At 71.0% G+C, this 57671-nt stretch carries 49 protein-coding genes (1 of these 49 cut by a window edge); 14 read left to right on the top strand and 35 right to left on the bottom strand.

Annotated elements, in window-relative coordinates; genetic code table 11:
* Nucleotides 1-125 carry the start of a MerR family transcriptional regulator gene (locus M5362_RS26525; protein WP_260230279.1) on the bottom strand. 526 nt of this gene lie to the left of the window's left edge, so only the first 125 of its 651 coding nucleotides appear in the window; its start codon is at nt 123-125; its stop codon lies beyond the left edge, outside the window.
* A gap of 177 nt (nt 126-302) precedes the next feature.
* On the opposite strand from M5362_RS26525, the gene M5362_RS26520 reads away from it, so the two are divergent.
* Nucleotides 303-1301: a hypothetical protein gene (locus M5362_RS26520; RefSeq protein WP_260230409.1), complete on the top strand. Its 999-nt coding sequence runs from the start codon at nt 303-305 to the stop codon at nt 1299-1301.
* Nucleotides 1298-1729 carry an ABA4-like family protein gene (locus M5362_RS26515; protein WP_260230278.1) on the top strand — a complete coding sequence of 144 codons (432 nt, stop codon included), beginning with the start codon at nt 1298-1300 and terminating at the stop codon, nt 1727-1729. The genes M5362_RS26520 and M5362_RS26515 overlap by 4 nt, the downstream gene beginning before the upstream one ends.
* A gap of 48 nt (nt 1730-1777) precedes the next feature.
* Here the strand turns inward: M5362_RS26515 and M5362_RS26510 are convergent, their stop codons facing one another.
* The 14 genes from M5362_RS26510 to M5362_RS26445 form a co-directional block, all read right to left on the bottom strand.
* Nucleotides 1778-2920, bottom strand: coding sequence for a winged helix DNA-binding domain-containing protein (locus M5362_RS26510; RefSeq protein WP_260230277.1), 1143 nt, complete (start codon nt 2918-2920; stop codon nt 1778-1780).
* Between the two features lie 19 nt (nt 2921-2939).
* Nucleotides 2940-4229, bottom strand: coding sequence for a cytochrome P450 (locus tag M5362_RS26505; protein WP_374214532.1), 1290 nt, complete (start codon nt 4227-4229; stop codon nt 2940-2942).
* Between the two features lie 482 nt (nt 4230-4711).
* The gene (locus M5362_RS26500; protein ID WP_260230275.1) at nt 4712-7540 is read right to left on the bottom strand and encodes an RNA helicase; all 2829 of its coding nucleotides are present in this window, start codon (nt 7538-7540) and stop codon (nt 4712-4714) included.
* Between the two features lie 92 nt (nt 7541-7632).
* Entirely contained in the window at nt 7633-8523 is an 891-nt protein-coding gene (locus tag M5362_RS26495; RefSeq protein WP_260230274.1) for a diacylglycerol kinase, read from the bottom strand.
* 42 nt (nt 8524-8565) lie between these two features.
* Nucleotides 8566-9477, bottom strand: coding sequence for a twin-arginine translocase subunit TatC (gene tatC / locus M5362_RS26490; protein WP_374214531.1), 912 nt, complete (start codon nt 9475-9477; stop codon nt 8566-8568).
* Between the two features lie 107 nt (nt 9478-9584).
* Nucleotides 9585-9866 (bottom strand): Sec-independent protein translocase subunit TatA, encoded by a 282-nt coding sequence (tatA, locus tag M5362_RS26485; protein ID WP_260230272.1) that lies wholly within the window; start codon nt 9864-9866, stop codon nt 9585-9587.
* A gap of 255 nt (nt 9867-10121) precedes the next feature.
* Entirely contained in the window at nt 10122-10319 is a 198-nt protein-coding gene (locus M5362_RS26480) for a hypothetical protein (protein ID WP_260230271.1), read from the bottom strand.
* Nucleotides 10320-10399: 80 nt separating this feature from the next.
* Nucleotides 10400-10663 carry a phage terminase large subunit family protein gene (locus tag M5362_RS26475; protein WP_260230270.1) on the bottom strand — a complete coding sequence of 88 codons (264 nt, stop codon included), beginning with the start codon at nt 10661-10663 and terminating at the stop codon, nt 10400-10402.
* 121 nt (nt 10664-10784) lie between these two features.
* Nucleotides 10785-11741 carry a YafY family protein gene (locus M5362_RS26470; protein WP_260230269.1) on the bottom strand — a complete coding sequence of 319 codons (957 nt, stop codon included), beginning with the start codon at nt 11739-11741 and terminating at the stop codon, nt 10785-10787.
* A gap of 16 nt (nt 11742-11757) precedes the next feature.
* Entirely contained in the window at nt 11758-12714 is a 957-nt protein-coding gene (locus tag M5362_RS26465; RefSeq protein ID WP_260230268.1) for a YafY family protein, read from the bottom strand.
* Nucleotides 12715-12840: 126 nt separating this feature from the next.
* Nucleotides 12841-13221: an FKBP-type peptidyl-prolyl cis-trans isomerase gene (locus M5362_RS26460; RefSeq protein ID WP_260230266.1), complete on the bottom strand. Its 381-nt coding sequence runs from the start codon at nt 13219-13221 to the stop codon at nt 12841-12843.
* Nucleotides 13222-13281: 60 nt separating this feature from the next.
* The gene (locus M5362_RS26455) at nt 13282-14220 is read right to left on the bottom strand and encodes an FKBP-type peptidyl-prolyl cis-trans isomerase (protein WP_260230265.1); all 939 of its coding nucleotides are present in this window, start codon (nt 14218-14220) and stop codon (nt 13282-13284) included.
* 313 nt (nt 14221-14533) lie between these two features.
* Entirely contained in the window at nt 14534-15895 is a 1362-nt protein-coding gene (pafA, locus tag M5362_RS26450; RefSeq protein ID WP_137990376.1) for a Pup--protein ligase, read from the bottom strand.
* 9 nt (nt 15896-15904) lie between these two features.
* Nucleotides 15905-17227 (bottom strand): MFS transporter, encoded by a 1323-nt coding sequence (locus M5362_RS26445; RefSeq protein ID WP_260230264.1) that lies wholly within the window; start codon nt 17225-17227, stop codon nt 15905-15907.
* A gap of 126 nt (nt 17228-17353) precedes the next feature.
* On the opposite strand from M5362_RS26445, the gene M5362_RS26440 reads away from it, so the two are divergent.
* Nucleotides 17354-18370, top strand: a complete 1017-nt coding sequence (locus M5362_RS26440) for a LacI family DNA-binding transcriptional regulator (RefSeq protein WP_260230263.1) — start codon at nt 17354-17356, stop codon at nt 18368-18370.
* Between the two features lie 67 nt (nt 18371-18437).
* On the opposite strand, the gene prcA is transcribed toward M5362_RS26440, so the two are convergent.
* The 6 genes from prcA to arc all read right to left on the bottom strand — a co-directional run bounded on the left by prcA (nt 18438) and on the right by arc (nt 24173).
* Nucleotides 18438-19199 carry a proteasome subunit alpha gene (gene prcA / locus M5362_RS26435; RefSeq protein ID WP_260230262.1) on the bottom strand — a complete coding sequence of 254 codons (762 nt, stop codon included), beginning with the start codon at nt 19197-19199 and terminating at the stop codon, nt 18438-18440.
* 65 nt (nt 19200-19264) lie between these two features.
* Entirely contained in the window at nt 19265-20104 is an 840-nt protein-coding gene (gene prcB / locus M5362_RS26430) for a proteasome subunit beta (RefSeq protein WP_260230260.1), read from the bottom strand.
* A complete protein-coding gene (locus M5362_RS26425) occupies nt 20056-20238 on the bottom strand; it encodes an endonuclease domain-containing protein (RefSeq protein WP_308354914.1) in 183 nt (60 codons plus the stop codon). The genes prcB and M5362_RS26425 overlap by 49 nt, the downstream gene beginning before the upstream one ends.
* Nucleotides 20239-20378: 140 nt before the next feature.
* The gene (locus M5362_RS26420) at nt 20379-20591 is read right to left on the bottom strand and encodes a ubiquitin-like protein Pup (RefSeq protein WP_260230259.1); all 213 of its coding nucleotides are present in this window, start codon (nt 20589-20591) and stop codon (nt 20379-20381) included.
* A gap of 136 nt (nt 20592-20727) precedes the next feature.
* Complete coding sequence (gene dop, locus M5362_RS26415; protein WP_260230258.1) at nt 20728-22239, bottom strand: depupylase/deamidase Dop; 1512 nt, start codon at nt 22237-22239, stop codon at nt 20728-20730.
* Between the two features lie 167 nt (nt 22240-22406).
* Complete coding sequence (arc, locus tag M5362_RS26410) at nt 22407-24173, bottom strand: proteasome ATPase (RefSeq protein WP_260230257.1); 1767 nt, start codon at nt 24171-24173, stop codon at nt 22407-22409.
* A gap of 256 nt (nt 24174-24429) precedes the next feature.
* Here arc and M5362_RS26405 point away from each other — a divergent pair, with 256 nt between their 5' ends.
* Nucleotides 24430-24741 (top strand): ferredoxin, encoded by a 312-nt coding sequence (locus tag M5362_RS26405; protein WP_260230256.1) that lies wholly within the window; start codon nt 24430-24432, stop codon nt 24739-24741.
* A 4-nt stretch (nt 24742-24745) separates the two neighbouring features.
* Here M5362_RS26405 and M5362_RS26400 read toward each other — a convergent pair whose 3' ends face one another.
* The 3 genes from M5362_RS26400 to M5362_RS26390 all read right to left on the bottom strand — a co-directional run bounded on the left by M5362_RS26400 (nt 24746) and on the right by M5362_RS26390 (nt 27542).
* Nucleotides 24746-25321: a hypothetical protein gene (locus M5362_RS26400; protein WP_260230255.1), complete on the bottom strand. Its 576-nt coding sequence runs from the start codon at nt 25319-25321 to the stop codon at nt 24746-24748.
* Nucleotides 25322-25502: 181 nt separating this feature from the next.
* Entirely contained in the window at nt 25503-26390 is an 888-nt protein-coding gene (locus tag M5362_RS26395; protein ID WP_015032448.1) for a tRNA (adenine-N1)-methyltransferase, read from the bottom strand.
* A gap of 18 nt (nt 26391-26408) precedes the next feature.
* Nucleotides 26409-27542: a site-2 protease family protein gene (locus M5362_RS26390; RefSeq protein ID WP_261366478.1), complete on the bottom strand. Its 1134-nt coding sequence runs from the start codon at nt 27540-27542 to the stop codon at nt 26409-26411.
* Nucleotides 27543-27783: 241 nt separating this feature from the next.
* On the opposite strand from M5362_RS26390, the gene M5362_RS26385 reads away from it, so the two are divergent.
* Both M5362_RS26385 and M5362_RS26380 read left to right on the top strand, forming a co-directional pair.
* Nucleotides 27784-28698, top strand: a complete 915-nt coding sequence (locus M5362_RS26385) for a RecB family exonuclease (protein ID WP_260230253.1) — start codon at nt 27784-27786, stop codon at nt 28696-28698.
* 10 nt (nt 28699-28708) lie between these two features.
* A complete protein-coding gene (locus M5362_RS26380) occupies nt 28709-29380 on the top strand; it encodes a response regulator transcription factor (RefSeq protein WP_260230252.1) in 672 nt (223 codons plus the stop codon).
* Nucleotides 29381-29568: 188 nt separating this feature from the next.
* On the opposite strand, the gene M5362_RS26375 is transcribed toward M5362_RS26380, so the two are convergent.
* The 4 genes from M5362_RS26375 to metH all read right to left on the bottom strand — a co-directional run bounded on the left by M5362_RS26375 (nt 29569) and on the right by metH (nt 37595).
* Nucleotides 29569-31143, bottom strand: a complete 1575-nt coding sequence (locus M5362_RS26375) for an ABC transporter substrate-binding protein (protein WP_260230251.1) — start codon at nt 31141-31143, stop codon at nt 29569-29571.
* A 79-nt stretch (nt 31144-31222) separates the two neighbouring features.
* Nucleotides 31223-32812, bottom strand: coding sequence for an ABC transporter substrate-binding protein (locus tag M5362_RS26370; protein WP_260230250.1), 1590 nt, complete (start codon nt 32810-32812; stop codon nt 31223-31225).
* 421 nt (nt 32813-33233) lie between these two features.
* Nucleotides 33234-33932 (bottom strand): HAD family phosphatase, encoded by a 699-nt coding sequence (locus M5362_RS26365; RefSeq protein ID WP_260230248.1) that lies wholly within the window; start codon nt 33930-33932, stop codon nt 33234-33236.
* Nucleotides 33933-34067: 135 nt separating this feature from the next.
* Nucleotides 34068-37595 carry a methionine synthase gene (metH, locus tag M5362_RS26360; protein WP_260230247.1) on the bottom strand — a complete coding sequence of 1176 codons (3528 nt, stop codon included), beginning with the start codon at nt 37593-37595 and terminating at the stop codon, nt 34068-34070.
* 300 nt (nt 37596-37895) lie between these two features.
* Between metH and M5362_RS26355 the strand changes: the two genes are divergently transcribed.
* The 5 genes from M5362_RS26355 (at nt 37896) to M5362_RS26335 (ending at nt 44173) form a co-directional block, all read left to right on the top strand.
* Complete coding sequence (locus M5362_RS26355; protein WP_260230408.1) at nt 37896-38660, top strand: IclR family transcriptional regulator; 765 nt, start codon at nt 37896-37898, stop codon at nt 38658-38660.
* A 274-nt stretch (nt 38661-38934) separates the two neighbouring features.
* The gene (locus M5362_RS26350) at nt 38935-39720 is read left to right on the top strand and encodes an MIP/aquaporin family protein (RefSeq protein ID WP_260230246.1); all 786 of its coding nucleotides are present in this window, start codon (nt 38935-38937) and stop codon (nt 39718-39720) included.
* Between the two features lie 36 nt (nt 39721-39756).
* The gene (gene glpK, locus M5362_RS26345; protein WP_260230245.1) at nt 39757-41325 is read left to right on the top strand and encodes a glycerol kinase GlpK; all 1569 of its coding nucleotides are present in this window, start codon (nt 39757-39759) and stop codon (nt 41323-41325) included.
* Nucleotides 41326-41331: 6 nt separating this feature from the next.
* Nucleotides 41332-42936 carry a glycerol-3-phosphate dehydrogenase/oxidase gene (locus tag M5362_RS26340; RefSeq protein WP_260230242.1) on the top strand — a complete coding sequence of 535 codons (1605 nt, stop codon included), beginning with the start codon at nt 41332-41334 and terminating at the stop codon, nt 42934-42936.
* A 181-nt stretch (nt 42937-43117) separates the two neighbouring features.
* On the top strand, nt 43118-44173 hold the full coding sequence (locus M5362_RS26335; protein WP_260230241.1) for a PAC2 family protein: 1056 nt from the start codon (nt 43118-43120) through the stop codon (nt 44171-44173).
* Nucleotides 44174-44233: 60 nt separating this feature from the next.
* On the opposite strand, the gene M5362_RS26330 is transcribed toward M5362_RS26335, so the two are convergent.
* The 5 genes from M5362_RS26330 to M5362_RS26310 form a co-directional block, all read right to left on the bottom strand.
* Entirely contained in the window at nt 44234-47272 is a 3039-nt protein-coding gene (locus M5362_RS26330) for an NPCBM/NEW2 domain-containing protein (RefSeq protein WP_374214530.1), read from the bottom strand.
* 154 nt (nt 47273-47426) lie between these two features.
* Complete coding sequence (gene mshC / locus M5362_RS26325; RefSeq protein WP_260230239.1) at nt 47427-48656, bottom strand: cysteine--1-D-myo-inosityl 2-amino-2-deoxy-alpha-D-glucopyranoside ligase; 1230 nt, start codon at nt 48654-48656, stop codon at nt 47427-47429.
* Between the two features lie 144 nt (nt 48657-48800).
* Nucleotides 48801-49637: an SCO1664 family protein gene (locus M5362_RS26320; RefSeq protein ID WP_260230238.1), complete on the bottom strand. Its 837-nt coding sequence runs from the start codon at nt 49635-49637 to the stop codon at nt 48801-48803.
* Nucleotides 49601-50191, bottom strand: a complete 591-nt coding sequence (locus M5362_RS26315) for a DUF3090 domain-containing protein (RefSeq protein WP_260230237.1) — start codon at nt 50189-50191, stop codon at nt 49601-49603. The genes M5362_RS26320 and M5362_RS26315 overlap by 37 nt, the downstream gene beginning before the upstream one ends.
* A 77-nt stretch (nt 50192-50268) precedes the next feature.
* On the bottom strand, nt 50269-50958 hold the full coding sequence (locus tag M5362_RS26310) for a histidine phosphatase family protein (RefSeq protein WP_260230236.1): 690 nt from the start codon (nt 50956-50958) through the stop codon (nt 50269-50271).
* A 95-nt stretch (nt 50959-51053) separates the two neighbouring features.
* On the opposite strand from M5362_RS26310, the gene M5362_RS26305 reads away from it, so the two are divergent.
* Nucleotides 51054-52046, top strand: a complete 993-nt coding sequence (locus tag M5362_RS26305; RefSeq protein WP_260230407.1) for a magnesium and cobalt transport protein CorA — start codon at nt 51054-51056, stop codon at nt 52044-52046.
* 24 nt (nt 52047-52070) lie between these two features.
* Here the strand turns inward: M5362_RS26305 and M5362_RS26300 are convergent, their stop codons facing one another.
* Together M5362_RS26300 and M5362_RS26295 are read right to left on the bottom strand one after the other, a co-directional pair.
* Nucleotides 52071-52856: a ferritin-like domain-containing protein gene (locus M5362_RS26300; RefSeq protein ID WP_260230235.1), complete on the bottom strand. Its 786-nt coding sequence runs from the start codon at nt 52854-52856 to the stop codon at nt 52071-52073.
* 236 nt (nt 52857-53092) lie between these two features.
* Nucleotides 53093-54142, bottom strand: a complete 1050-nt coding sequence (locus M5362_RS26295) for an LLM class F420-dependent oxidoreductase (RefSeq protein ID WP_260230234.1) — start codon at nt 54140-54142, stop codon at nt 53093-53095.
* A gap of 131 nt (nt 54143-54273) precedes the next feature.
* Here M5362_RS26295 and M5362_RS26290 point away from each other — a divergent pair, with 131 nt between their 5' ends.
* Nucleotides 54274-55260 (top strand): aldo/keto reductase, encoded by a 987-nt coding sequence (locus tag M5362_RS26290; protein ID WP_260230233.1) that lies wholly within the window; start codon nt 54274-54276, stop codon nt 55258-55260.
* Complete coding sequence (locus tag M5362_RS26285; RefSeq protein WP_374214529.1) at nt 55257-57611, top strand: helix-hairpin-helix domain-containing protein; 2355 nt, start codon at nt 55257-55259, stop codon at nt 57609-57611. The genes M5362_RS26290 and M5362_RS26285 overlap by 4 nt, the downstream gene beginning before the upstream one ends.
* The last annotated feature ends 60 nt before the right edge of the window (nt 57612-57671 follow it).

Raw genomic sequence — 57671 nt, 5'->3', positions numbered from 1 at the left:
GTCTCGTCGTACGAGGCCTGGTTCGGGCTCGTCAACTCCCCGGCCGGCAGCAGCCCTTCCCGTACGTAGTACTTGATCGTCGGCACCGACACCCCGGTCCTACGGCTCAACTCTCCGATGCGCAACCTGCATTCACCTTCCCGATCCCGCTCCGGTCTTGCCGGGCGACCTCCCCATCATAGATAGTGGCGCTATCAGATAGCGGCAAGTGCTGCTATCCATAATTCACGGGGGTACCCATGTCCTCAGCGCTTCCGCGGGTCAGCGAGCTGCACCGGCCTCTGGTGTGGTTCTCCGCCTCCATGGCGTTACTCGCCCTGGTCGCGGCCGGCGGCCTGCTCCTCGACGACCGGATCCTGGTCGGCGTGCCGATCTGGGCGAAGCCGTTCAAGTTCGCCGTCTCGTTCATCGCGTACTGCATGACGCTCGCCTGGATGCTCACCCTGCTCCCGCGCGGCCGCAGGGCCGCCTGGTGGGCGGGTACGACGGTCGCCGTGACCGGCCTCGTCGAGATGGTCCTGATCACGACGCAGGTGGTCCGCGGCCGGCAGAGCCACTTCAACAACGAGACGCCCTTCGACGCCGCCGTCTTCGGGGCCATGGGCCTGACGGTCGTCGTCCTGTGGCTGGCCGCCCTGGTCATCGCGGTCCTGCTGCTGCGCGCCCGGATCCTGGACCGCGCCACCGCGTGGGCCGTGCGCCTCGGGTCCCTGATCGCCCTCGTGGGCGCGGCGATCGGCTTCGTGATGACGCAACCCACACCTGATCAGATGGCGGCCGGGGAGGACGCGGTGATCATCGGCGCCCACGGCGTCGGCGTCCCGGACGGCGGCCCGTCGATGGCCGTGACCGGCTGGTCCACGACCGGCGGCGATCTGCGCATCGCCCACTTCTTCGGCATGCACGCCCTCCAGGTGATCCCGCTGGTCCTGCTCGTCGTGGTCACGCTCGCCCCGAGGTTCGCCCGGCTGGGCGACGAGCGGGTACGACTGCGGCTGACGCTCGTCGTCTCGGGGACGTACGCGGCCCTCTTCGCCCTGGTCACCTGGCAGGCCCTGCGCGGCCAAGCGCTGCTGAGCCCCGACGGGACCACGCTCGCCGCCCTCGGCGCGATCGCACTGCTCGGCGCGGGGTCGACGTGGGCGGCCCTACGCACCCCGACCGGAACCGGAAGCACCCCCACCACCACCGCCGAGCCCGCACCGGCACCGGCACCGGCACCGGCACCGGCACCGGCACCGGCACCGGCAGCCCACACCACCACCGAACCCACTGCCACCCCCCAGGAGTTCACCTCATGACGGGCTTCCTATTCGAGCTGAGCTTCTTCCTCGCCGCCCCCGTCTGGCTGCTGATGATCTTCGCGCCGAGCTGGCGCGGGACCGAGCGCCTCGCCGCCTCCCCGCTGACCGTCGTACCGATCCTCGCGGTGTACATCGCCCTCGCCCTGCCCGTTCTCCCCGAGCTGTGGGCGGCGGTCAGCAGCCCGGACCTCGACACCTTCCGGGAACTCACCGCACTGGCGAACGGCGCGGGGGCGATCTGGGCCCAGGTCATCGCCTGGGACCTGCTCCTCGGCCAGTGGATGTACCGGGAGGCCCGCAGGCGCGGGATCTCGCCCCTGCTGATGGGCCCGCTGCTCGTCCTGACGATCCTGCTGTCCCCGTTCGGCCTGCTCGCGTTCCTCGCCCTCCGAGCAACGCGAAAGCCGACCCCCGCCCGGGCGTGAGTCCCCCGGCCACGACGCCTCACTGCGCGCCGTCCCGCGGTCGCCGCCTCACGGACCGGGGAGCAGCCGGGTTTCGCCGTGGGGCAGTTTGGTCCACCAGTGGTCGTAGCGGCGGTAGACCCTCGGCTCGCGGTCGGCGAGGAACGCCGTCAACGAGCGGGCCTCGTCGGCGAGTCCCTCCCACGCCTCGTCCGGAAGGCCGTGGAAGGCGGTCGCCTCGATTCCTCCCTCGGCCGGGCGCCACACGCCGGCGACGTATCCGTCGACCAGCAGGGTCGGCAGCACGTCTCCGTTCCTTCGGATGACCAGCGAGCGGTGGTCGGGCGGGATGACCCGGCCGCGGTCGGCGTAGGCCAGCAGGGTGCTGTCCCACATGGCCATCAGCCGTGGCGGGGCGGGAACGTCCTCGTCCGGATGCGGTGCGCCCGGCACGTCGAACAGCTCCTCGCCGTCCGGCCCCTCCGCTCGTTCGAGGTCGTCGCCGAGCGTGCGCAGTGCCTCTCTGACCCTGGCCCGCTGGACCATGGCGAACTGTGCCATGTCCGCCGCGGACGCGGGCCCGAACCCTTCGAGGTAGCGAACGAGCAGCCTGCGCAGGGCCGCGTCGGAGGCCTCCGGCTCCGGTGGCGTCGGGGGGTCCGGGGGCGCGACGTACGAGGGCCGCTCCCCGAACGACCACGGTGGCGCGGTGGGCGCGTGCAGCAGCGGTGTGTAGTGGCGCAGCCCCCACCACGCTCCCGACTTCGGCGCGCTCCCCGTCCGTTGCTCGATCCAGGCCTCGTACTCGGCGTTCGTCCGGGGCCGGTCGGCGAACGCGAGCAGCTCGGGGACGAGCAGGTCGGCGTCGGCCGGGGTCAGTCCCGACGCCGTGTAGCGGTCGCCGAGCCTCCCGGCCCTCAGCACGGGATGCAGTGCCGCCCGGAAGGTCCGGTAGTCGTCGGCATGGACGGCGTGCAGCGTGATCCGCATCAGTGTCGACTTGACGACTGTCCCGTGGGCGAAGGCCTCGTCGAGTTCGGACGGGTCGAACCCGGCTGTCCTGTTCCAGAGGGCGAGGTAGGGCGACGCCGGCTGCTGGGCCTGCAGCGCGACCACGCGCCGTACCGCCTCCGCGGCGCCGACGCTCTCTCGTCGTAGCAGCAACTGCCGGGCCAGAGTGGACCGGTTGAGTCCCCGAGCACTGATCTTCATCCGGGCATCCTCCCGCACCTCAAGGGCGTGCCCTGAGCGTGGCGAGGACCTCCCGGTCGGGCTGGAGGGTGAGGCTCGGCACGGGCCGTATCTCGCCGGCGTCGAGGTCGAGGCGGAACCGGCGGGCGAGGACGGCGAGGACCAGGACGGCTTCGACCATGGCGAACCGGGTCCCCAGGCACACCCGCGGACCGCCGCCGAACGGGAACCACGCGTACTCGGGTATCTCCTCGGCGGGCTCGCCCTCCCCCGTGCCCCAGCGCTCGGGCCGGAACTCTTCCGGATCCTTGAACCAGCGTCCGTCGCGCTGGGTGGCCCACTGACTGCTCCACACCCGTGTCCCGGGGGGTATCGCCGTCCCGCCGAGCGTCGCGCCTTCCCGGGCGATGCCGGTGAGGAGCCAGATCGTCGGGTAGAGCCGGAGGGTCTCCTTCACGACGGCCTGGGTGTATGTCAGCCGGGCGTAGTCGTCGAAGCCGGGTTCGCGATCGTCGAGGACCCGGTCGAGTTCCTCGGTGAGGGCGTCCCGGACCCGGGGGTTGTGGGAGAGCAGGTGCCAGGCCCAGACGAGGGTGGAGCTGGTGGTCTCGTGTCCGCCGATGTAGAGGGTGACGGTCTCGTCGCGGATCTCCTGGTCGGAGAGGTGGGCGCCGGTCTCGTCCTGGGCGGCGAGGAGCCGGCTGAGGAGGTCGGGCCGCTCGGTCTCGCCGTCGCGGTGGCGGGCGACGACCCGCCCCACCTCGGCGTCGATGACGGCGGTGGCGCGCTTGATGCGGGCGCGGCCCGGCGTGGGCACCCAGTCGGGCAACAGGGCTCCGATGCCGCTGAATTCGGCGCCGATCTCCTTCTGCGCGACGTCCATGGCACGGCCGATGGCTTCGGCGTCGGCGGCGGTGTCGACGCCGAAGATGGTGCGGACGGCGATCAGCTGGGTGAGGGCGGCCATCTCCTTCTTGATGTCGACGCGCTGTCCGTCGGTCCACCGGTCGGCGAGCGCGATCGCGCACTCGGCCATCGTGGCGGCGTAGGAGCGCACCTGCTTGGGCCGGACGGAGGGCTGGACGAGGGAGCGCTTGCGGCGCCAGTCGGCGCCCTTGGCGACGACGACTCCGTTGCCGAGGAGTGTGCGGAAGGCGATGCCGAGGTCGGGCTGGTCGAAGGTGCGCTCGATCTCGGTGAGGAGTTCGCCGATGGCGTCGGGGTGGGCGATGAAGAGTGCGGGGCCGCGGCCGAAGCGCCAGCTGACATAGTCTCCACGCTCGCGCAGCCGCTCGAAGAAGGCGAGCGGGTCCTTGCCGAACTCCGGCATGTTTCCGAGCAGGGGTACGCCGCGTGGCCCGGGCACGATCTTCTGTCCGTCGGCCTGCTCCTCGACGGCGGCCGAACCGGCTTGCGTGGTCACGTGCGTCCCCTCCCAGCGGTGGTGCCCGGTGTGTGGGTCCATGGAATCGGAGAGGCCTGACGCTCCGCCACCCCTGTGGACAACACCCTGTGGACAACCCGGTCCAGGCCGGACGAAGACCGGCCCCTGATGGGCCCGCCCGGCCAGACCGCGCGGCGCCCCCAGCGACCCGCGGCGCGCCCAGCGACCCGCGGCGCGCCCAGCGACCCGCGGCGCGCCACGCCAGGGCCCGGCGCGCCAGACGGCGACCCGCGGCGCGCCACGCCGACGGCCCGCGGCACGCCATGCCGAGATCCCGCTGCGCGCCACGCCGGCGCTCCCCCGGCGCGCCATGCCGAGGGGCCCGCAGCGTCAACCACGGGCCCCACAGGCGACTTGAGGAGTGCCGCTCAGGTCACCGAGCTGTACGCGACGACTCCCCTCAGCAGCGCCTCGACCGCCTTGCGCGCGTTCTTGGCGACGGTGCTGTTCTCCTTCGGCGCGGCGGCCGCGATCTGCCCGAGGACGTCGATGACCTGCTTGCACCAGCGCACGAAGTCGCCTGCGGGCATCTCCGCCTCGCGCAGGACCTCGTCGAGTCCCTTGTCGGAGGCCCACTGGTAGGCGGCCCAGGCGAAGCCGAGGTCTGGTTCGCGCTGTCCGACCCCTTCCGTCTGGCTGATCTTGAACTCTTCTTCGAGGGCGTCGAGCCGCCCCCAGATGCGCACCATCTCTCCGAGCGCGACCTTGGCCTTCCCGGCGGGAAGCTTCGGTGCGACGGCGTCGTCGGACTGACGGGCCTCGAAGACCAGCGCCGAGACGCACGCCGCCAGTTCGGGCGGGGTCAGGCCCTCCCAGACGCCTTCGCGCAGGCATTCACTGGCCAGCAGGTCGAGTTCGCCGTAGAGCCGGGCGAGCCGCTTGCCGTTGGCGGTGACGTCGTCGCCGCGCAGATAGTCGAGCTCGGTGAGGAGCGCGACGATCCGGTCGAAGGTGCGGGCGATGGTGTTCGTCCGGCCTTCGATGCGCCGTTCCAGCTGCTTGGTGTCGCGCTGCAGGCGGTGGTAGCGCTCGGCCCAGCGGGCGTGGTCCTCGCGCTCGTCGCAACCGTGGCAGGGGTGCGCGCGCAACTCGGTGCGGAGCCGGGCGATCTCGCGGTCGTCGGCGGCGACCGAGCGGTCCTTGCGGTGCCGCGCGGGGTTGATGTGTCCCGCCTTGGTGCGCAGGGCGGAGGCGAGGTCCCGACGGGACTGCGGGGAGCGGGGGTTGAAGGACTTGGGGATCCTCAGCCGCTCCATGGCCTCGACCGGGACGGGGAAGTCGATCGAGGCGAGCCGCTTGACCTGTCGTTCGGCGGTGAGCACGAGCGGGCGGGGCCCGTCGTGGTACTCGAAGCCGCGGTGGCCGTTGGTCCGCCCGGCCGGGATCCCGGGGTCGAGGACGAGGGCGAGTCCGGCGAACTTGCCGGTGGGTACGTGGATGACGTCGCCGGGCTTCAGCTTCTCCAGGGAGGCGGCGGCCGCGGCGCGGCGCTGTGCGGCGCCCTGCTTGGCCAGTTCGGTCTCGCGGTCCTTGAGGTCGCGGCGCAGCCGCGCGTACTCCTCGAAGTCTCCGAGGTGGCAGGTCATGCCCTCGCGGTAGCCGTCGAGGCCTTCTTCGTTCTTCTGGACCTGGCGGGAGATGCCGACGACGGACCGGTCCGCCTGGAACTGCGCGAAGGAGGTCTCCAGGAGCTCGCGCGAGCGGTGGGCGCCGAACTGGTCGACCAGGTTGACGGCCATGTTGTACGACGGCTTGAAGCTGGAGCGGAGCGGGTAGGTGCGGGTGCCGGCGAGGCCGGCGAGGTGGCCGGGGTCCAGGCCGCGCTGCCAGAGCACGACCGCGTGGCCCTCGACGTCGATGCCGCGGCGTCCGGCGCGTCCGGTGAGCTGGGTGTACTCGCCGGGGGTGATGTCGGCGTGCTGCTCGCCGTTCCACTTGACCAGCTTCTCCAGAATCACGGACCGGGCGGGCATGTTGATGCCCAGCGCGAGGGTCTCGGTGGCGAAGACGGCCTTGACGAGGCCGCGGACGAACAGCTCTTCCACGACCTCCTTGAAGGTGGGGAGCATGCCGGCGTGGTGGGCGGCGATGCCGCGCTCCAGCCCTTCCAGCCATTCGTAGTAGCCGAGGACGTGGAGGTCCTCGGAGGGGATGGCGGCGGTGCGCTCCTCGACGATCTCGCGGACGCGCTGCCGGGCCTCGTCGTTGTTGAGGCGCAGTCCTGCGTAGAGGCACTGCTGGACGGCGGCCTCGCAGCCCGCCCGGCTGAAGATGAAGGTGATGGCGGGCAGGAGCCCCTCGGTGTCGAGGCGGTCGATGACCTCGGGTCGTCCGGGCGTCCAGATACGGGAGCGCTGGCGGCGCTCGCGCTCGCGGTCGGCCTCGCGGACCATCTTGCCGCGGCGCCGCTCGCGCGGGTTGTACGTGCGGGTGTTCTCGGTGCGGGCCAGCCGCAGCAGGTCGGGGTTGACCTCGCGGCGGGAGGCGCCGCGGCCGCCGTGGTCGGTCTCCTCCTCGAAGAGGTCGTACATCCGGCGGCCGGCGAGGACGTGCTGCCAGAGCGGCACGGGCCGGCTCTCGGAGACGATGACCTCGGTGTCGCCGCGGACGGTGTCGAGCCAGTCGCCGAACTCCTCGGCGTTGGAGACGGTCGCGGAGAGTGAGACGAGCGTCACCGACTCCGGGAGGTGGATGATGACTTCCTCCCAGACGGCGCCGCGGAAGCGGTCCGAGAGGTAGTGCACCTCGTCCATGACCACGTAGCCGAGGCCGCTGAGGGCCTGGGACCCCGCGTACAGCATGTTGCGGAGGACTTCGGTGGTCATGACGATGATCGGGGCGTCCCCGTTGACGCTGTTGTCGCCGGTGAGGAGGCCGACCTTGCCGGGTCCGTACCGCTTCACGAGGTCGGCGTACTTCTGGTTCGACAGCGCCTTGATGGGGGTCGTGTAGAAGCACTTGCGCCCTTGGAGGAGGGCGAGGTGGACGGCGAACTCGCCGACGATGGTCTTGCCGGAACCCGTGGGCGCGGCGACGAGCACGCCCTTGCCCGCTTCGAGGGCCTGGCAGGCCTCGATCTGGAAGGGGTCCAGACCGAACTCGTACATCTCGCGGAAGGGGGCCAGCGCCGTGGCCTGCTCTGCGTTGCGGGCCCGGGCAGCTGCGTACGCTTCGGCTGGTGTGAGGTCCTCTGTCATCTTGCTGTCGAGCCTACCCGCCACCTCTGACACTGACGCGATCTTTAATGACCGATGAAGGTCCGGCCCGGGGCGCCTTGGCGAGGGGCTGCTCAGGGCGCGAGGACCCGCAGCGCTCCGGGCACGCAGGCGACGGTGAGCGGGAGCGGTCCGAGGGGCTCGCCGTCGGCGTAGCCGGTGATGCCGGGTGCGTCGAGGGTGAGGGTGCGGGCCCGGTGGACGGTGACCACGGGGTGGTCGAGGTGGGTGCCGCGGTAGACCCGCGGGAAGACCTTGATCAGCGTCGTACGGCTGCAGTCCCCGACGACGGTGACGTCGAGGAGCCCGTCGTCCATGCGCGCTCCGGCGCAGATCCGCATGCCTCCGCCGTACGAGGTGCCGTTGCCGACGGCCACGAGCGTGGCCCGGATCTGCCGCTCGGTGCCGTCGTCGAGGGTGAGGCGGTAGGGGACGGGCCGGAACGCGGCGAGTTCGGCGATCATGGCGAGGTCGTACGTGAAGCGGCCGACGGGGAGCCGTATGCGGTTGCCTCGGTCGTTGACGCGCGAGTCGAAGCCGGAGGCGAGGACGGTGCCGAACCAGCGGTCGCCGACCCTGCCGAGGTCGATGTCGCGTCCGCCGCCTCCGTCGAGCAGCTCGGCGGCGAGCCGGCCGGCGGCGTCCGGTGCGCGCAGGGGCAGGCCGAGGGAGCGGGCGAAGTCGTTGCCGGTGCCGACGGCGACGACGCCGAGCGGCGTGCGGGTGCCGGCCACGGCCTGGAGGGCGAGGGAGATCATGCCGTCGCCGCCGACGGCGACGAGTGCGTCGGTTCCGCCCGCGACGGCCTCGCGGGCGCGGAGCAGGGCGTCGGCGGCGTCGGTTCCGAGGACGGTACGGACGGAGAATCCGGCGTCCCTGAACGCGCGGGCGGCCGGCTGCACGGCGTGCGTGCCCCGGCCGTGTCCCGCGGTGGGGTTGACGAAGAGCGTGATCTCGCGGGTCATGGTGTCCCCCCGGACGGAGCCTGGGGGGAGGACCTTACAAGATCAGGTGATGTCGTCGTAACCGCCCGGCCGGAGCGATCTCCCGCCGTCGGCCTCGCCGGAGGACTGCTCGGGCAGGGCGCGGGCGGCGCTGACGCTCTCGACGGCGCCGACGGTCTCGGGCGTGAGGTCGAGGACGGAGGCCTCGTCGTCGTCGAGCTCTGCGTCCGGGTTGTTGCGGTTCCGGCGCCGGTCGTTGAGGAGCGCGATGCCGACGGCGATGAAGTACAGGATGATGATCGGCCCGGAGAGGGCGATCATGCCGAGGGGGTCGGTGGACGGGGTGGCGACCGCACCGAAGACGAAAATGCCCATGATCACGCCGCGCCACCAGCCGGCCATGCGCTTGCCGGTCACGACGCCGGCGAAGTTGAGCATGATCAGCAGCAGGGGCAGTTCGAAGGCGAGCCCGAAGACGAGCACCATGCGTGTGGTGAAGTCCAGGACGTCGTCGAGCGAGAGGAAGTTCGAGGCGACGTCGGGCGTGATGCTGATCAGGACCTTCACACTGACCGGCATGATCAGGTACGCGATGTAGGCGCCGGCGGCGAAGAGCGGCACGGCGACGGCCGCGAAGTAGTACGTGTACCGCTTCTCGCTCCGGTGGAGGCCCGGGGCGACGAACGCCCACAGCTGGTACAGCCAGACCGGCGAGGCGGCGACGACTCCCGCCAGCATGATCACCTTCACCGTGGAGGTGAAGGGCGACAGCATGGTCTGGTACGCGATGATGACGCAGCGCCCGCCGGTGTTGTCGGCGATCGAGGTGCCGGGCGGGCACTTCGGTACGGGCGAGGAGAGGAAGTCCATCAGCTGCTGGCTGAAGAACGCGGCCACGACCGAGGCCACGACGACCGCGAGCATCGCCTTGGCGACGCGGTTGCGCAGCTCGCGCAGATGCTCCACGAGCGGCATCCGCCCCTCGGGGTCCTTCTCCTTCTTCGTGCGGGCAGGCTTGAGCAACCCACGTCCTCATCTCGTGCGGCAGGCCGTCGTGAAGCGGCCCTGGGGGTCGAGCGGGGTCAGCGCTGGGTGGTGTCCGAAGGCTCGGTGACGGGCCGGGCGGAGGTGACGTCGCCGGGCGCGGCCTTGATGGTGCGCTGCGCGGCGGGCTGCTCGGCCGGCGGGTCGGCGGGGGCGGGCTGCTGGCCGCCTTCCGTCTTCATCGCCTTGGCCTCGCTCTTGAGGATGCGCGCCGACTTACCCAGGGAACGGGCCATCTCGGGCAGCTTCTTGGCTCCGAAGAGCAGCACGATGACAAGGAGGATCAGGCTGATCTCGAGGGGACCGATCTGACGGAACATAAGCGTGGTCTACCTTCTCATCGAGGCGGCGTGGTGCTGGGGTGGCGGCCGCCGCCCGGACTGTTGTCCGAACCCCGACCGTCAGCGATCGTAACGCGCAGGAGTAAACGCAGGGCAATCCCCGTGCGTACACCCGTTTGCGACCCGCACCTCTTGATCTGGGCCGCGATCAGCAGCGTACCCCGCGTCTCCGCGCGGGAGGAGACCACCGCCCGAGGCCCCGGGGGGAGCGTCCACGCCCGCCCGTTCCCGGTGCTAGCGCAGTGCGCCACCGGTCTGGGTCAGGCTGGTGGCGGCCCTTTCGAGGTCTTCGGCGGCACGGTTGATGCGCTCGGTGGTCCGGGCCACCTGGCGGCCGAGCCGCTGGGCTTCGAGGAAGACCTTGATCCCGAGGACGCCGAGGACAGCGATACCGAGGAATCCGAGGGCGATGGCGAGCATGGGCCAGAACATGTGCCGAGCCTAGACGGTGTCCGGATGCGGCGGTGTCGGCCCCGGCGTTCGGAGGGGGCCGGCGGGCGCTCCGGACTTGGTCAGACGGTGGAGTGCAGCCGCAGGGTGCGCACGCCGCCGCCCGTGAGGAGTTCGACGATCCGCTCGCCCGCGGGCTTGCGGACGGCGCTGCCGCACTCGGGGCAGGTGAAGGAGTAGAAGGTCGTACGGCGGCTGGCGCCGATGGCGAGGCGCAGGGCGCCCGCGGAGAGTTCGAAGCGGGCACGGCAGTCCGGGCAGGCGGCCTTGAAGAAGACCGGCGCGATCGACGCCGTGATTCCGTGCATCACCGACATTTCCCTCATCCCTCTCGTTCCCGCGTCCTCGGCTGCCGCGGCCTCACGGGAGCCCCGGCCGCCCCTCGGCCGGCCCGTCCCCCACGGAGAACTGCGTCGGCTCAGCGGGGAATGTCACATTCCGCGTGTCTCACGCCGGGCTCTCGTAGGCGGCGAGCGCCGCGGCCGCGGCCTCCCTCGCACTGTCGGCGAGGTCCTGCGGGGAGACGATCCGCCCGTCGCTGCCGAGCCGCAGCGCGAGGCGTCGCAGCGAGGCGGGGGCGGGGGTCCGCAGAGTGATGCGCAGCCCGCCGTCGGGAAGCTCGTCGGCCCGGTCGTGCGGGTAGTACTCCGCGACCCAGCGGCCGCCGGGGCCCACCTCGACGACGACCTCGGGGTCCTCGGCGGACGGCTGGACGAGCCCCTCCGACAGATCCCGGAGCTCGATCTCCGGCGGCGCGGAGTGCTCGTCCAGGATCCGGATCTCCGCGACCCGGTCGAGACGGAAGGTGCGGCGCGCCTCGGAGAGCCGGCACCACGCCTCCATGTAGGTGTGGCCGACGGCGAAGAGCCGGATCGGATCGACCTCGCGCTCGGTCAGCTCGTCGCGGGCGGGCGAGTAGTACCGCACCCACAGCCGCCTGCGCTCCGAGATCGCCCGGTCCACCTCGGCGAAGACCCCGCCCTCGGACTCGAAGGTGACCGAGAGACGCGCGCTCGCGCCGGCGGTCTCGCCGGCCGCGGTCTCCAGCTTGGCGGTGGCACGGAGCAGGGCCTCCCGGTCGCTCTCGCGCAGCCCGGGCAGCGTCGCGACGGCACGCGCGGCGACGAGCAGGGCCGTCGCCTCGTCCGCGGCGAGCCGCAGCGGCTCGGCCACGTCGTCCGGGTTGTGCCACCAGATCCGGTCGCCGTCGGTGTCGATGTCGAGCAGATCGCCGCCGCGGAAGCTCGTGCCGCACATCGGCAGCACGTCGAGGTCGGAGATCAGCTCGTCCTCGGTGATCCCGAAGGCGCGGGCCACGTCCGCGACGTGCGCGCCCGGGCGTTCCCGCAGGTAGGTGACGAGGGAGAGCATCCGCCTCGTCTGGTCGATCGCGTTCGCAGCCATGCTGTACGTCTCCCCTTCAGCCCTTGGCCACGGCGCGCAGCCGGTCCACCACGTCGGCCCGCAGGTCCGCGGGTTCCAGTACGACGACATCGGGGCCGAACTCCACGAGCCAGGCGTCCAGGCCGTGCCCGTACGGAATCTCCAGCTCGTCCCAGCCGTCCGCGCCCTCCCGTACGGACCGGGCGCGGGCCCGCAGCGGGTAGCCGCTGCCGGCGCGCAGCCGGATCCGGGCCGAGCGGGTGGCGGTCTCGCCGGCCCAGCTCTCCACGGTCTCGCGGACGGTGACGACGTCGGGGACGGGCGCGGTGAAGGCGCCGGCCCGGGAGCGGACCTTGCCGGTGATGCGGGAGAGACGGAAGACGCGCTCGGCGCCGCGGTCGCGGTCCCAGCCGGCCAGGTACCAGTGGCCGCGCCAGCACTCCAGGGTCCAGGGCTCGACCTGGCGGGTCTCGGGGCGTGCCGCCGTCGCCTTGCGGTAGTCGAAGACGACGGGGCGCCGGTCGCGGCAGGCCAGCATCAGGGGCTCGAAGGCGGTCTCGTGGACCGGGATGCGCGGTTCGAGGGCGCTGTGCTGGGCGTCGTACGAGTCCTCGGCCTCGGGCATGCCGGCCGCGCGGAGCTTCTGCAGGGCGCCGCTGGCGGCGCCGGCGAGGCGGGCCTGCTGCCAGACCTTGGCGGCGAGGCCGAGCGCGGCGGCCTCTTCGGCGTCGAGGGTGATCGGGGGGAGGCGGTTGGAGTCGCGGCGGGCCAGATAGCCGGTCTCGCCCTCCAGGTTCTCGACGGTCTCGATGACCAGGCCGAGTTCACGCAGATCGTCCTTGTCGCGCTCGAACATCCGGTTGAAGGAGTCGTCGCTCCCGGCTTCCATGTAGGCCTCGATGGACCCCCGCAGCTCACGCTTGCTCAGCGGCCGGCGGGTTCCGAGGAGACAGAGGGCCAGATTCATCAGCCGCTCGGCCTTGGCAATCGCCATCGACGCCCTGCACCTCTTCTGCCGGATTGACTTCGGGGAGATCCGACCGTACCGCCCCGGGGTGTCGTGGCAAAAGCCGAGGGCCCGTGCCTGGACAGGCACGGGCCCTCGTTCGAGCGGATCCGGTCAGCGCTTGGTGACGCCGACCAGGTCGCAGACGAAGATCAGGGTCTCGCCCGGGGCGATCGCGCTGCCCGCACCCCGGTCGCCGTAGGCGAGGTTCGCGGGGATGACCAGCTGGCGGCGGCCGCCGACCTTCATGCCCTGCACGCCCTTGTCCCAGCCCTGGATGACCTGGCCGACACCCAGCTGGAAGTCCAGCGGGTTGCCGCGGTTCCAGGAGGCGTCGAACTCCTCGCCGGTGGAGAAGGCCACACCCACGTAGTGGACCTTGACGAAGTCGCCGGCGCCGGCCACCTCGCCGTCGCCCTCCCAGATGTCCTTGATCTCCAGGTCGGCCGGCGGCTCGCCGCCCGGGAAGTCGACCTCGGGCTTCTCGATGCTCACTGCAGTGTGCTCCTCAAACTGATGAACCGCGCAACGGTGAACTGCGCGACCGGGACAGTCTTACATCTTGGCCAGGATGTCGACGGCGAACACCAGCGTGGAGTTCTTCGGAATGCCCTGCTGCTCCTTGTCGCCGAACGCCTCGGACGGCGGGGCGACGATCAGGATGCGGCTGCCGACCTTCTTGCCGGTGATGCCGTCCTTGAGGCCCTTCAACGTCAGCTGGGCGAGCGGGAAGTTCGCGGTCTTGCCCGTCTGGTACGTCGAGTCGAAGACCTTGCCGTCCTTCCACAACGCCGCGACGTAGTTCACGACGACCGTGTCGGTGCCCTTCACGGCCTCGCCCTTGGACTCCAGGATGTAGTTGGAGACGAGCTTGGTCGGCGGGTCGACCTTCGGCACGGTCAGCGAGGGGGCCTTGCCGTCGGTGTTCGTACCGACCTTGGGCAGGTCCTTGTTCTCCTGGGCGACCTCGGTGCCCTCGGCGGACTTCGGGATCGTGGTGGACTTCAGGATGTCCACGACGAAGACGAGGGTGGCGTTGGGCTTGATGTCGCCCTGGCCCTGCTCGCCGTACCCGAGCTCCGGCGGGATGCCGACCTCGATACGGCTGCCGACCTTCTGGCCCTCCAGGCCCTGCTCCCAGCCCTTGATGACCTGGCCGGCGCCGAGCGTCAGGTCGAACGGCTGGCCGCGGTCGAAGCTGTTGTCGAAGGGGGTCGTCGAGTCCCAGGCCTGACCCAGGTAGTTCACCTGGAGGGCGTCGCCCTTCTTCGTGACCGCGCCGTCGCCCTCGCTGATCACGTTGACCTTGAGTTCCTTGGGCGGGTCGCCCTCACCCTTCGCGAGGGTGGGCTTCTCTCCGAACTTCTCACCCGCGGTGATGGCGGGCAGCCCGTTCTTCATCGAGGCGGAATCAGAGCCTCCGTCGTCGCTGCCGCAGGCCGCTGTCGAGAGCAGCAGCAGCGGGACGACCAGTAGGCCGGCAAGTCGGCGCACGTGTTCCTCAGATCTCAGACGGCACATTAGTTGCCCGACACTCTAGGGGGTGTCTTGTGGATCAGGCCGGATCAGGGAGCGGCGTCTGGTGCGTGCGATCGCAAGGCGGAGGATGGAGCCGACGCGGAGCGTCGGCGACTGACGACAACGCGGCGTGGGGGCACCTCCCGTGCCCGAAGGGCTACGGGGGAGTGCGTGCCAGACGCCGCGAGCCCGGCGTGATCCACAAGACACCCCCTGGGGGACCTTCCGGGCAGGCCAAGGGCCCCGCACGGCAAACGTACGGGGCCCTGGTACTTCGTACCGTCGTGTCCTACATTCCGGCGATCAGCTTTTCCACCCGGTCGTCGACGGACCGGAAGGGGTCCTTGCACAACACGGTGCGCTGCGCCTGGTCGTTGAGCTTGAGGTGGACCCAGTCGACGGTGAAGTCCCGTCGCTGCTCCTGCGCGCGGCGGATGAAGTCGCCGCGCAACCGCGCCCTGGTGGTCTGCGGGGGCACGGACTTGCCCTCGAAGATCTTCAGGTCGTTGCAGATCCGGGCCGCCTGCCCCTTGCGCTCCAGGAGGTAGTAGAGACCGCGGCGGCGGTGGATGTCGTGGTACGCGAGGTCTATCTGCGCGACCCGGGGGTGCGACATGGTCATGTTGTTCTTCGCCCGGTACCGCTCGATGAGCTTGTACTTCATGACCCAGTCGATCTCGGTGCCGATCCGGTCGAGGTCCTCCGCCTCGATGGCGTCCAGGGTGCGGCCCCAGAGCTCCAGGACCTGGGCGACCGTGCCCGTACGGATGCCCCTGCGGTCGACGAAGTCGGCCGCCTTCTCGTAGTACTCGCGCTGGACCTCCAGGGCGGAGGCCTCGCGGCCGCTGGCGAGGCGGACCTTGCGCTGGCCGGTGATGTCGTGGCTGACCTCGCGGATGGCCCGGATCGGGTTCTCAAGCGTCAGGTCGCGCATGACGGTGCCCGCCTCGATCATGCGGAGCACGAGGTCGGTGGCTCCGACCTTGAGCAGCATGGTCGTCTCGGACATGTTCGAGTCGCCGACGATGACGTGCAGCCTGCGGTACCGCTCGGCGTCCGCGTGCGGCTCGTCGCGGGTGTTGATGATGGGCCGGGAGCGGGTCGTCGCGGAGCTGACGCCCTCCCAGATGTGCTCGGCCCGCTGGGAGACGCAGTAGACCGCGCCCCGCGGGGTCTGCAGCACCTTTCCGGCGCCGCAGATGAGCTGTCGGGTGACGAGGAAGGGAATGAGGATGTCCGCGAGCCGGGAGAACTCTCCATGGCGGGCGACGAGATAGTTCTCGTGGCATCCGTAGGAGTTTCCCGCCGAGTCGGTGTTGTTCTTGAAGAGATAGACGTCGCCGGCGATTCCCTCCTCGTGCAGGCGGCGTTCGGCGTCGACGAGCAGGCCTTCGAGAATGCGCTCGCCGGCCTTGTCGTGGGTGACCAGTTCGGTCACGTTGTCGCATTCGGGCGTTGCGTATTCCGGATGCGATCCCACGTCCAGGTACAGGCGGGCGCCGTTCCGCAGGAAGACATTGCTGCTGCGGCCCCATGACACGACACGGCGGAAGAGGTAGCGCGCCACTTCGTCAGGAGACAGTCGGCGCTGTCCCCTGAACGTGCACGTGACGCCGTACTCGTTCTCCAGCCCGAAAATGCGGCGGTCCATGTCTGAACATTACGCCTGATGGCCTGAGCTGAAACCGGGTTCGACGGCCCCGTTTCGATCATTTTCCGATGAGTGCGTGTTCTTTTCGGCCTGGCCGGCCCCGCCCACGGTGGCGCTGACGGCGTGTCGCACGCCGGAGCGGGGCGCCCCGAGCACCCGGCCGGTGGCCAGCAGGACCAGGAAGGCCACTGTGCCGCCCGCTGCGGCGACGGCGAAGCCCGCGGTGGTTCCGGCGAGTTCGACGGCCGGTCCCGCGGCGGCGGAGCCGAGCGCGGCGCCTACGCCGAAGGTGGTGACGAGCCAGGAGAAGGCCTCGGTGACGGTGCCGCTGGGCGCGTGCCGGTCGACGACGATGAAGCCGCAGGCGAGGGCGGGGGCCAGGAAGACGCCGGCGAGCGCGGCGAGCGCGGCCATCGGTACGACGCCGGGGGTGAGCATCAGCGGCAGGTAGCCGAGGGCGAGCAGGCCGACGATGACCGTCAGTCGCCGCTCGGGAGCGCCGGCCCAGCGGCGGGCGCCGTAGAGGACGCCGCCGATCAGTGCGCCGAGGCCGAGGGCGGCCATGATCCAGCCGTACGCCGCTTCGTTGCCCCGCTCGTCGGCGTAGGCGAGGCCCGCGACGGTGATGGAGCCGAGGGCGAGCCCGACGAAGAAGAAGGAGCCGAGCAGGGCCAGGAGGCCGGGCGAGCGCAGGGCGCCGAGCCAGTGCGCCTCGCGGGGCTCCGAGCGCCAGGCGCGCGAGGGCTCGGAGAGGACCACGGAGAGAGCCCCGAGGACGCCGAGGACGTTGATGACGAGCAGGGCCGCGGCGGGCGACCAGAGGGCGACCAGGAGGGTCACCAGGAGCGGCCCGACGGTGAACATGACCTCCTGGGCCACGGCGTCCATGGCGTAGGCCCGGTGGACCCGGTCCTCCCGGCCGAGGACGCTCGGCCACAGGGCGCGCAGTCCGCCTTCGAGTGGCGGGGTGAAGAGTCCGGCGACCACGACCGCCGCGTAGGCGAGCACGAGGGGGCTGATTCCGGCCACGGCGAGGACGATCATGCCCAGGGCGGAGACGAGCGCCGCGGGGAGCTGGACGCGCGGCTGGCCCTTGAGGTCGACCGCGCGGCCGAGGAGCGGCTGGCCGACGGCGGTGGCTATGCCGTACGCGGCGGTGAGCCCGCCGGCCAGGCTGAAGCTGCCGCCCTCGGAGCGGACGAAGAGCACGAGGGCGATGGGCCCGGTGCCGTTCGGGAGCCGGCCGACGAGGGTGCCGGTGAGCAGTCGCAGGGCGTGCGGCGCCCTGAGGATGTCGAGATAGCCGCCGCTCGCCTTGGCCTCGGTGGCCATGTCCGTCTCCTCTCCCCCGGCGTCCACCCCCGAGGTTTTACGTATAACGTCGCTGGGTCATACGTACCATGGCGGGATCCCGCGGGTCCACCCCGCGGGCGGCGACGACCCCTCGCGGAGGCACGAGTGCAGACCCCAGAGTCCCCCGGCTCGGCGCGGCCCACCAGCCGGGACGTCGCCAGGGCCGCCGGGGTGTCGCAGGCCACCGTGTCGCTCGTCCTCGGCGACAAGTGGCGCGGCCGCGTGTCGGAGCGCACCGCGGACGCCGTGCGCGAGGCCTCCCGCGAGCTCGGGTACCGGCCGAATCTCGCCGCCCGCAACCTCCGCCTCGGGCGCACGAGGACCGCGCTGCTCGTCGTCCCGGCGCTCACCAACGAGTTCTTCGCCCGCGTCTACACCGGCGCGGCCACGGTCGCCGCCCGCCACGGTTTCGGCGTCGTCCTCTACCCCTCCCCCGACGGCGTCGGCCCCGCCAAGGACCCCTTCGCCTCCGCGCGCGCGGCGCTCGACGGCATCATCGCCTCCTCGATGGCCGCCGACGCCCTGAAGGCCTTCCACGGCACGGAGCTGCCGCTGGTCATGCTCGACAGCGACCCCTCCGCGACCGGGGCGGCCGCCCACGTCAACCTCGACATCGTCGACGGGATGCGCCAGGTCACCGCGCATCTGCTGGGCCTGGGCCACCGCCGCTTCGTCCACCTCGCCTCGGCCGTGCCGTCCTGGACCTTCGACGTCCGCGCGGCCGCCCTCGCCGAAGCACTGCGCGACACCGACGTCCGCACGGTCCACGCGCCCCTGGACGTCGACGGCGCCCGGGCGGCCGCCGAGCGGGCCCTCACCGGCCCCGGCCCCCGCCCGACGGCCCTGGTCTGCGACGACGACATCCTCGCCGCCGGAGCCTGCAAGGCCGCGCGCCGCCTCGGGCTGCGCGTCCCCGACGACGTCTCGGTCACCGGCTTCGACGATCTGGCGCTCGCCACCGCCGTGGAACCGGAGCTCACCACCGTACGGCTGCCCGCCGAGCGCATCGGGGAGCGCGGCATGGCCGCTCTCCTGGCCGTCCTGGCAGGCGAGCGCCCCGAGCCCGGCGACCTCCCGGTCACGCTCATGTCCCGCGACTCCTCCGGCCCGGCGCCGGCCTGAGCGGGCGCGCCGAAGGCCCCGGTCCACACCCGCGGACCGGGGCCTTCGGCATGCTCGACCGAAGGGGCTACTCCTCCGAGTCCTCCGCGATCTCGTCCGACGGCTCGTCCGTCTTGGCGATCGCCGCGTTGTCCGCGTCGAGGAGGCGGGCCAGCTGACGTCCGACGATCCGCTTGAACTTGCGCTGCTGCGGACGCGTACGGTCGAGGACCGCCACCTCCAGGCGCTCCGCGGGGATCTCCCGCTCGCTGCCGTTGGTGTCCCGCGAGAGGGCCTGCACGGCGAGCTTCAGCGCCTCGGCGAGCGACATCCCGTCGCGGTGCCGCTGGTCGAGGAAGCTGCCGATCTGCTCCGCGTTGCCGCCGACCGCGACCGAGCCGTGCTCGTCCACGATCGACCCGTCGTGCGGCAGCCGGTAGATCTGGTCGCCCTCGGGCTCCGCGCCCACCTCGGCGACGACCAGCTCCACCTCGTACGGCTTCTCACCGGCGCTGGAGAAGATCGTGCCGAGCGTCTGCGCGTACACGTTCGCCAGGCCCCGGGCGGTCACGTCGTCCCGGTCGTAGGTGTAGCCCCGCAGGTCGGCGTAGCGCACGCCGCCGATACGGAGGTTCTCGTACTCGTTGTACTTGCCCGCCGCGGCGAAGCCGATCCGGTCGTAGATCTCGCTGAACTTGTGCAGCGCGCGGGACGGGTTCTCGCCGACGAACACGATGCCGTCGGTGTACTGCAGGACGACCAGACTGCGGCCGCGGGCGATGCCCTTGCGGGCGTACTCCGCCCGGTCGGCCATGGCCTGCTGGGGTGAGACGTAGAACGGAGTCGACACCGGCTACCCGTCCCTTTCTTCTGGATTGGGGGTCCCCCCGGACGTCCGGGGAGGACGACGAGTGGTCAGAGCAGGGCCGCGCGCGGGCCGTCGGGCTGCTCCAGGCGCCGGTCGGTGACCGAACGGGCGAGCGCCGAGGACTCGTCCTCGGTGAGCCGGCGGAAGCCCTCGTCGGTGATGACGGTGACGATGGGATAGATACGGCGGTACAGGTCCGGGCCGCCGGTCGCCGAGTCGTCGTCGGCGGCGTCGTACAGCGCCTGCACGACCAGCGTGGTGGCCTGCTCCTCCGTCAGGTCGGGGCGGTACAGCTTCTTCATGGAGCCGCGGGCGAAGACCGAACCGGAGCCCGTGGCGGCGAAGCCGTGCTCCTCGGAGCGGCCGCCGGTCACGTCGTAGGAGAAGATCCGGCCCTTCTCCTTGCCCTCGTCCCATCCGGCGAAGAGCGGCACGACGGCCAGACCCTGCATGGCCATGCCGAGGTTGCCGCGGATCATGGTGGACAGGCGGTTGGCCTTGCCCTCCAGGGAGAGGGTCGCGCCCTCCACCTTCTCGAAGTGCTCCAGCTCCAGCTGGAACAGCTTGACCATCTCGACGGCGAGCCCGGCGGTGCCGGCGATGCCCACCGCCGAGTACTCGTCGGCCGGGAACACCTTCTCGATGTCCCGCTGCGCGATCATGTTGCCCATGGTCGCCCGGCGGTCACCGGCGAGCACGACACCACCGGGGAACGTCACGGCAACGATCGTGGTGCCGTGCGGCGCCTCGACGACCCCCTCGGGGAGCTTCCGGTTGCCCGGGAGCATCTCCGGCGAGTGGTCGGAGAGGAAGTCCAGGAACGAGGACGAGCCCGGCGTCAGGAAGGCAGCTGGTAGACGCCCGGTGCTACGAGTGTTGGCTTCCACGCGTGTCCCTCCAAGGATGAGATGGCCCGACGCCGGCCGCCGGGATCGTCTCCCGGCATGCCGTCGCCCTCGGCCGCGTTGCAGTTGAAGCACGGTATGTCACGGACCCTACCCGGCTCGTGACGGTGATCCACATCGTCTTCGAGGGCAGGGGCCGGCCGTGCCGGCGTCCGGTGCGGTGCCAGTGACCGGACGGTGCGGGCACTCCGGCCCGCACCGTCCGATGACCTCTGCAGTCACCCGCCCCCACCTTCGATTCGAAGGTCAGATGGCGTTACTCGCCGCCCTTTTGCACGAAGGAGCGCACGAAGTCCTCGGCGTTCTCCTCGAGCACGTCGTCGATCTCGTCCAGGACGGAGTCCACGTCGTCGCTCAGCTTCTCCTGACGTTCCTGGAGGTCGGAGCTCGCCTCCGCGGTCGTCTCCTCGACCTCCTCCGTGGAACGCGTCGCCTTCTGCTGTCCGCCGCCGGTGTCCTTGGTCGCCATATCCCTCACCCCGCTCGAATCGGCCCGCTCGGTTGGGTCTCTCAAGATCAGACCCTACAAGCCAGGTCTGACATCGGCCCCGCAGTTTCGTACAACGTCCGGGCACTAGTCCCATGATTCCCAGTGCCCGGCCATTTCAGCCGCCCGACAGGACGCGGACCAGTTCCTCCGCCGTCCGGCACCGGTCGAGCAGCTCCTTCACGTGGTTCCTGGTGCCCCGCAGGGGTTCCAGGGTCGGCACCCGCTGGAGGGAGTCCCGGCCCGGGAGGTCGAAGATCACCGAGTCCCAGGACGCGGCCGCCACGTCGTCCGCGTACTGCTCCAGGCAGCGGCCCCGGAAGTAGGCCCTGGTGTCCTCCGGAGGCTTCGTCTCGGCCCTTTCGACCTCGGACTCGTCCAGGAGCCGCTTCATGCGCCCCCGGGCCGCCAGACGGTTGTACAGGCCCTTCTCGGGACGCACGTCGGCGTACTGCAGGTCCACGAGGTGCAGCCGGGCCGAGTCCCACTCCAGGCCGTCGCGCCGCCGGTAGCCCTCCATGACCTCACGCTTGGCGATCCAGTCCAGTTCGCCGGCGAGGCTCATAGGATCGTTCTCGAGCCGGTTGAGGGTGTCCTCCCAGCGGACCAGGACGTCCTTGGTCTGCTCGTCGGCGTCCGCGCCGTACCGCTCCTCCACGTACTTCCTGGCCAGCTCGAAGTACTCCATCTGGAGCTGGACCGCGGTGAGTGTACGGCCGCTGCGCAGCGTGACGAGGTGCTGGAGGCCGGGGTCGTGGGAGACCTGGTGAAGGGTGCGGACGGGCTGGTCGACGGCGAGGTCCACGTTGATGAACGAGTCCTCGATCATGGACAGGACCAGGGCCGTCGTACCCAGCTTGAGGTAGGTGGAGATCTCCGAGAGGTTCGCGTCGCCGATGATCACATGGAGCCTGCGGTACTTCTCGGCGTCCGCGTGCGGCTCGTCGCGGGTGTTGATGATGGGCCGCTTCAGGGTCGTCTCCAGGCCGACCTCGACCTCGAAGTAGTCCGCGCGCTGGCTGATCTGGAAGCCGTGATCACGGCCGTCCTGGCCGATCCCGACCCGGCCCGCGCCGGTGACGACCTGGCGGGAGACGAAGAACGGGGTGAGGTGGCGGACGATGTCCGAGAAGGGCGTCTCCCGCTTCATCAGGTAGTTCTCGTGGGTGCCGTAGGAGGCGCCCTTGTTGTCCGTGTTGTTCTTGTACAGGTGGATGGGCTGGGCACCGGGGAGCTGTGCGGCCCGCTCGGCGGCCTCCGCCATGATCCGTTCGCCGGCCTTGTCCCAGAGGACGGCGTCACGGGGGTTGGTGACCTCGGGGGCGCTGTACTCGGGGTGGGCGTGGTCGACGTAGAGCCGGGCCCCGTTGGTGAGGATCACATTGGCCAGGCCGATGTCCTCGTCGGTGAGCTGCGTGGAGTCGGCGGCCTCGCGGGCGAGGTCGAAGCCGCGGGCGTCCCGCAGCGGATTCTCCTCCTCGAAATCCCAGCGGGCGCGACGCGCCCGGTGCATCGCCGCCGCGTAGGCGTTGACGATCTGGGACGAGGTGAGCATGGCATTGGCGTTCGGGTGGCCCGGAACGGAGATCCCGTACTCCGTCTCGATGCCCATTACTCGCCGTACGGTCATGCGGCCCTCCTTGCCCGGCGGCGCTCCCCTTCGGGTGCGGCGCTACAAGTACCGACGAGCCTAGAGCGACTCCGCGCCGGTGGGGAGATCGATTACGTCATTCCTGCGGGGAAAAGCGTCCGGCTGCGGAGGTCCGAGGGTCCGGACCTCCGCAGCCGGTGTGCGATCTACAGGTACTGACCGGTGTTGGCCACCGTGTCGATGGAGCGTCCGGTGTCCGCGCCCTGCTTTCCGGTGACAAGGGTGCGGATGAACACGATCCGCTCGCCCTTCTTTCCGGAGATCCGGGCCCAGTCGTCGGGGTTGGTGGTGTTGGGCAGGTCCTCGTTCTCCTTGAACTCGTCCACGCAGGCCTGGAGGAGGTGGGAGACGCGGATGCCCTTCTGGTTGTGGTCGAGGAAGGCCTTGATGGCCATCTTCTTGGCCCGGTCCACGATGTTCTGGATCATCGCTCCGGAATTGAAGTCCTTGAAGTACAGGACTTCCTTGTCGCCATTGGCGTACGTGACCTCGAGGAAGCGGTTCTCCTCGGATTCCGCGTACATCTGCTCGACCACGGACTGGATCATTCCGTGGGCCGCGGCCTCCTTGGACCCGTGGTGCTCGGAGAGGTCGTCGGAGTGCAGAGGCAGCGAGGCCGTGAGGTACTTGGCGAAGATGTCCTTCGCGGCCTCCGCGTCCGGGCGCTCGATCTTGATCTTGACGTCGAGCCGGCCGGGCCGCAGGATCGCGGGGTCGATCATGTCCTCGCGGTTGGAGGCGCCGATGACGATGACGTTCTCCAGGCCTTCCACGCCGTCGATCTCGGCGAGCAGCTGCGGGACGATCGTGTTCTCGACGTCCGAGCTGACTCCGGATCCGCGGGTGCGGAAGAGGGATTCCATCTCGTCGAAGAAGACGATGACGGGGGTACCCTCGCTCGCCTTCTCCCGGGCACGCTGGAAGACGAGGCGGATGTGCCGCTCGGTCTCACCGACGTACTTGTTGAGGAGCTCGGGGCCCTTGATGTTGAGGAAGTAGGACTTCCCCGCGGGCTGCCCGGTCACCTCGGCGACCTTCTTGGCAAGGGAGTTGGCGACGGCCTTCGCGATCAGCGTCTTGCCGCAGCCGGGCGGTCCGTAGAGCAGGATGCCCTTCGGAGGCCGCAGCTCGTGCTCCTTGAAGAGGTCCGGGTAGAGGTACGGAAGCTCGACGGCGTCCCGGATCATCTCGATCTGGCCGCCGAGGCCGCCGATCTTGTTGTAGTCGACGTCGGGGACCTCTTCGAGGACCAGTTCCTCGACCTCGCTCTTCGGCACCACCTCGTAGACGTAGCCGGATCGGGGTTCGAGCAGCAGGGCGTCGCCGGGACGGATGGTGATGTCCAGCAGCGGCTCGGCGAGCCTGACCACCCGTTCCTCGTCGGTGTGCCCGACCACCAGGGCACGCTCGCCGTCCTCGAGGATCTCCTTGAGGGTGACGATGTCCCCGGCACGCTCGAACTCCATGGCGTCGACCACGTTGAGCGCTTCGTTGAGCATGACTTCCTGGCCGCGCCGGAGCTCGTCGAGCTCGACGCTGGGGCTGACGTTCACCCGGAGCTTGCGGCCCCCGGTGAAGATGTCGCACGTGCCGTCCTCGTTGGCCTGCAGGAAGACTCCGAAGCCGGCAGGCGGCTGTGCGAGCCGGTCGACCTCCTCCTTGAGGGCCACGATCTGGTCGCGGGCCTCACGGAGTGTGTTGGCGAGCCGCTCGTTCTGCGCGGACACGCCGGCCAGGTTTGTCTGCAGCTCGACGATCCGCTCTTCGAGAATCCTCGTATGACGCGGAGAGTCGGCGAGCTTGCGGCGCAGGACGGCGATTTCCTGCTCGAGATAGGCAACCTGGCCGGCGGGGTCTTCAGACCCCCGCCCCGGCCGGATGCCGCGGTTGATGTCGTCGTCGTGGGCTGCCACGGTCCTCACCTCCTCCAAGGGGAGCTGGACGCTTCCTGACCCTACCTGCGTGGGTGGTGATTGAAACCCCTAGATCACAAAGACTGTCGAGGCGTGTCCGATCTTCACCCTTGCGCTTCCCCTCACGCCAGGTGAATACCCACCCATCAACATCGGAAAGCCGCCGGTTGTATCGTCGTCAGTGGTCAACACCCGTCAGGCGTGACCGGACTTACAAGAACGACCTCTTTTTCGACGCTCAGGAACGGCAGGAGACATGACCGTGCAGCACGAGGCCCCGAAGCAGGGCGCCGGCGAGGCGCTGGAGGTCTGGATCGACCAGGATCTCTGCACCGGGGACGGGATCTGCGCGCAGTACGCTCCGGAGGTCTTCGAGCTGGACATCGACGGCCTCGCCTATGTGAAGAGCGCGGACGACGAGCTGCTCCAGGACACCGGGGCGACGACGCCGGTGCCGCTGCCGCTGCTCCAGGACGTCGTGGACTCCGCGAAGGAGTGCCCGGGCGACTGCATCCACGTGCGCCGGGTTTCGGACAGGGTCGAGGTCTACGGCCCTGACGCGGAGTGACGGATCACACGCTCCGCGCGTCGGCCTGGGCGGCCCGCACGAAGGTCCCGCCCTTCCAGCTCCAGCTGACGCGCTCCCGTTCGTCGGGGCAGCAACTGGGTACGTCCGGGGACGAGTAGCCGAGAAGGGTGGCGGTGACCGCGCCGTCGCGTACGGCGAGGTCGGCGACGTTCTTCTGCCGGGCCGGTTCGACGAGGGTCGCGACCACGCGAGCCCCCGGGCCGTCCTTGGCGTGGGTCAGGACGTAGAGGGCGTGGGGCGGCGTTCCGGAACCGGCTTCGCAGTGTACGACTGCGACGGTCTCGGGTTTCCCGTCGCCGTCGAGGTCCCCGGTGACGCGCTGCGCGATCTTGACGGGGGCGCCCCCGCACTCCAGGGGGTAGTCGGCCGTCGTGGCGTCGGGCGCGGGCCGCGGGGCGGCCGGCGCGCTGCCCGAGGCGGCGGCGGTGGTCGCGGTGGCGGGGCCGGGCTGCAGCAGTCCGGCGAAGGCCACTACGGCGGCCATCGCGGTCGCGGTGGCCAGCCAGTGCACCGGCCGGGCGTGGGTGTGCGCGAGGTCCGGGACGGCGGGGGGCTGCACGCGGGATGTCTCCTGTGAGGGTGGCGCGGAAGGAGTTGCGGGCATCGTGCCATACGTCACAGGCGGGTGGAACAGGCGGGGTGCGGGCTGTCCGCAAAGATGCCGAACGTGAAGGTGCCGCCGTCGAGTTCCCCGGCCAGGGGCCGGAACTCGACGGCGGCACGCCTTCGTTGTCGGGGTGTCAGCCCTTGTTGGGGCCTTCGTAGTCCTCGCCGTAGGCGCCCTTCGCGGGGCGACGGCGGCGCATGGGGGGCTCGACGCCGTCGGCGAGACGCCGGGCGGTGACGAGGAAGCCGGTGTGCCCGATCATGCGGTGGTCGGGGCGGACGGCGAGGCCCTCCACGTGCCAGTTGCGGATCATGGACTCCCAGGGCTGCGGTTCGGCGTAGCAGCCGAACTCGCGGATGGACTCCACGGTGCGCGCGAGCTGGGTGGTGGTCGCCACGTAGCAGCAGAGGATGCCGCCGGGGACGAGGGCCTTGGAGACGGCCTCCAGGCACTCCCAGGGGGCGAGCATGTCCAGGATGACGCGGTCGACGTCGGTGTCGGACAGGTTGTCCTGGAGGTCACCGACGGTCAGCTGCCAGGCGGGGTGCGGGCCGCCGAAGTACCGCTCGACGTTGCCCTTGGCGATCTCGGCGAAGTCCTCGCGGCGCTCGTAGGAGTGCAGCATGCCGCTGTCTCCGATGGCGCGCAGGAGGAAGCTGCTGAGAGAGCCCGATCCCACGCCGGCTTCCACGACGCGCGCGCCGGGGAAGATGTCGGCGAAGGCGAGGATCTGCCCCGCGTCCTTGGGGTAGACCACGGCGGCGCCGCGGGGCATGGACAGGACGTAGTCGGGGAGCAGGGGGCGCAGCGCGAGGTAGGCGACGTTTCCGGTGGTGCGGACAACGCTGCCCTCGGGGGCGCCGATCAGTTCGTCGTGCGGGAAGGAACCCTTGTGGGTGTGGAAGTTCTTTCCCTCTTCGAGCGTGAACGTGTAGTGACGGCCCTTGGGGTCGGTCAGCTGAACCTGGTCCCCGACCTTGAAGGGCCCGCGTCGGCGGGCGGCACCGGTCGGTTCGGACATGTGACCAGAGTACCGGGGTTATGCGGAGGGTCGTGCCATGGCCTTGACGAAGGCACGTTCCACGTCGGCGGCCGAGAGGACTCCGTAGATCTCCTCGGAGTCCTCGACGACGAGGTATTCGGAGGCCGGGCTGGCGCGGAGGTGGTCCAGGAGGGGCTGGCCGGTGAGTTCGGCGGGGACCTTCATGCCGTCGGTGAGGTCCTGGGCGAGCGTGCTGACGGCGACCCAGGGGCGGCGGTGCTGGGGGACGCCGGCGATGGCGGTCTCGCGGACGAGGCCGGTGGGGTTGCCCTGGCCGTCGACGACGACGAGGGCGCGGGCGCCGGCGTCGTTGGCGCGGCGGAGCGCCTCGGAGAGCGGGGTGGCGGGCTCGACGGGGATGGCACGCCGGGTGAGGGTGCGGGCGCGGAGTTCGGGGAGGTGTTCGCGCAGCCGGGCCATGCGCAGGCTGTTGCCGGCGCCGGTCCAGATGATGGCGGCGAGGATCGCGGCGAGCAGGGCGTCGGTGACGGTGTCCATGCCGCTGATCTCGTCGGTGGAGTTGCCGAGGAGGCCGGTGCGGGTGAGGAGGGGGAGACCGATGAGGACGGCGACGGCGAGGGCCCGGCCGACCCAGGCGGCGGCGATGGTGCCGCTCATGGGCTTTCCGGTGATCTTCCAGATGACGGCGCGCAGCATGCGGCCGCCGTCGAGCGGGAGGCCGGGCAGCAGGTTGAAGACCGCCACGATCAGGTTGGAGATCATCAGGCCGGCGAGGAGGACACCGGGGACCGTGCCGGGCTCGACGGCGTACAGGGACAGGTAGAAGGCGCCCGCGAGGACGAGCGAGAGCAGGGGGCCGACGAAGGCGAGGACGAACTCGCGGCCGGGGGTCTCGGTCTCCTTCTCGATCTCGGAGACGCCGCCGAAGAACTGGAGCTGGATGCGGCGCACCGGGAGCTTGAAGCGGAGCGCGGCGATCGTGTGGGCCAGTTCGTGGACGAGTACGGAGGCGTAGAAGGCGATCGCGAAGAAGAGGGAGACCAGGTAGCGGGCGGCGCCGAGGTCGGGCAGGACGCGCTCGATCTGGTCGCCGAAGACCCAGGTGATGAGGGCGGCGACGAGGAACCAGCTGGGGGCGACGTAGACGGGCACGCCGAAGGGGCGGCCCATGAGGATCCCTCCGCCGGGTTCCTCGCTCCGTCGGGTGCGGGCGCCGGCGGTGGCCGGCGGTTCCGCGTCGCCGGACCGCGGCCGCTTCTTCTCGCCGCGCTCGTCGTCCTGGTTCACGGGTTCCTCTCGTAGCCTTCCGCCCGACTCCTGTCGTGCGTCACTCTTCGATCATGCAGCGTGACGGGGTCTGTCGTCGATGGTATGCGGCTCGCTGTCGGTGGCGGGTCGTAGGGTCTGAGTCATGAGTACGAGCGAGCAGCCGCCCGTGGGGGCCCGGACGCCCACGTCGTTGTCGCCTTCGCGGGCGAGCGACTTCATGCAGTGTCCCCTGCTGTACCGGTTCCGGGTGATCGACAGGCTGCCGGAGAAGCCGAGCGAGGCGGCGACGCGGGGCACGCTGGTGCACGCGGTCCTCGAGCGGCTCTTCGACCATCCCGCCGCCGAGCGGACGGCGCCGCGGGCGAAGGCGCTGATTCCGGGGCAGTGGGACCGGCTCCTGGAGTCGAAGCCGGAGCTGGGCGAGCTGTTCGCGGAGGACGCGGAGGGGGAGCGTCTCGCGGGCTGGCTGGTCCAGGCCGAGCAGCTGGTGGAGCGGTGGTTCACGCTGGAGGATCCGACGCGTCTGGAGCCGGCGGAGCGCGAGCTGTTCGTGGAGACGGAGCTGGAGTCGGGGCTGCGGCTGCGCGGGGTGATCGACCGGATCGACGTGGCGCCGACGGGCGAGGTGCGGATCGTCGACTACAAGACGGGCAAGGCCCCGCGCCCGGAGTACAGCGAGGGCGCGCTCTTCCAGATGAAGTTCTACGCGCTGGTGATCTGGCGGCTGAAGCAGGTGGTCCCGCGGCGCCTGCAGCTGGTGTATCTGGGCAGCGGTGACGTCCTGACGTACGACCCGGTGGAGGCGGACCTGCTGCGGGTGGAGCGGAAGCTTCTGGCGCTGTGGGAGGCGATCCGGCTGGCGACGGAGACGGGCGAGTGGCGGCCGCGTCCGACGAAGCTGTGCGGCTGGTGCGACCACCGGGCGGTGTGCCCGGAGTTCGGTGGTACTCCCCCGGTCTATCCGCTGGAGATCCGGCCGGAGATCGTTTCCGCGCGCCCGCCGGAGTCGGGCGATTCGGGGCAGGGCAGAATGGGCCCGGTCCAGCCCGCGCCGTGAAGGAGTTCTCGTGGCTATCCGCGTCCTACTGGTCGACGACCAGCCGCTGCTGCGCACCGGTTTCCGGATGATTCTGGAGGCGGAGCAGGACATCGCGGTCGTCGGTGAGGCCGGGGACGGTCTGCAGGCCCTGGAGCAGGTGCGGGCGTTGCAGCCCGACGTGGTGCTGATGGACATCCGGATGCCGCGGATGGACGGGGTCGAGGCGACGCGCCAGATCACGGGTCCGGGCCGGGACGGTCCGGCGAAGGTGCTGGTCCTGACGACGTTCGACCTGGACGAGTACGTGGTGGAGGCGCTGCGGGCGGGGGCCAGCGGCTTCTTGCTGAAGGACGCGCCGGCCAATGAGCTGGTGCAGGCGATCCGGGTGGTGGCGGCCGGCGAGGCGATGCTGGCGCCGTCGATCACGCGCCGTCTGCTCGACAAGTACTCGGCGCATCTGCCCTCGGGCGACGAGCAGGTGCCGGACACGCTGAACACCCTGACCGACCGTGAGGTCGAGGTCCTGAAGCTGGTGGCGCGCGGTCTGTCGAACGCGGAGATCGCGGCGGACCTGTTCGTCAGCGAGACGACGGTGAAGACGCATGTGGGCCATGTGCTGACGAAGCTGAGTCTGCGCGACCGGGTCCAGGCGGCGGTGTACGCGTACGAGAGCGGTCTGGTGCGCCCGGGGGCGCAGTAGCCCGCGGGGAAGACCGGCCGGGTGCGCCCGGGGCAGTAGCCCGGAGAAGACCGGCCGGGTGCGCCTGGGGGCACTCCGGCGGCCGGCAGAGAGCCGAAAGGGGCCCGGCACGCGTGATGCGTGCCGGGCCCCTTCGCGCGGCGCCACGGGACGGTGCACCGTGGCGCCGGGCGCCCGCGGGTGGTCCGTCAGCTCTTCTTGATCTCCCAGAAGCGGAAGACGGTCGAGGCGTCCAGGGTCCAGTCGAGACCGGTGATGCCCTCCCGGGCGACGGCGTACTGCTTGCCCTGCCAGAGCGGCAGGAGGGGCAGTTCCTCGGCGACCAGGTCCTGGAGCTTGCCGAAGTCGTCGCTGGTGCTCGCGCGGTCGGCGGCGGCGGAGGTCTTCGGGAGCAGCTTGCCGGTGATGGTGGCGTTGGCGTAGTTGTTGGAGAGGACGTTGCCCTCGCCGAAGAACGGGGCGGTGAAGTTGTCGGCGTCGGGGTAGTCGGGCACCCAGCCCTTGACGTACACGCCGTACTTGCCGGCCGCGATGTCCTTCTCGTACTGCTCGTACTCGACGGACTTCACGTCGGCGTCGAACAGGCCGCTGGTGTTGAGCTGTTCGGCTATCGCCTTGAGCTCCTCGTCGGTGGACGGGCCGTAGCGGCTCGGCGTGGACCAGAGGGTGAGCTTCACCTTGTCGGTGATGCCGGCCTTGCGCAGCGCCTTCTTGGCCTCGGCGGCGTCGGGGGCGCCGTAGGTGTCGAAGAAGGCGGTGTTGTGGCCGGCGACGCCCGCCGGGACGATCGAGTAGAGCGGCGTGGCGGTCGACTTGTAGATGTTCTGGACGAGCGCCTCGCGGTCGACGAGGTGGGCGATCGCCTGGCGGACGCCGAGCTCGCCGACGACGGGGTCCTTGACGTTGAAGACGAGGTGCTGGACCTCGGCGCTGGTGCCCTGGATGACCTCGATGCCCTTGTCCTCGGCGGAGGTTTCCAGGCTGGAGATCTCGTCGGCGCTGAGGCCTCGGTAGGCGACGTCGACGTCGTTGTCGGCGAGGGCCTTGGAGAGGGCGGCGCGGTCGCCGTTGTAGAGCTTGAGGGTGACGCCGCCGTTCTGCGGCTTCGCGCTGCCCCGGTAGCCGGCGTTGACGGAGAAGACGGCCTCGGTGTCGCTGATGGACTCCAGCTTGTACGGGCCGGAGCCGATCGCCTTGCCGTCGGTGCGCAGCCCGTTCTCGGAGTACTCGCGGTGGTCGACGATCGAGCCGGCGCCGGAGGCGATCTTGCTCGGGAAGGTGGCGTCGGGGGTCTTCAGGCGGAAGACGACGGTCAGGTCGTCGGGGGTCTCGATGGAGGCGATCGAGGAGAGCAGCGGCGCCGGGCCGGCCGGGTCGGCGATCTTCAGCGCGCGGTCGAAGGAGAACTTGACGTCCTTCGAGGTCAGCGGGTTGCCGTTGGAGAACTTCAGGCCCTCGCGCAGCGTGCAGGTGTAGACCTTGCTGCCCCCTGCGAAGGCGCACTTCTCGGCGGCTTCCGGCTGGGGCTCGGTGGTGCCCTTGGGGAAGCTGAGCAGGGACTGGAAGACGTTGTTGAACAGCAGCCAGGAGCCGGGGTCGTAGCCGGCGGCCGGGTCGGTCGCCAGGACCTCGTCGGACATGCCGACGCGGACGTTGTCACCGGAGCTCGCGGTGCCACCGCCCTGCTCCGTGCCGCAGCCGCTGAGCAGGGCGGCGGACAGGCCCGCGGCGAGGGGGGCCGTCAGCCACTTGTTGTGCTTCACAGAACGTGCCTCTTGATCTCTTGCCAGGCCGGTCGCGCCCGGGTGCGCGGCCGGTGTAGCCGAACAGGTTGAGGAGGGGTCAGGCGCTGCCGCGGCCGAGCTCCCAGAGGAGCAGGTCCGAGGAGGTGTTCAGCGCCCATTCCACGCCGGTCAGGTCGTCGCGCGCGGCGACGTACTGCTTGCCCTGCCAGAGCGGCAGGACCGGCACGTCCTGGGCGACGATCTTCTGGATCTGCCCGAAGACGGGGCTCGCGGCGTTGCGGTCCGCGGAGCGGCGCGAGCGCGGGATCAGCTGGTCGCGCACGGACGCGTTGACGTAAGGGGTGTTCAGGAAGTTGTCCGCGTCGAGGAAGGGGGCGACGTAGTTCTCCGGGTCGGGGAAGTCGGGGAACCAGCCGAGGCCGTAGACGGGGTAGTCGCCGCGCTTCTGCGCGGGGCGGAAGGTGGACCACTCGCTGCCCTGGACGGTCACGTCGAAGAGCCCGGTGGCGTTGAGCTGGTCGCGCATCGCCTCGAACTCCTTCTTCGTGCCGGAGCCGTAGTGGTCGGTGGTGTAGTGCAGGGTCAGCTCGACCGGCTTGGTGATGTCGGCCTTGCGCAGGATGCCGGACGCCCTGCTCTTGCTGGGCTCTCCGTAGGCGTCGAAGAAGGCGGTGGAGTGGCCGGTGACGCTGGAGGGGATCAGCGAGTAGAGCGGCTGGGCGGTCTGGCCGTAGACCGCGTTGACGAGCGCTCCGCGGTCGATGACGGCGGCGATGGCCTGCCGGACGGCCTTGTCCTCGACGGACGGGGCGTCGGTGTCGAAGGCGAGGTAGCGGATCTCCAGGCCGGGGACCTCGACGAGGTCGATGCCGTCCTTGGGCCGCTCGGTGAGCTCCTTGACCTGCTCCAGCGACATGGCGCGCGTCATCATGTCGATCTCGCGGCTCTCCAGGGCCTTGCCCATGGTGTCCGCGTCGGGGAAGGAGCGCAGCTCGACCTTGTCGTTCTTCGGGGCGATGTCGCCCTTGTAGTTCGGGTTCTTCGTGAAGACGGCCTTGAGGATGCGCTCGCCCTCGCGCTCGGTCTTCATGACGTACGGGCCGGAGCCGTCGACGTCGAAGCCCTTGCGGAGCTCCTTGCCGTCGTACTTGTTCTTGCTGAGGATGCCGGCGACGGGGGTGGAGAGCTTGTACGGGAAGGTCGCGTCGGGCGTCTTGAGGTGGAAGACGAGCTCGCGGTCGCCGTTGACCTCGACGGTGTCGATGTTGGCGAGGAGGGCGGCCGTTCCGTTGTCGGACTTGATGGCGAGGACCCGCTCGACGGAGAACTTGACGTCCTCGGCGGTGAGGGGGGTGCCGTCGGCGAAGGTGAGTCCCTCGCGGAGCTTGCAGCGGTAGCTCTCGCTGGCCCGGTCGCTGAAGCCGCAGCTCTCGGCGGCCTCGGGGACGGGCTCGCCGCCGCCGCGGGGCACGTGCATCAGGGTCTGGACGGTCTGGCGGAGGATGTTCCAGGCGCCGGTGTCGTAGGCGAAGGCCGGGTCGAGGGGCGCGGGAGCGTCGCTGGTGGCGAGGAACTGGTCCGTGGTGCCGACGACGATGGCTCTGGAGTCGTCCGAGCCGCCGCAGGCGACGAGCAGCGGGGCGAGCAGGCCGGCTATGGCCGGCAGGGCCAAGGTCTTGCGGTTCATCCGGGAACGTTCTCCTCATCCGGCACTGGGATACAGCGGCGCAGGGACACTCGCCGCTTCCGCCCGTTCGGGGCGGGCGATCGGGCCGGGATGGTGAGCGATCGGTCCTGTGTTCGCGGCGACTTGGATGCGGCGCCGGTGCACGCGGAGGGTGCGGCGAGGTACTCGCGAAAGATTAGTGGGAGACGCCGGGACGGCGGACCGCGGGCGGGCCGTCCGGATGCGGATAGTGATCATGAATACGGTCGGCCCGATAGTCATGCGCCGGAATGATTCATCAGGGAACGTGCGAATCGGGACAGACGTCGACGGCCAAACCGTTTCGTTCCGGACATGGGGCACAGGGCGGCCACCCGCGGTCCGGCACGCTGGGTGACGAAGGTCACGCGCGCGGCCGTTCCGCGGAGGGCCGGTCACATGATCACGGTCCGGTGATCAGCGTCCGCAGGAAGGGCACGTTCACGTCCTCGAGGGAGCGGACCACGACCCGGCCCGCGGAGGGCGCGATCGGGGCCACCGAGGGGACGGCGACCACCCGGCAGCCGGCCGCCTCGGCCGCCGCCACGCCCGTCGCGGTGTCCTCGATGACGGCGCACAGCGACGGATCGGCGCCGACGCCGCTCGCCGCGGTCAGGTAGGGCTCGGGGTGGGGCTTGGTGCGCAGCACCTCGTCGCCGGCCACCGTGAGGGTGAAGCGGTCGGGGCCCAGCGAGGCGAGGACCCGGTCGATGATGCGCCGGTGCGAGGCGGAGACCAGTGCCGTCGGGATGGAGTGGTGCGCCAGCTCGGCGAGGAGCCGCTCGGCGCCCGGCATCAGGGGGACGCCGTGGTCGATGCGCTGCTCGAACTTCTCGTTGAGCAGGACGGTGAGCTCGGCGAGGTTGATGTCGGCGCCGGTGGCGTCGATGAGGTAGCCCGCGCTGCGGGCCATGGGGCCGCCGACGACGACGTCGCGCCAGGCCTCGTCCAGACGGTGCCCGAGGTCGGCGAAGACCTCGACCTCCGCGTCCCACCAGAAGCCCTCGGTGTCGACGAGGGTGCCGTCCATGTCGAGGAAGACCGCTTGCAGCGCGGAGCTTCCGTTGGCGCGGAACAGGGACGCGGGGACCGTACTGGTCATCCGGCACACCTCCATGGAGGGACGAGAAGGCCGGTCTCCCTCCCCGGCACGGGGGTAGGGCGACCGGCCTGCACTGGACCGACCAGTGTACGTCCGGATCACCGGAGGTGCTCTGATTTGCTTCCGGGGCGGGTGTTACCGCGCGTTGAAGTACTTCGCCTCGGGGTGGTGGATCACGATGGCGTCCGTGGACTGCTCGGGGTGGAGCTGGTACTCCTCCGAGAGCTGGACGCCGATCCGCTCGGGCTGGAGGAGGTCGGCGATCTTCGCCCGGTCCTCCAGATCGGGGCAGGCCCCGTAGCCCAGCGAGAAGCGGGCGCCTCGGTACTTGAGCGCGAACATGTCCTCGACGTCGGCCGGGTCCTCGCCCGCGAAGCCGAGCTCGGCGCGGACACGGGCGTGCCAGTACTCGGCGAGGGCCTCGGCCAGCTGTACGGAGAGACCGTGCAGCTCCAGGTAGTCGCGGTAGGAGTCGGACTCGAAGAGCGTGGCCGTGGCCTCGCCGATCTTCGAGCCGACGGTGACGACCTGGAGGCCGACCACGTCCGTCTCGCCCGAATCCTCCGGGCGGAAGAAGTCCGCGAGGCAGAGGCGGCGGCCGCGGCGCTGGCGCGGGAAGGTGAAGCGGGTCCGCTCGTTGCCGGCCTCGTCGAGGAGGATCAGGTCGTCGCCCTTGGAGACACAGGGGAAGTAGCCGTGGACGACGGCCGCCTCCAGCAGGTTCTCGGTGTGCAGGCGCTCCAGCCAGCCGCGCAGCCGCGGACGGCCCTCGGTCTCGACCAGCTCCTCGTAGGAGGGGCCGTCGCCGGCGCGGTTCTGCTTGAGACCCCACTGGCCCTTGAACAGCGCGCCCTCGTCGAGCCAGGAGGCGTAGTCCTTCAGCGGGATGCCCTTGACGACCCGGGTGCCCCAGAACGGCGGGGCCGGCACCGGGTTGTCGGTGGAGACGTCCGAACGGCCGCCCGGCTCGGGCTCGTTGACCTCCAGCGACGCCGCGCGCTGTGCGACGCGGCGCTGCTTGAGCTCGGGGAGTGCGGCTCCGGGGACACCGCGCTTGACGGCGATGAGGGCGTCCATGAGCCGCAGGCCCTCGAAGGCGTCCCGGGCGTAGCGGACCTCGCCCTGGTAGATCTCGTGGAGGTCCTGCTCGACATAGGCGCGGGTGAGGGCCGCGCCGCCGAGGATCACGGGGTACTTGGCGGCCAGCTCGCGCTGGTTGAGCTCCTCCAGGTTCTCCTTCATGATCACGGTGGACTTCACCAGCAGGCCGGACATGCCGATGACGTCGGCGCGGTGCTCCTCGGCGGCCTCCAGGATCGCGGAGACGGGCTGCTTGATGCCGAGGTTGACGACGTTGTAGCCGTTGTTGGACAGGATGATGTCGACGAGGTTCTTGCCGATGTCGTGGACGTCGCCGCGGACCGTCGCGAGGACGATCGTGCCCTTGCCGTCGGCGTCCGACTTCTCCATGTGCGGTTCGAGGAAGGCGACGGCCGTCTTCATGACCTCGGCGGACTGGAGCACGAACGGCAGCTGCATCTGGCCGGAGCCGAACAGCTCGCCGACGACCTTCATGCCGTCGAGCAGCGTCTCGTTGACGATGTCGAGGGCGGGGCGCTCCTGAAGGGCCTCGGCGAGGTCGGCCTCCAGACCGTTCTTCTCGCCGTCGATGATCCGGCGCTTGAGGCGCTCCTCCAGCGGCAGGGCGAGGAGCTCCTCGGTCTTGCCGGCCTTCATGGACTTGGTGGTGGCCCCCTCGAAGAGGGCCATGAGCTTCTGCAGCGGGTCGTAGGCCGGCTCGTCCCCCTGCTGGGGGCGGCGCCGGTCGTAGATCAGGTCGAGGGCGGTGGTGACCTGCTCGTCGTCGAAGCGGGCGATCGGCAGGATCTTGGACGCGTGCACGATGGCCGAGTCCAGGCCGGCCTTGACGCACTCGTCGAGGAAGACGGAGTTGAGCAGGATGCGGGCGGCCGGGTTCAGGCCGAAGGAGATGTTGGACAGGCCCAGCGTGGTCTGGACGTCCGGGTGGCGCCGCTTCAGCTCGCGGATGGCCTCGATCGTGGCGATGCCGTCCTTGCGGGACTCCTCCTGCCCGGTGCAGATGGTGAAGGTGAGGGTGTCGATGAGGATGTCCGACTCGTGGATGCCCCAGTTGCCGGTCAGGTCGTCGATGAGCCGTTCGGCGATGGCGACCTTGTGCTCGACGGTGCGGGCCTGGCCCTCCTCGTCGATGGTGAGCGCGATGAGCGCGGAGCCGTGCTCCTGGGCCAGACGGGTGACCTTGGCGAAGCGGGAGTCCGGTCCGTCGCCGTCCTCGTAGTTGACGGAGTTGATGACGGCGCGGCCGCCGAGCTTCTCCAGGCCGGCCTTGATGACGTCGACCTCGGTGGAGTCGAGGACGATCGGCAGGGTCGAGGCGGTGGCGAAGCGGCCGGCAAGCTCCTCCATGTCGGCGACGCCGTCGCGGCCGACGTAGTCGACGCAGAGGTCGAGCATGTGCGCGCCCTCGCGGATCTGGTCGCGGGCCATCTCGACGCAGTCGTCCCAGCGGGCTTCCAGCATGGCCTCGCGGAACTTCTTGGAACCGTTGGCGTTGGTGCGCTCGCCGATCGCCATGTAGGAGGTGTCCTGGCGGAACGGGACCGTCTGGTAGAGCGAGGCGGCGCCGGGCTCGGGGCGCGGTTCACGGACGGAGGGGGTCAGGTCGCGGACCCGCTCGACGACCTGGCGCAGGTGCTCCGGGGTCGTACCGCAGCAGCCGCCGACCAGGGAGAGTCCGTACTCGCGGACGAACGTCTCCTGGGCGTCGGCGAGCTCGGCCGCGGACAGCGGGTAGTGCGCGCCGTTCTTGCCGAGGACGGGCAGGCCGGCGTTGGGCATGCAGGAGAGCGGGATACGGGAGTGGCGGGCGAGGTAGCGCAGGTGCTCGCTCATCTCGGCCGGGCCGGTGGCGCAGTTCAGGCCGATCATGTCGATGCCGAGCGGCTCCAGGGCGGTGAGCGCCGCGCCGATCTCGGAGCCGAGCAGCATGGTGCCGGTGGTCTCGACGGTGACGGAGACGATCAGCGGCACGTCGATGCCGAGGGAGTCCAGGGCGCGGCGGGCGCCGATGACGGACGCCTTGGTCTGCAGCAGGTCCTGCGTGGTCTCGACGAGCAGCGCGTCGGCGCCGCCGGCGATCATGCCCTCGGCGTTCTGCTGGTAGGCGTCGCGCAGGAGGGTGTACGGGGCGTGGCCCAGCGTCGGCAGCTTGGTGCCGGGGCCCATGGAGCCGAGCACCCAGCGCTGCTGTCCGGTGGAGGCGGTGAACTCGTCGGCGACCTCGCGGGCGATGCGGGCGCCGGATTCCGAGAGCTCGTACACCCGATCGGGGATGTCGTACTCCCCCAGGGCGGCGAAGTTGGCGCCGAACGTGTTGGTCTCGACGCAGTCGACACCGGCGGCGAAGTACTCCTCGTGCACCGAGCGGACGATGTCGGGCCGGGTCACGTTCAGGATCTCGTTGCAGCCTTCGAGGTTCTCGAAGTCCTCGAGGCTGGGGTCCTGTGCCTGGAGCATGGTGCCCATGGCTCCGTCGGCCACCACCACACGGGTCGCGAGTGCCTCGCGGAGGGCTGCGGCGCGGGTCCGGCTGTCAGCGGAAGGGGTCGGCGACGAGGCCATGGATGAGCTCCCTGGGATGCGACGGCTGTCGGCTTTGCTCCCTCGGAGGAGGGGCACGGGCCCAGACTAACCGCGCGGAAGCCGGGGTGGACATCGCGTTCCACTGGGCGGACGGCATCCTGTCTCCCGGGGGCTCCCGGTCGCACCCGTTCATGCCCGACACTGTGTAGGTACAGAGCGGTCGGCATCGACCGATAGTGTTCAGCATTGTCGAACAGCATGATCCACGCGATCCTGTCCCCCAGGATCTGGGAGAACCCGGGGTCGCGAGCATCAACGGACAGGGAGAAGGGCCGGGCGATGGCGAAGAACATCCAGTCGCTTGAACGGGCGGCGGCGATGCTGCGACTGCTCGCGGGCGGCGAGCGCCGGCTCGGCCTGTCCGACATCGCCTCGTCCCTGGGCCTGGCCAAGGGGACGGCGCACGGCATCCTGCGCACCCTCCAGGCCGAGGGCTTCGTGGAGCAGGAGACGGCCTCGGGCCGCTACCAGCTGGGCGCCGAGCTGCTGCGGCTGGGCAACAGCTATCTGGACGTGCACGAACTGCGGGCGCGGGCGCTGGTCTGGACGGACGACCTGGCGCGGTCCAGCGGAGAGAGCGTCCACCTGGGCGTGCTGCACCAGCAGGGCGTGCTGATCGTGCACCACGTCTTCCGGCCGGACGACAGCCGGCAGGTCCTGGAGGTGGGGGCCATGCAGCCGCTGCACTCCACGGCCCTGGGCAAGGTCCTCTCGGCGTACGACCCGGTGGCACACAGCGAGGTCCTGGAGGTGCCGCGGGAGGGCTTCACCCCCCGTACGGTCACCGAGCTCAAGGAGTTCGAGACGCTGCTCGACATGACACGGGCCAAGGGCTGGGCCGCGGACGTGGAGGAGACCTGGGAGGGGGTGGCCTCGGTGGCCGCCCCGATCCACGACCGGCGCCGGATGCCGGTGGGCGCGGTGGCGATCACGGGCGCGGTGGAGCGGGTCTGCGACGCGGGCGAGCTGCGCTCCGAGCTGGTGGCGGCGGTACGGGACTGCGCCCGCGCCGTCTCCCGCGATCTGGGCGCGGGGCGCTTCTGACCCGCAGTCGCTGATCAGGGGCGCGCGAAAGCGCATGCTGAACCCGTCGGTAACGATCCCGTTATCGGCGGGTTTTTCGCTACCGCAACCCTTGACGCGCTGTTAACCGGAGGGCAAAACTTCCGTTCATCGGTCGGCATTGCCGAACACCTACCGGCAATACGCGCTAGAGTGTGGCAGTGCCAAGGGCCGGCAACGCCCTCACACGAGGGCGCGGACCACCGGAGGGACCCGGGGTTCGCCTTCCCCTGGACGAAGGACAAAGGAGTCGCGGGTGTCCAGCTCCGACATCTTCATCGGCGAGGTCATTGGTACCGCCGTACTCATTCTGCTCGGCGGCGGCGTCGTCGCCGCCGTGGTACTCAAGCGCTCGAAGGCCCAGAACGCCGGGTGGCTCGCCATCACCTTCGGGTGGGGTTTCGCGGTCATGACCGCCGTGTACATGACGGGTACCCTCTCGGGCGCCCACCTGAACCCGGCCGTCACGGTCGGCATCGCGATCAAGGACGGCGACTGGAACAACGTTCCGGTCTACTTCGCCGGCCAGATGGTCGGTGCCATGCTCGGCGCCGTCCTGGTGTGGGTCGCGTACTACGGACAGTTCCACGCCCACCTCACGGACCAGGAGATCATCTCCTCGCCGCACGAGGAGGGCATGGTCGACCAGAAGTCCGCCCCCAAGGCCGGCCCCGTGCTCGGGGTCTTCTCCACCGGCCCCGAGATCCGGAACGTCTGGCAGAACCTGGCCACCGAGATCATCGGCACGGTCGTGCTGGTCCTCGCGGTGCTGACCCAGGGCCTCAACGACAGCGGCAAGGGCCTCGGCGTCCTCGGCGCCCTGATCACCGCGTTCGTCGTGGTCTCCATCGGCCTCTCGCTCGGCGGCCCGACCGGATACGCCATCAACCCGGCACGTGACCTCGGCCCGCGCATCGTGCACGCCCTGCTTCCGCTGCCGAACAAGGGTGGCTCCGACTGGGGCTACGCATGGATCCCGGTGGTCGGCCCCCTGGTGGGTGGCGCCGTCGCCGCGGGTATCTACAACATCGCGTTCGCCTGAGCCGTCCTTCCACCCAGACCCCCCTTGGAGCACTCCGTGACCGACGCACACACCGCCGGCTCTTCCTCCCACGGCAGCGGCCCGTTCATCGCCGCCATCGACCAGGGCACCACCTCCTCCCGCTGCATCGTCTTCGACAAGGACGGCCGGATCGTCTCGGTCGACCAGAAGGAGCACGAGCAGATCTTCCCGAAGCCGGGCTGGGTCGAGCACGACGCCGCCGAGATCTGGACCAACGTCCAGGAGGTCGTGGCGGGCGCCATCCGCAAGGCCGGCATCACCTCCGCCGACGTCAAGGCCATCGGCATCACCAACCAGCGCGAGACCACGCTGCTCTGGGACAGGAACACCGGCGAGCCCGTCCACAACGCCCTCGTCTGGCAGGACACCCGCACCGACGCCCTCTGCAAGGAGCTCGGCCGCAACGTCGGCCAGGACCGCTTCCGCCGCGAGACCGGCCTGCCTCTCGCCTCGTACTTCTCCGGCCCGAAGGTCCGCTGGCTGCTCGACAACGTCGAGGGCCTGCGCGAGCGCGCCGAGCGCGGCGACATCCTCTTCGGCACCATGGACTCCTGGGTCATCTGGAACCTCACCGGCGGTGTCGACGGCGGCCACCACGTCACCGACGTCACCAACGCCTCGCGCACCATGCTGATGAACCTGCACACCATGGCCTGGGACGACAAGATCCTCCAGTCCATGGAGATCCCGGACGCCGTGCTGCCGGAGATCCGCTCCTCCGCCGAGGTGTACGGCACCGTCAAGGGCGGCGTCCTCGACGGCGTCCCGGTCGCCTCCGCGCTCGGCGACCAGCAGGCCGCCCTGTTCGGCCAGACGTGTTTCGCCGAGGGCGAGGCCAAGTCGACGTACGGCACCGGCACCTTCATGCTGATGAACACCAGCGACAAGATCATCAACTCCTACAGCGGCCTGCTGACCACCGTCGGCTACCAGATCGGCGACCAGAAGCCGGTCTACGCCCTGGAGGGCTCGATCGCCGTCACCGGTTCGCTGGTGCAGTGGATGCGCGACCAGATGGGCCTCATCAAGTCCGCCGCCGAGATCGAGACCCTCGCGTCCTCGGTCGAGGACAACGGCGGCGCCTACTTCGTGCCGGCCTTCTCCGGACTGTTCGCCCCGTACTGGCGCTCCGACGCCCGCGGTGTGATCGCCGGCCTCACCCGGTACGTCACCAAGGCGCACATCGCCCGTGCCGTCCTGGAGGCCACCGCCTGGCAGACCCGCGAGATCACCGACGCCATGACGAAGGACTCCGGCGTCGAGCTGACCGCGCTCAAGGTCGACGGCGGCATGACCTCCAACAACCTGCTGATGCAGACCCTCTCGGACTTCCTCGACGCGCCCGTCGTGCGCCCGATGGTCGCCGAGATGGTCGCCGAGACCACCTGCCTCGGTGCCGCCTACGCCGCCGGCCTGGCCGTCGGCTTCTGGCCGGACACCGACGCCCTGCGCGCCAACTGGCGCCGCGCGGCGGAATGGACCCCTCGCATGGACGCCGACAGGCGTGACCGCGAGTACAAGAGCTGGCTGAAGGCCGTTGAACGCTCCATGGGCTGGCTCGAAGACGGATCCGACGAGGAGTAGATCGACATGACCACCCTGCAGAGCGTCCCTGCGCTTGGGACGCGACCGGCTGCCGGTTCCCTGCCGAGCCGCGCCGAAACTCGGGAGCAGCTTTCCAAGGCGACGTACGACCTCCTGGTGATCGGCGGCGGCATCCTGGGCATCTCCACCGCCTGGCACGCCGCGCAGTCGGGCCTGCGGGTGGCCCTGGTGGACGCCGGCGACTTCGCCGGCGCCACCTCCTCCGCCTCCTCCAAGCTCCTCCACGGCGGTCTGCGCTACCTGCAGACCGGCGCCGTGAAGCTGGTCGCGGAGAACCACTTCGAGCGGCGTGCGGTCTCCCGTCAGGTGGCACCGCACCTCGCCAACCCCCTCACCTTCTACCTGCCCGTCTACAAGGGCGGCCCGCACGGCGCGGCCAAGCTCGGCGCCGGTGTCTTCGCCTACTCCGCCCTGTCGGCGTTCGGTGACGGCGTCGGCCACCTGCTCGGCCCGGCGAAGGCCGCGCAGGACGTGCCGGAGCTGCGCACGGACAATCTGAAGGCCGTGGCCGTGTACGGCGACGACCAGATGAACGACGCCCGCATGGCGCTGATGACGGTCCGCGCCGCGGTCGACGCCGGCGCCGTCGTCCTCAACCACGCCGAGGTCACCGGGCTGCGCTTCACCCGCGGCCGGGTCACCGGCGCGGAGCTGAAGGACCGTACGAGCGGCGACGAGTTCGGCGTCACCGCCCGCCTGGTGCTGAACGCGACCGGCCCGTGGGTCGACCACCTGCGCAGGATGGAGGACCCGAACGCGGCGCCCTCCATCCGCCTCTCCAAGGGCGCGCACCTGGTCCTGAAGCGGACCTCGCCGTGGAAGGCCGCGCTGGCGACCCCCATCGACAAGTACCGCATCACCTTCGCCCTCCCCTGGGAGGACATGCTGCTGCTCGGCACCACCGACGAGGAGTACGAGGGCGACCCCGGTCAGGTCGAGGTGACCGAGAAGGACACCGCCCAGATCCTGGACGAGGCCGCGTTCTCCATCCGCGACCAGCAGCTGTCGCGCGATCTGATCACCTACGCCTTCGCGGGTCTGCGGGTGCTGCCGGGCGGCCCCGGCGACACCTCCAAGGCCAAGCGCGAGACGGTCGTCACCGAGGGCCGCGGCGGCATGCTGTCGGTGGCCGGCGGCAAGTGGACGACCTTCCGCCACATCGGCCGCACGGTGATGAAGAAGCTGGAGGCCCTGCCGGGGCACCCTCTCGGCGAGGACTACGAGTCGGTCTCGACGCTGCCGAAGCGGCTCCCGCTGCCCGGTATCGCCAACCCGAACGCGGTCGCGCACCGGCTGCTCGTCGACGGTCCGGCCCCCGGCCCGCGCATGGCCGCCGACACCGCCAAGCACCTGGCGACGCACTACGGTTCGCTCTCCTTCGACATAGCCCGGATGGCGAACGAGAACCCCGAACTCGGCAAGCGCATCCACCCGGACGCGCCCGAGATCTGGGCCCAGGTCGCCTACGCCCGTGACCACGAGTGGGCCGAGACGGCGGACGACGTGCTGCGCCGCCGTACGACGCTCACCATCCGCGGTCTGGCGACGGACGAGATCCGCGGCAAGGTGGAGGACCTGCTCCGCAAGTAGTCGTCTGTAAGGGGCGGCCTCCCCTGGAGGCCGCCCCTTACGCGTTCGTGTGCCGAGGCGCGTTCCTGGGTAGTCGATCAAGGCCGCGAAGGCTCCCGGTGGTGCACGAGGGCTGCGGACGGGCCGCCGGAAAGCCTTAAGGTTGGTCCGTACGACAGGAACTTCGAAAAGGAGGCACTGGGTGATCGAGCTCGAGGGGGTTCCCGAGCTGATCGACCCGGTCATGGTGGCCGCGTTCGAGGGCTGGAACGACGCCGGCGACGCAGCCTCCACCGCGGTCGCCCATCTGGACCGGGAGTGGAAGGGCGAGGTGTTCGCGGCGCTCGACGCCGAGGACTACTACGACTTCCAGGTCAACCGGCCCACCGTGTGGCTGGACAACGGGGTCCGGAAGATCACCTGGCCGACGACGAGACTCTCGGTGGTCCGGGTCGGCGGCGACAAGCCGCGCGACCTGGTGCTCGTGCGGGGTATCGAGCCGTCGATGCGCTGGCGCTCGTTCTGCAACGAGATCCTGGGCTTCGCCCATGAGCTGGGCGTGGAGATGGTGGTGATCCTGGGCGCGCTGCTCGGCGACACCCCGCACACCCGGCCCGTCCCGGTCAGCGGAGTCACCTCCGACCCGGACCTGGCGCGGACGATGGATCTGGAGGAGACCCGCTACGAAGGGCCGACGGGCATCGTCGGAATCCTCCAGGAGGCATGCACCCACGCGGGCGTGCCCGCCGTCAGCCTGTGGGCCGCCGTGCCGCACTACGTGTCGCAGCCGCCCAACCCCAAGGCGACCCTGGCCCTCCTCAACCGCCTCGAGGATCTGATCGACATGCGCATCCCGCTGGGCGAACTGCCCGAGGACGCGCGGGCCTGGCAGCTGGGCGTGGACCAACTCGCCTCCGAGGACAGCGAGGTGGCGGAGTACGTCCAGACGCTGGAGGAGGCACGCGACACGGCGGAGCTGCCGGAGGCCTCGGGCGAGGCCATCGCCCGGGAGTTCGAGCGGTATCTGCGCCGACGGGACGGCGGTCCGGGGCAGGGTCCGGGGGGACCGGGGCCCGGGCCGGGGCTCGCCACCGAGGGCGGGGACACCTCCTATCTGCGGGACACCGGCGGGGGCCGGACGCGGCCGCCGAAGCCGGAGCACCCGGGGCCGGAGACGGCGCCGGAGGCGGGACCCGAGCCGGCGGCGGAGACTCCCCGGGAGGACGAGGGCTCCGAGGACGGCGACGGCGAGGAGTGAGCCGTACGGGAAGGGCCGCACCGATCACGGTGCGGCCCTTCCCCGTGTCCGGACGGGCCGTCAGGCGCAGTCGAAGCGGGCGGCCGCCCAGTCGCCGTGGTCACCGCTCTTGGAGCCGTTGGTGTCGGTGATCCGCAGGCGGACGTGGCGCGCGCCGGTGACGTCGACGTCGACCGGAACGGTCGCCGACGCGCCGGTCACCTTGGGCGAGGTCCACAGCACGGTGCCGTCGGCCTCGACCGAGAACGCGACCTCCCCGTAGCCGTTGATCTCGTCGTCGATGCCGGCCTCGGCGGTGAAGGCGGTGCAGCGGCCGCCGAGGTAGACCTCGATGTCGGAGTCGGCGTGGGCGCCGATGCCCTTCTCGTAGGTCTTGCCGGCCAGGGTCAGGGCGCGGCCGTCGCTCGCGCCCGACTCGCCGTTGGAGCGGTCGCGTTCAGGCGGCCCCCATCCGTTCGTCGCCTTCAGCCAGGTGAGGTCGCTCGCCCAGACGCCGGTGCTCGGCGGCTCGGGCATGACCCCGAGGGCGAACCGCTGGACCGCGGTGCGGTCCTGGCCCGCGGCGCGGTGGCGGACGGTCGCGCCGAGCGTGACCTCCCTGGGCTCCGCGTCCTTGGCGGGCGTGACGGAGACCTCGACGCGCCGCGTGGTGCCGGCCGGGATGCGGGCGACGGTCGCGGCCGGGGTGACCTGCCAGCCCGCGGGGGCGGTGAGCGACACCTCGACGCCGGTGGCGTCCCTGGTGCCCGCGCTCACGTCGACGGCGACGGTTCCGGGCGCGCCCGCGCCGAGCTCCTGGCCGGCCGGGACGGCGGCCGTCGCGGCAGCGCCCGGGACGGCGCCGCCGACGGCGCTGGTGTCCTCCAGTTCGAGGGTGAAGGACCGGTCGGTGCGCTGCGCGGCGGTCTTGACCTTCACCACTCCCCCGCGGTCGTCGCGGTCGTACCACCAGCCCTGGCGGGCGGCCTCGTAGGCGGCCTCGGAGGTGAGGCGGGGCAGCTCGCGCCCGCCGAGTTCGACCTCGCTCGGCGCGTCGCCGGTGTGGACGGTGAACTGGTAGGGCCGGGCGGTGGACCTGCCCGCGAAGGTGCCCTTGCTCGCGCCGATCCGCACGGTCACGTCACCGGCGCCGCGCTTCGGCGCGCGGACCTCGGCGGTCTGGGTGGCGTATTGGCCGGTGCGGTGGGCGCGGGTGACGCCGTCGTCCTCGTAGAGCTCGAACGACGAGTCGCCCTGCGGGTAGATGTCCCACGCCAGCGGGGAGCCGGGGGTGCGTTCGGTGTACGAGCGGATGCCGCCGGGCCACATCGGGACGGTGGCCCCCGCCCGGACGAAGAGCGGCAGGGTGTCGAGCGGGGCGCTGTAGTCGTCGACGGTGAGAGGTCCCTGGTAGGTGCGACCGCTCCAGTAGTCGATCCAGGTGCCCTCGGGGAGGTAGATGCCGTCGCGCTCGACCGCGTCCTGGTAGACGGGGGCGACCAGGAAGTCCTCGCCGCTGAGGAACTCGTACTTCGCCGCGTCCGAGGCGGCCTTCGGGTCGTCCGGGTACTCCAGGACCAGCGGTCGGGCGAGGCCGACGCCGGTCCGGGTGGCCTGGTGCGCGTGCGAGTAGATGTAGGGCAGCAGCGACTCGTGGAGCTTGAGGTAGTCGCGGTTGATGCTCGTGTACGGCTCGCCGTAGCGGAAGGGCTGCTTGTCGTCGGCGGCCCAGCCGTCCATGGTCATGGTGACGGGCAGGAACATCTTCCACTGCAGGTCACGGCTGTACGTCTTGGCGCTTCCGCCGAAGATGCCGTCGACGTCGCCGGTGGTGTAGGCGAGTCCGGACATGGAGGCGCCGGCGTAGGTGGGGATCTGCCAGCGGATGTACTCCCAGGTGCCGGACTGGTCGCCGGACCACTGGACTCCGCAGCGCTGCGCGCCCGACCAGCTCTCGGGCGCCCAGGTGAATCCGCGGGCGTCGCTGTGGGCCTCGATGCCGGCGTAGGCGTCCTTGCAACCGTCGAGGGCGAACTTGTAGCCCGAACCGACCCAGGCGACATCGAGCTTGGCGACCCGCTGGCCGGCCTTGACCTGCTCTTCGAGCTGTTCGATGCCGTCCTCGGTCCACAGGCCGAGTTCCATGCCGCGCTGCTTGAGGCCGGTCGCGGTCTCGGCGAGGTTCTCGTAGCCGCAGCCGTAGCCGTCGTTGACGAGCATCCAGCCGTTGGGCATGTCGTTCTGCACGTAGCCGTCGGCGACCTTCAGGGCGTCGAGGGTGTGGCGCTCGCCGCGGTTGGCGTTGTGGAGGTAGCAGTCGGCGTCGCCGATCTCCAGTCCGTACACGGGCGGCAGGAACGGCTTTCCGGTCAGGTTCGTGTACTGGCCGATGACGTCCTTGACCGCGTCGGACCCGGAGCCGGCGAAGTAGTAGGCGTCGAAGCGCTGTTCGCGGGCGCTGGTGGTGACGGGCTCGCCGAAGACGTAGGTGTTGGGCGCGTAGGTGTTGCGGTAGACGCCGTAGCCGGCCGAGGAGAGGTAGAAGGGCACGGAGTTGGGGTGGCCGCCGTCGTTCCAGTTGTAGTCGACGCCGACCTCGACGGTCTTGCCGCGGTGCGAGGTGTTGCCGCGCCCGTTCTGCATGCCCGCGCCGTAGAACTGTTCGTCGGCGCCCCTGGCCAGGGTCTGGGTGGTGCGGTCCTGGGTCCAGGTGAGGCCCTGCGCCTCGGACCAGAGCGGGGTGCCGTCGGCGCGGAAGGCGGCGAAGCGGAGCGGCGCCTTGTAGGCGCGCAGGGTCACCTTGGCGGTGGTGAGCTCGTAGCGGTCGCCGCGGTCGCGCCAGCGGGTCCTGGGCGGGGGGCCCTGGGGCCGGACGATGTCCTGGCCGGCGGGGTCGGTGAAGCGGCCGTCGGGGGCCAGTTCGATACGGAAGGTCTCGTCGGTGACGAAGCTGACGCGGGCCTTGGCGGACCCGGCGGTGAGCCCGTAGACGGCACCGTCTGCCTCGAAGCCGGTGACATCACCGACGGTGGTCGGTGAGGGCTCGGCGGACTGGGCGCTGCCCGGTCCCGCGAACGCCGCGAGAACCCCGAGCAGAGCGCCTGCGATTGCAGCCTTCATGCGCAATGTTGATTGCATGGAGGGTATTTAGCGCAGAATCGAGCACAGAGCCAGGACAAAAGGGAACCGCCCTCGGACTTCGCGGAGAAGTTCAAGGGCGGTTGGCCGAAAGCGAGTTGTACGGAAGGGAGGGCCGGGGCGTTCGCGACCCGCTCTAGAGCGCCACGCCCAGGAGGGCGTCGACGGCGCGGGAGGCGAGGCCGGGCGCTGACTCCTCCGTGCCGCCCTCGGCGTTCTGCCGCGCGGCCCACCGGTCGACGGCGGCGAGCGCGGCGGGCGTGTCCAGGTCGTCGGCGAGGGCCTCGCGGATCTCCTCGACCAGCGCGTCGGCGGACAGGCCGTCGGGGCGCGAGACGGCGGCGCGCCAGGCCTCCAGGCGCTCCACGGCGTCCTGGAGGACCTGGTCGGTCCACTCCCAGTCGGCGCGGTAGTGGTGCGAGAGGAGCGAGAGGCGGATGGCGGCCGGGTCGACACCCTGGCGGCGGAGCGCGGAGACGAAGACCAGGTTGCCCTTGGACTTGGACATCTTCTCGCCGTCCAGGGCGACCATGCCGGCGTGCACGTACGCCTTGGCCATGGGGAACTCGCCGGTGAGCGCCTGGGCGTGCGAGGCGCCCATCTCGTGGTGCGGGAAGATCAGGTCCGAGCCGCCGCCCTGGACGTCGAAGCTCATGCCGAGGTGGTCGAGGGCGATGGCGACGCACTCGATGTGCCAGCCGGGGCGGCCGGCACCGAGGCTCGCGCCGTCCCAGCTCGGCTCGCCCTCACGGGCGGCCATCCAGAGCATCGGGTCGAGCGGGTTCTTCTTGCCCGGGCGGTCCGGGTCGCCGCCGCGCTCGGCGGAGAGGTGGCGCATCAGCTCGGTGTCGTAGTTCGACACCTTGCCGAAGTTCGGGTCCGCCTCGACGGAGAAGTAGATGTCGCCTTCGAGTTCGTAGGCGGCGCCGGAGTCCCGCAGCCGCTCGACGAGCGGCACGATGCCGGGTATGGCCTCGACCGCGCCGATGTAGTCCTGCGGCGGCAGCATCCGCAGGGCCGTCATGTCCTCGCGGAAGAGGGCGGTCTCGCGCTCGGCGAGCCCGACCCAGTCGACGCCGTCCCGGATCGCCCGCTCCAGGAGGGGGTCGTCGACGTCGGTCACGTTCTGGACGTAGTGAACCTGCCGCTTGGTGTCGAGCCACACGCGCTGAACGAGGTCGAACGCGTTGTAGGTCGCCGCGTGACCCATGTGGGTCGCGTCGTACGGCGTGATGCCGCAGACGTAGATACGGGCGACGGGACCGGGAGCGAGGGTCACTCGTCCACCGGTCGCGGTGTCGTGGATCCGGAGGTCGCGGCCCTTGCCGGGAAGGGCGGGGACCTCAGAAGCGGGCCAGGCATGCATGACCTGAGCGTAACCGGACACCTGTTCCGGATACGAACCGGATCCGGGATCTTGGCCGACGAGGCGGTCTTGCAGCTCGTGGCGGTCCGTGCATACCCCCTGGGGGTCGGAGCTGCCGGACCTGGGTTGGCCGGATCCGATCGGTCAGACCGGTGGCCAGGGGATCGCCGGCCACTGCCCGGAGGGCTCCGGGTGACGGCCGGTGGTGCGCAGGGCGGCCACCCGGCGGCGCAGGGCGTCGATCTCGGCGGCGGTGAGCAGCTCGGCCAGTCGGGTGGCGAGCGGCGTCCCGGGAGCCAGGGAACCGTCGAGCCGGTCCAGGACGACGCCGGCCTCGGCGGGCAGCTCCTCGCCCGCCCAGCCCCACAGCAGGGTGCGCAGCTTGTCGTCCACGTGGAAGGTGACACCGTGGTCGATGCCGTAGAGGCGTCCGTCCGGCGCGGGCAGCAGGTGCCCGCCCTTGCGGTCGCCGTTGTTGATGACGGCGTCCAGGACGGCCAGCCGGCGCAGCTCCGGACGGTCGGCGTGGACCAGCAGGGCGGTGCGGTCCCCACCCACCTGGGCGGGCCCGACGGCCTTCCAGCCTTCGGCCGCCTCCTCGTCCTCGGTGAGCGCCAGCAGACCCGCCCCGGGGTCGGCCTCGATCCACAGCTGGACCATGCCCTCGCCGTACGGGCCGTCGCGGAGCACCGTGGGCGGTACGAGTCCCCAGCCGGTGGCCTCGGAGAGCTCGTAGGCGGCGACCTCGCGCTGGGCGAGGGTGCCGTCGGGGAAGTCCCAGAGAGGCTGCTCCCCGGCCACGGGCTTGTAGACGCAGTCGGCCTCGACGCCGTCGAGGGCGACGGAGCACACGAGCACGGCGTTGGACGCCTCGCGGACCTGACCGCGGACGGTCAGCTCCCCCTTGGCGAGCAGGTCGACGACCGCCCGGCTGTCGGGACCGCTCATGCTCCGCGTCGGTATCCGTTCTGGCGCGGGCACACATGGCCCTCGGGGTCGAGCGGCAGGCTGCACAGCGGGCACGGCGGGCGGCCGGCGTTGACCACGTCGAGGGCGCGCTTGGCGAAGGCCCTGGCCTGCGCGCCGGAGAGACGGACACGCAGCATCGGCGGCCCGTTCTCCTCGTCCTGGAGGAGGCGTTCCTCGGCGGCGGCGAGGTCCTCCTCGGACTCGGCGTCGAGTTCGACGAGGGCCTGTGCCTCGACGATCATGCGCTGCTCCTCGCCGTCCCAGGCCAGCGCCATGGTGCCGACCCGGAACTCCTCCTCGACGGGGACGTCGAGCGGAGCGGTGTCGGAGACGTCGGTCGGCGCGACGGCCGGGACGGGGGCGTTGCCGCCGGTGCGGCGCACGACCTCGTCGAGGAGTTCGTCGATGCGTTCGGCGAGCGCGGCGACCTGGGCCTTCTCCAGGGCCACGCTGGTGACCCGGCCGGCCGCGGACGCCTGCAGGAAGAACGTACGGCGGCCAGGCAGCCCGACCGTACCGGCCACGAAACGCTCCGGTGGGTCGTAGAGGAACACCTGACGGGACACGTCCCTGACTCCCTTGCGGATCGGCATCGGTGGAGGCCCGCGCTACAGCGGCCCGTCCACCCTACTGCGCGGATGGATCACGGTGCGCCCGCACCGCCACCGACCTCGGCGGCCCCGCCCGTCTCCCCGCTCTCCCGGGGAGCGAGCGCCGCGAAGTCGCCGGTGTCGCCCAGCCGTACGAGGAAGGGGCGCAGCCGCGTGTAGCGGATGACGGTGACGGAGCAGGGGTCGACGTGGATGCGCTGGAAGAGGTCGAGGTGGAGGCCGAGGGCGTCGGCGACGATCGACTTGATGATGTCGCCGTGCGAACACATCGCGTAGACGGCGTCCTCGCCGTGCTCGGCCTCCACGCGCGCGTTCCAGTCCCGTACGGCGTCGACGGCGCGTGCCTGCATGGCGCGCATCGACTCGCCGCCGGGGAAGGCCGCGGCGGACGCGTGGGCCTGGACGACCTCCATGAGGGGTTCATCGGCCAGTTCGGCGAGCTTGCGGCCGGACCAGTCGCCGTAGTCGCACTCGCTGATGCGCTCCTCGGTGTGGAGCGGCAGCCCGGGCCGGGCGTCGAGGAGCGGCCGCACCGTCTCGCGGCAGCGCTGCAAGGGGCTGGAGACGACGGCGGCGAGCGGCACCCCGGCCAGTCGCCCGGGCAGGGCGGCCGCCTGCGCGACGCCGCGCTCGTCGAGGGCGACCCCGGGCATCCGCCCGGCGAGGACACCGGAGGTGTTGGCGGTGGAGCGTCCGTGCCGGACGAGAATCAGCGTGGCCATGGCGGCAAGAGTAGGCGGCCGCACGCGCGCGTGGGACGGCCCTGTGGACGATCCGGGGCCACTCGCATGTGCGAGAAGGGGAATCGCGGGGAAGAATACGGCCCGTGATCGTCGACTCCGCCATCTACCGCGACGGGCGCCGTATGGAAGGCCCCGCCGATCTGTCCGACGCCCTGGAGGAGGCGAGGACGGTCGGCGACGCATTTCTCTGGGTCGGGCTGCACGAGCCCTCCGAGGCCGAGTTCGACCATGTCTCGGCCGAGTTCGCGCTGCATCAGCTGGCCGTCGAGGACGCGCTGAAGGCCCATCAGCGGCCGAAGCTGGAGGTCTACGACGACTCGCTCTTCGTGGTCCTCAAGCCGGTGGTGTACGAGCCGCAGAGCGACCGGGTCTCGTCGGGCGAGTTGATGGTCTTCATCGGCGACTCGTTCGTGGTGACGGTCCGGCACGGCGAGGGCGCGCCGCTCGCGGCGGTACGGCGCCGGCTGGAGGCCGACCCCGACGTGCTGCGCCACGGCCCGACGGCCGTCCTGTACGCGATCAGCGACGCGGTCGTCGACCACTACATCGACGTGGCCGGCGAGCTCCAGGTGGACCTGGAGGAGCTGGAGGCCGACGTCTTCGCGCCGGTCGGCCGGAGCCCGGGGAGCACGGCGGAGCGGATCTACACCGCCAAGCGCCAGGTGCTCGAGTTCCGCCGGGCCGCGAGCCCGCTGGCGGCGCCGGTGGAGAAGCTCGCGACCGGGTCGGTGCCGTTCGTGAACCAGCACGCGAAGCCCTTCTTCCGGGACGTCAGCGACCACCTGACCCGCGCCACCGAGCAGGTGGAGGGGCTGGACCGGCTGCTGTCGGACGTCCTGTCGGCGCATCTCGCGCAGATGGGTGTCCGGCAGAACGACGACATGCGGAAGATCTCGGCGTGGGCGGCCATGGCCGCGGTCCCCACGATGGTCGCGGGGATCTACGGCATGAACTTCGACCACATGCCCGAGCTGACCTGGGTCTGGGCGTACCCGGCGGTGATCCTGCTGATGACCGGGGCCGTTCTCGGGCTGTACCGGCTGTTCAAGCGCCGCGGCTGGATGTAGTCACGGCGCCGGGGCCTCGGCGGCTCAGAACGCGGGGGCAGGGGTCATGGGGCCTCCCAGCGCGTCGCGCCGTTCGGGCATCTTCAGGTCGACCATCCGGTGCCAGCCGGCGGCCCGCTCCCAGGCGTACATGCCGTGGATCCCGGCGGCGAGGGCGGCCGACTTGGCCCTGGGCCAGCGCAGGATGCGTCCCATGTGGCTCATCACGGCGAGGCTGACGTCGCGGTAGACCTGGATCTCGGCGAGTGCGGAGTCGCGCAGGGTGCGCTGGATGACCCGGCCGTGTCCGGCGTACGCGAGGCCCAGCAGCTCCTCGTGGCAGTACGCGAGATGGTTCGTCTCGTCGTTGTCGATCATGTGGATGGCCTTGCCGAGCTCGGGGTGGTCCCCGAAGTACGTGACCAGCATGTTCATCTGGTCCGCGGCCCGCTGCTCGGTGACCCGGCTGTGCGCGAGGTAGACGACGATGTCCTCCTCGCTCAGCGGCTCGTCACGGCGGAGCTTGTCGTGGGCGAGGCCGATGCCGCGCTGTTCGAGGAGCATCGTGTAGTCGGTGTCGGGCGGCACCGCCACGGGCTCCAGGCCGCGCTTCTTCAGCAGCGCGTTGAAGATCCGGCCGTGCTTGTCCTCGTCCGCACCGTGCCGGGTGATCTTGGGTGCGAGATCCCGCATCCCTGGCGCGACCAGGGCCGCGATCCGTGCGTTCTCCCAGCCGCCCTGGGCCTCGCCACTGGCGGCGATGGAACAGAAGAGCTGGTAGGACTCGTCGTTGTCGATGATTTCCTGGAACAGGCTCTTGGCCGTGAGCATGGCGCCACCTCTCAGCGGGCGTCCGCACACCGCACGTCCGCAGAGAACGAGTCAAGTGCGGGTCCGGCCGCCGGGCAACACGAGAGGCGGGCCGTTCGGCTGAAAGACGGACCGTTCCGCTCGTAACCGGGCGCCGTGTGGCGCGTTGAGCAGCATGACGGCCGTGGCGGGGAAGACCCCCGAGCCCCCACCACGGCCGCAGACTTTCCCGCCGGACCCGCTCTCCAGGACAGGGCCTAGGCGAGGCCCGCCCGCTCCAGGGCCTCGGTGCCCGCCCGCAGCGCCGCCACCCGCTCGTCGAGGGTGAAGCCGGCGGGGGCGAGGGTCAGGGTCGTGACACCGGCCTGGGCGTAGGCCGTCATCCGGTCGGCGATGCGCTCGACGGAACCGAGCAGGGTGGTCTGGTCGATCAGCTGCCGCGGTACGGCCGCGGCGGCGCCGGCCTTGTCGCCCGCCAGGTACTTGTCCTGGATCTCGGCGGCCTGCTTCTCGTAGCCCATGCGCTGGGCGAGCTGGTTGTAGAAGTTCTGCTTGCGGCTGCCCATGCCGCCGACGTACAGGGCGGTGTACGGGCGGAAGATGTCCGCGAGGGCGTCGATGTCGTCGCCGAGGGCGAGCGGCAGGGTCGGGTGGACGTCGAAGCCCTCCATGGTCAGCCCGGCCTTCTCGCGGCCCGCCCGGAGCGGGCGCAGCGCGGTCTCCTCCAGGTGCTCGGCGGAGGGGAAGATCAGCAGCGCGCCGTCGGCGATCTCGCCGGTCTGCTCCAGGTTCTTCGGGCCGATCGCCGCGATGTAGAGCGGGATGTGCTCACGCTCCGGGTGCACGGTGAGCTTGATGGGCTTGCCCGGGCCGTCCGGCAGCGGGAGCGTCCAGTGCTCGCCCTCGTACGTGAGCCGCTCGCGCGTCATGGCCTTGCGGACGATCTCGACGTACTCGCGGGTGCGGGCGAGGGGCTTGTCGAACTTGACGCCGTACCAGCCCTCGGAGACCTGCGGGCCGGAGACGCCGAGGCCGAGGCGGAAGCGGCCGCCGGAGAGCGAGTCGAGGGTGGCGGCGGTCATCGCCGTCATCGCGGGCTGGCGGGCCGGGATCTGCATGATCGCGGAGCCGATGTCGATCCGCTCGGTCTTGGCGGCCACCCAGGAGAGCACGGTGGGCGCGTCGGAGCCGTAGGCCTCGGCGGCCCAGCAGACGTCGTATCCGAGGCGGTCCGCCTCCTGGGCGACGGCGAGGTTGTCGCCGTCCATTCCCGCGCCCCAGTAGCCGAGGTTGATGCCGAGCCTCATGACCACACACCCTCTTTACCGATCAGTAACGTCCCTTGCGGCGGACTCTAGCGCGAGGGGGAGGGATCCGTCAGGGGGAGGTTGTCCACAGGCTCTCTCCGCGTGGGGTCTTGGCCAGTAATCTCGCGCCCATGGAGCAGAGGCATCTCGGACGTACCGGCCTGCGCGTGTCCCGGCTGGGGCTCGGCACCCTCACCTGGGGGCGCGACACCGACGAGCACGACGCCGCCGACCAGTTGAAGACGTTCTGGGACGCGGGCGGCACGCTGGTCGACACCGCGGACGTGTACGGCGGGGGCGAGGCCGAGTACGTCCTCGGGCAGCTCATGGAGCGGCTGGTGCCGCGGCGGGATCTGGTCGTCTCCACGAAGGCGGGCAGCGTGCCCGACCCGGACCGTCGGACGGACGGTTCCCGCGGGCATCTGCTGGCCGCGCTGGACGCCTCCCTGGCACGGCTCGGCACGGACCACGTGGATCTGTGGCAGCTGCACGCCTTCGATCCGCACACCCCGCTGGAGGAGTCGCTCCAGGCGCTCGACATCGCGGTGAGCAGCGGGCGGGCCCGTTACGTGGGGGTGTCGAACTTCTGCGGGTGGCAGCTGGCGAAGGCGGGGACCTGGCAGCTCGGGTCGGCGGTCGCGGGACGGACGCGCCTCGCGGCGACGCAGATGGAGTACTCGTTGCTCCAGCGGGGCGTCGAGCGGGAGGTGCTGCCCGCGGCCCTGGACCTGGGGATAGGTCTGCTGCCGTCCTCGCCGCTGGGGCGCGGGGTGCTCACGGGGAAGTACCGCAACGGCACGCCCGCCGACTCCCGGGGCGGCTCGGAGACCATGGCGCCGTTCGTGGAACCGTATCTGGACGAGGCGGCGAGCCGGATCGTCGACGCGGTCACCACGGCGGCGGACGGTCTGGCGACGACGCCGCTCCAGGTGGCGCTCGCCTGGGTCCGCGACCGGCCGGGCGTGACCGCCCCGATCGTCGGCGCGCGCAACGCGCAGCAGCTCACGGCCGCGTTGTCAGTGGAGAGCCTTAGTCTTCCTGACGAGATCTGCCGGGCCCTCGACGATGTGTCGGCGCCCCTGCACCGCTATCCGGACCAGGACTGGAGCACCTTGTGACCGAGCCTTCGCGGGAGACCCCTCCCGAGGCCACCGAGCCCGTGCGGGGCGAGGCCGACGAGGCCGCGACCGAGCGCACCCCGGAGGGCGTGGAGGAGCACGCCGGGGAAGGCGCGGAGGCGGACGGCAAGGCCGGTGAGGCCGACGCGGGCCCTCTCGTCGAGGCGAGTCCTGCCGCCGACCCGAGTCCGGACACCGAGGCGAGTCCTGCTGCCGACGCGAGTCCGGACGCCGACGTGAGTCCTGCTGCCGACGGGGGCCCGGACGCCAGCTTGAGTCCTGCCGCCGACGCGGGCCCGGACGCCGAGGCGAGTCCTGTCGCCGACGGGGAGACGGAGGCCGGCGGGGAGACGAAGGCCGCCGAGGTGTCCGAGGCGCAGGCCGAGCTGGCCGCGCAGCGGGAGTTGCGGGCCAGGATCGAGCAGCGCAAGGCCGAGAAGGCGGCGCCCGTCGAGGCGGGCGGCAAGCTCAGCGGTACCGCGGCCGACCTGCTCGCGGCGGTGCGGGCGGTGGAGAGCGGTACGAAGCCGAGCGGCGCGTTCTTCGAGGCGCCGGATCCCGCGCCCCGGCAGCCCGCCCCCACCCCGGCGCCCGGCTCGGTGCCGGCACCGGTCACGGCCGCGCGCCCGGCGGTCCAGGAGTCGACGGCGGCCCCCGAGACGCTGGCGGCCGTGCGGGAGGTGCTCGCTCGCGGTGGCGCGCCGGAGTCTCTGACCGGCCAGGTCGCCGCGGCCCTGGGCGAGGGCGCCGCCGAGGCGCTGCGTGAGGACCCCTGGCTGCTCCTGTCGGTGCCCGGGGTGCAGCCCGAGCACGCCGACGGCTTCGCGCGGGCCCTGCTCGGCGCGGAGTGCGGTCCGGACGATCCCCGGAGGGCGGTCGCCCTGGTCGCCTGGTTGCTCGAACGGGCCGCGCTGAAGGGGCACACGGCCCTGGAGGACGCCACCGTGCGGGCCGGGCTCGGCAAGCTGTCGGTGCCCGACCCGGACGAGGCCGTGCGGGCGGCGGTGTCCGAAGGCGCGGTGCTGGTGTTCCAGGAGGAGGAGCCCGCCCAGGAGGAGCTGGAGGGCGAGGCCGAGCACGAGGGGGAGGCCGCTCCCGAAGGTCCCGAAGCCGCCGACGCCCCCGACGTGCCCGTCCTGCTGGGGCTCGACCGGTACGCGCTCGCCGAGGAGAGCCTGGCCGACGGGCTGGCCCGGCTGGTCAAGACCGCCTCCGGGGAGGTCTGGGACGGACCCGAGCTGGTCCGCGCCACCGGCGCGCACGGTCTGGTCCTGCACACCGGAGGCGAGGCGGCCCGTAGCGAGCCCGTCGCGCTCGCCGAGGCCGCCCGTGAGCGGGGCCTGCGGGTCGCGGTGGCCGTGCACAGCGAGAACGGCGTCCGCCGTCTCGGCACGGAGGCGCTGACGGTCGCCGACCTGCTGGCCGGCGTGGCCGGACCGGGCCGGGACGCGGAGGGCGCCTTCGCCCTGGACCTGCTGGTCGTCCTGGACGCGCCGCAGCTGGACGTCGAGAGTGCCGCGATGCTCGTGGAGTCCCTGCCCGACGGCTGCCGTCTGGTGCTCGGCGGAGACCCCGGTGTCCTCGGCTCCGCGGGCGCGGGCCGGGTGTTCGCCGATGTCCTCGCGGCCCGGGTGTGCCCGCAGATCGCCTCCCGCGTCCCCGATCCCGGTCCGATCGGCGAGCTGGTCTCGGGCATCGGCATCGGCGAGCTGAGCCAGGTGGAGGCCCCCGGCAAGGAGGTCGTGATCGTCCCGGTCAGGGACGCGGGCGAGGCCGTCCACCGCACCGTCCAGCTGGTCGCCGACTCGATTCCGCGGGCGATCGGCGTCGCGGCCGAGCAGACCCAGGTGATCACGGTCGGCCACGGCGGCTCGGCGGGCACCCGCGCGCTGAACGCGGCGCTCAAGCAGCGGCTCAACCCCGGGCCGGGCCGCTTCCTCGGCTTCGACCCGGGCGACCGGGTGGCCTATGTGCCGGCCCCCGGGCGGACGGTGGGCGGGACGGTCGTGTCGGCGGACGCCGAGGGCCTGCGCCTGGAGTGCGCGGGCGAGCAGCTCGTCGTACCGAAGGAGCGGGTGGAGTCCGTGCTGCGGCACGGCTGGGCGCTCACGGCGCACCAGGCGGCGGGGATGCGCTGGCCGGCGGCGGTCGTGGTGCTGCCGGGGGACGCGGCTCAGGGCCTGAGCCGGGCCTGGGTGTACACGGCCTTCGGCCGGGGCGAGCGGCACCTGTCGGTCGTGCACGGCGTGGACCAGGCGCTGCCCCGCGCGGTGTCCGAGGGGGTGGCCCAGGAGCGTACGACCCGGCTGCGGCCGCTTCTGGAGGCCCTTCTGGCGGCCTCGGAGGACTGACCGGCCCCCTCGGGGGCCTGACCGGGTACGGCGGAGGGCGGGGCACCGGTCGGTGCCCCG

Source organism: Streptomyces sp. Je 1-79, from assembly GCF_025195125.1.
In the GTDB taxonomy this organism is placed as follows: domain Bacteria; phylum Actinomycetota; class Actinomycetes; order Streptomycetales; family Streptomycetaceae; genus Streptomyces.
This window is presented reverse-complemented; position numbering and strand designations above follow the sequence as displayed.

Excerpts from the sequence above, each read along its gene's own strand:
- M5362_RS26520 (WP_260230409.1), top strand. The coding sequence starts at position 303 with ATGGCGTTACTCGCCCTGGTCGCGGCCGGCGGCCTGCTCCTCGACGAC.
- M5362_RS26515 (WP_260230278.1), top strand. The coding sequence starts at position 1,298 with ATGACGGGCTTCCTATTCGAGCTGAGCTTCTTCCTCGCCGCCCCCGTC.
- M5362_RS26510 (WP_260230277.1), bottom strand. The coding sequence starts at position 2,920 with ATGAAGATCAGTGCTCGGGGACTCAACCGGTCCACTCTGGCCCGGCAG.
- M5362_RS26505 (WP_374214532.1), bottom strand. The coding sequence starts at position 4,229 with ATGCCGGAGTTCGGCAAGGACCCGCTCGCCTTCTTCGAGCGGCTGCGC.
- M5362_RS26500 (WP_260230275.1), bottom strand. The coding sequence starts at position 7,540 with ATGACAGAGGACCTCACACCAGCCGAAGCGTACGCAGCTGCCCGGGCC.
- M5362_RS26495 (WP_260230274.1), bottom strand. The coding sequence starts at position 8,523 with ATGACCCGCGAGATCACGCTCTTCGTCAACCCCACCGCGGGACACGGC.
- tatC (WP_374214531.1), bottom strand. The coding sequence starts at position 9,477 with ATGCCGCTCGTGGAGCATCTGCGCGAGCTGCGCAACCGCGTCGCCAAG.
- tatA (WP_260230272.1), bottom strand. The coding sequence starts at position 9,866 with ATGTTCCGTCAGATCGGTCCCCTCGAGATCAGCCTGATCCTCCTTGTC.
- M5362_RS26480 (WP_260230271.1), bottom strand. The coding sequence starts at position 10,319 with ATGTTCTGGCCCATGCTCGCCATCGCCCTCGGATTCCTCGGTATCGCT.
- M5362_RS26475 (WP_260230270.1), bottom strand. The coding sequence starts at position 10,663 with ATGAGGGAAATGTCGGTGATGCACGGAATCACGGCGTCGATCGCGCCG.
- M5362_RS26470 (WP_260230269.1), bottom strand. The coding sequence starts at position 11,741 with ATGGCTGCGAACGCGATCGACCAGACGAGGCGGATGCTCTCCCTCGTC.
- M5362_RS26465 (WP_260230268.1), bottom strand. The coding sequence starts at position 12,714 with ATGGCGATTGCCAAGGCCGAGCGGCTGATGAATCTGGCCCTCTGTCTC.
- pafA (WP_137990376.1), bottom strand. The coding sequence starts at position 15,895 with ATGGACCGCCGCATTTTCGGGCTGGAGAACGAGTACGGCGTCACGTGC.
- M5362_RS26445 (WP_260230264.1), bottom strand. The coding sequence starts at position 17,227 with ATGGCCACCGAGGCCAAGGCGAGCGGCGGCTATCTCGACATCCTCAGG.
- M5362_RS26420 (WP_260230259.1), bottom strand. The coding sequence starts at position 20,591 with ATGGCGACCAAGGACACCGGCGGCGGACAGCAGAAGGCGACGCGTTCC.
- dop (WP_260230258.1), bottom strand. The coding sequence starts at position 22,239 with ATGACCGTACGGCGAGTAATGGGCATCGAGACGGAGTACGGGATCTCC.
- M5362_RS26405 (WP_260230256.1), top strand. The coding sequence starts at position 24,430 with ATGACCGTGCAGCACGAGGCCCCGAAGCAGGGCGCCGGCGAGGCGCTG.
- M5362_RS26395 (WP_015032448.1), bottom strand. The coding sequence starts at position 26,390 with ATGTCCGAACCGACCGGTGCCGCCCGCCGACGCGGGCCCTTCAAGGTC.
- M5362_RS26390 (WP_261366478.1), bottom strand. The coding sequence starts at position 27,542 with ATGGGCCGCCCCTTCGGCGTGCCCGTCTACGTCGCCCCCAGCTGGTTC.
- M5362_RS26385 (WP_260230253.1), top strand. The coding sequence starts at position 27,784 with ATGAGTACGAGCGAGCAGCCGCCCGTGGGGGCCCGGACGCCCACGTCG.
- M5362_RS26370 (WP_260230250.1), bottom strand. The coding sequence starts at position 32,812 with ATGAACCGCAAGACCTTGGCCCTGCCGGCCATAGCCGGCCTGCTCGCC.
- M5362_RS26365 (WP_260230248.1), bottom strand. The coding sequence starts at position 33,932 with ATGACCAGTACGGTCCCCGCGTCCCTGTTCCGCGCCAACGGAAGCTCC.
- metH (WP_260230247.1), bottom strand. The coding sequence starts at position 37,595 with ATGGCCTCGTCGCCGACCCCTTCCGCTGACAGCCGGACCCGCGCCGCA.
- M5362_RS26355 (WP_260230408.1), top strand. The coding sequence starts at position 37,896 with ATGGCGAAGAACATCCAGTCGCTTGAACGGGCGGCGGCGATGCTGCGA.
- M5362_RS26340 (WP_260230242.1), top strand. The coding sequence starts at position 41,332 with ATGACCACCCTGCAGAGCGTCCCTGCGCTTGGGACGCGACCGGCTGCC.
- M5362_RS26330 (WP_374214530.1), bottom strand. The coding sequence starts at position 47,272 with ATGAAGGCTGCAATCGCAGGCGCTCTGCTCGGGGTTCTCGCGGCGTTC.
- mshC (WP_260230239.1), bottom strand. The coding sequence starts at position 48,656 with ATGCATGCCTGGCCCGCTTCTGAGGTCCCCGCCCTTCCCGGCAAGGGC.
- M5362_RS26310 (WP_260230236.1), bottom strand. The coding sequence starts at position 50,958 with ATGGCCACGCTGATTCTCGTCCGGCACGGACGCTCCACCGCCAACACC.
- M5362_RS26300 (WP_260230235.1), bottom strand. The coding sequence starts at position 52,856 with ATGCTCACGGCCAAGAGCCTGTTCCAGGAAATCATCGACAACGACGAG.
- M5362_RS26295 (WP_260230234.1), bottom strand. The coding sequence starts at position 54,142 with ATGAGGCTCGGCATCAACCTCGGCTACTGGGGCGCGGGAATGGACGGC.
- M5362_RS26290 (WP_260230233.1), top strand. The coding sequence starts at position 54,274 with ATGGAGCAGAGGCATCTCGGACGTACCGGCCTGCGCGTGTCCCGGCTG.